The organism is Rhodococcus sp. 06-1474-1B (assembly GCF_002258885.1).
GTDB classification, from domain to species: Bacteria; Actinomycetota; Actinomycetes; order Mycobacteriales; family Mycobacteriaceae; genus Rhodococcoides; species Rhodococcoides fascians.
The window spans coordinates 113,814-171,484 of sequence record NZ_NOYR01000019.1; the positions used below are offsets into that span (position 1 = coordinate 113,814).

Consider the following 57,671-nt stretch of genomic DNA (forward strand, 5'->3'; position numbering starts at 1 on the left):
CTACGAGTACCAGGTGGGCTCGGGCAGCTCCCCGGTGAGCACCCAGCGGCCGACTTCGCGTCGCTTGTAGGCAACCGGATCGTGCAGCGTGTGGGTTCGCACGTTGCGCCAGAAGCGGTCGAACCCGTACTTGCTGGCCGTGGCGCGGGCACCGAGGGCCTCGAACACGGTCGAGGTGATCTCGAGCGAGACGTCGGTGGCGCGAGCCTTGACTGCGGCCACCCGGACCTCGTGGTCACCGCGCTCCTCGGCGGTGACGTTCCACGCGTTGTCGTGAATCTTCTGGCCTTCCAACGCCACTGCGTCGGCCAGAGCCTCGACGGCCCACAGTTTGGCAGTCAGATCGCCGTAGATGTCGATGATGTACGGCTCGTCGACGGCCTTGTCCACCGTGCTGTGCAGCCACGCGCGAGTCTTGTCCTTGGTGTACGACGCGGCTTCCTCGAGAGCACCCCTCGCGATTCCGAGGTAGAAGTTGACGAACACCAACTGGATGGTCGGAACATTGAGGGTGTTGTAGACGCGTGGCTGAAACACTTTGTCCACGAACCCCGCTGCACTTGCCCAGTCGACGCGAACCTTGTCGATCGTGACACTGCCACTTTCGGTCTGACGCTGGCCGATGTTGTCCCAATCGTCATGGAAGGACAGACCCTCGATGTTCGACGGCACGATTGCGAACACGTGATCGGTACTGCCCTCGAGCGCACCTTCGAGCACGGTGACGTCCGAGACACGGCTGCCCGTGGAGAACGTCTTGGAACCGTCGAACACGATGGTCTCGCCCTCGTCGGTGACCGACACGTCGTTGTCCCGCGGATTGACGGCCCCGCCGAAGAACCACTTGTTCTTCGTGGCATCGGCTTCGACGGCCTCGATCTGCTCGGGGGTACCGACCAGACGCGCGGCCCAGAACCAGAGAAGGTGGTAGCCCAGCAGCTGGCCGATCGAGCCGTCGGCCTTCGAGACAGAGCGAATCACCTGGTAGGCCGTGGGCCAATCCTGGCCGCCGCCACCGTGCTCGACGGGACCGAGCAGCGTGACGAGCCCGGCGTCCTTGAGCAACTGAACCTCTGCGGACGGAAGCTCACGACCCTTGTCGCGGGCAACGGCGTCGACAGCGAGCAGCTGCGCTACTTCACCTGCGCGGGAAATCCATCCGGCAGCAGTGGTGGGAGCGTCGGGCCAGTTCTTGGCGAGTGCACGATTTTCGGTAGTTGTCATGACGCACAGTGAAGTCCCGCGTCGAAGCAATGACCACAGTTCGATTCAGCGTGATTCTAACGGGATCACCCACGCAGAATTTTCTCCATCTTCTTGCCCTTGGCCAGCTCGTCGATCAGCTTGTCCAGCAATCGGATTTTCTTCATCAGGGGATCTTCGACGTTCTCGACGCGGATGCCGCAGACAACTCCGGTGATCAGTGTCGCGTTCGGGTTCAGGTTCGCCGCCGCGAAGAAGTCCTCGAATGTCGTCTCGGCCTCGAGATGTCGATCGAGGGTGGCTTGATCGAACCCGGTGAACCACCGGACGATCTCGTCGACCTCCGCTGCAGTGCGGCCCTTTCGCTCGACCTTGTTGATGTAGAGCCGATGGACCGTCACGAAGGCGGTGGTGAAGATGTTGTGCACGGGGCCAATCTAGTCCACCGACGCGCCCGCGAAGTAGGCCCGCACACGAGGCGTGAACAGCAGCACTGCGACCGCCAGCAGGATGACCACTTGAATCGCTTGCACCACGTGGGTCCACGGAAGATTCGGGGTGAAGATCAGGTAGGAGTAGGCGGCCACTCCGAAGATGCTCCAGCTCAACAAGAGTCGAGGTTCGGATGGACTGCGCCTGGAAAGTCGCTGGACAAGATACGAGTAGCCGAAGATCAGGCTGACCACGGTGATCACCCGCAGCGAGTAGGCCCCGTAGACGATCGCTTTCGCCGAGGCCGGAAGGGAGCCGTCGTCCATGCCCTGTCGATGCATCTGGAAATCCGCCAGCGACTTCGCCAGCGCCACCGAGGCGAGTGCATACAGACACGAGACCACCATGGCCGCGATCATCAACCGGCCGACCGGTCGTACAGCGGGGTCCGCGTGCCACCCCTGTCGATACAGACGGTGCAGAAATTCCGACATCAGCCCTCCCCGAACGGTGTCACAGAGATTGTGACATGATGTCGTTACTTTAGCTATTGACTCCCCTTTACCTTCATTGTGAATTTCAATTACTATGCAACACAACACTTTTCAGGAAGAATGGGCAGCGACATCGTCCAACGGGAGGGCAAGACATGACACGCAAGAGGTTCGAGTACTTCAAAGTCGCGTTGTTTCTGATGTCCGCGATCGTCCTGGCATGGGCTGCAGGAACTTTCGAATCGCTCTACTACGCACTCGCGGCGGCGCTGTTCGGAGCGATGACAGTGTTCGTCCTGTGGCGAGTGGACAAGTTCGAGACCGAATAGCGCTGCCCATACGTCGTGCGCGTTTTGCGTACCTTCAGGTACGCAAAACGCGCACAAGGGATTGGGGCACGAAAAAGCCCGCCACCGAATCGGTGGCGGGCTCTTTCAGAAGCGAGTCCTACTTCACGGACAGCGATTCCAGGATTTCGCGCGCGAGGGCAGCGGTCTCGGACGGCGTCTTGCCGACCTTGACGCCTGCGGCCTCGAGTGCGTCCTTCTTCGCCTGTGCCGTTCCCAGCGAGCCGGAGACGATGGCACCGGCGTGGCCCATGGTCTTGCCCTCGGGAGCGGTGAAGCCTGCGACGTAGCCGACGACCGGCTTGGTCACGTTGGCCTTGATGTAGTCGGCTGCACGCTCTTCGGCGTCGCCGCCGATCTCGCCGATCATGACGATGATCTTGGTGTCGGGGTCCGCCTCGAACGCCTCGATGGCGTCGATGTGGGTGGTTCCGATGACGGGGTCGCCGCCGATGCCGATGGCCGTCGAGAATCCGAAGTCACGGAGCTCGAACATCATCTGGTAGGTCAGGGTGCCACTCTTGGAGACCAGGCCGATGGGGCCGGTTCCCGAGATGTTGGCGGGCGTGATGCCGACCAATGCCTCACCGGGAGTGATGATTCCGGGGCAGTTCGGCCCGATGATGCGGGTCTTCTTGCCCTTCTCCACGTTGTAGGCCCACGCATATGCGGAGTCCTGCACGGGGATGCCCTCGGTGATGACGACGAGCAGCGGGATCTCCGCGTCGATCGCTTCGACGATGGCGTCCTTGGAGAATGCCGGCGGCACGAACGCGATGGACACGTCGGCTCCGGTCTTCTCCATGGCCTCGGAAACCGAAGCGAACACCGGCAATTCGATGTCGTTGCCCTGTGCGTCGACGTGCTTGACCGTGGTTCCGGCCTTACGTGCGTTGACGCCACCGACGACCTGGGTGCCGGCCTTGAGCATCAGGGCGGTGTGCTTGGTGCCTTCGCCGCCGGTGATGCCCTGGACGATGACCTTGTTGTCCTTGTTCAGAAAGATAGACATTGTTTCCTCTACTTCGCTGCCAGCTCGGCGGCCTTGTCGGCGCCCTCGTCCATGGTTCCGGCGAGCGTCACCAGCGGGTGCGCGGCGTCGGCGAGAATCTTGCGGCCCTCTTCGACCTTGTTGCCGTCGAGACGGACGACCAGCGGCTTGTTGGCGTCGTCGCCCAGCTTCTTCAGCGCGCCGACGATGCCGTTGGCGACTGCGTCACACGCGGTGATGCCACCGAAGACGTTGACGAACACGCTCTTGACCTGCTCGTCACCGAGGATGACGTCGAGGCCTGCGGCCATGACCTCGGCCGAAGCGCCGCCGCCGATGTCGAGGAAGTTGGCCGGCTTGACGCCGCCGTGTGCCTCGCCTGCGTATGCGACCACGTCGAGGGTCGACATGACCAGTCCGGCACCGTTTCCGATGATGCCGACCTGTCCGTCGAGCTTGACGTAGTTGAGGTCGTTCTCCTTGGCCTTGGCCTCGAGGGGATCGGCTGCGTCCTTGTCCTCGAACTCGGCGTGGCCGGGCTGGCGGAAGTCTGCATTGGCGTCGAGCGTGACCTTGCCGTCGAGGGCGAGGATCTGATCGTCGGGGGTGCGAACCAGCGGGTTGACCTCGACCAGGAGAGCGTCTTCGTTGATGAAGACCTCCCACAGCTTCTGGATGGTCACCGCAGCGGCGTCGAGCACCTCGGCGGGCAGCTTGCCCTTCTCGGCGATCTCACGAGCGAACGCGAGGTCGACGCCCTTGACTGCGTCGACGGGGATACGTGCGAGTGCGTCGGGGTTCTCCTCCGCCGTCACCTCGATCTCGACTCCACCTTCGACCGAACACATCGCGAGGTAGGTGCGGTTGGTGCGATCGAGCAGGAAGGAGATGTAGTACTCCTCGGCGATGTCGGAGGCTTCTGCGACGAGAAGCTTCTTGACGACATGGCCCTTGATGTCGAGTCCGAGAATCGCTTCGGCGTTCTCGGTTGCTGCTGCGACGTCCTTGGAGTACTTGACGCCGCCGGCCTTGCCGCGGCCGCCGACCTTGACCTGCGCCTTGACCATTACTGGCTTGCCGATTTCTTCGGCAATCTGTGTTGCTCCGGCGACCGTGTCGGTGACACGACCGGCGGAGGTGGGTACGCCATGCTTGGCGAACAATTCCTTCGCCTGGTATTCGAAGAGATCCATCAGCTCACCGTCTCGTCTACGTTGACGCCCGCTCCAGGGGTGTGAGCGGGTCTGAGCATGGACTTTATCCAGGTGCCCCGACGGCGCATCGGGCGCATGGATGCTATGTGGTCTATCTCACCGCTGCGGCCGCAGTGAAACCGGCGTCACCGATCGGTGCGACGAGCCGAAAGTGCCGCCGCGACACCGAGAACGACGATTCCGGCGACCGATGGCACCACACCGGGCCCCATCTCCGGGTCGGCTGCGCGAGCGGACGTCAGTGGCCACGACGCGAGATGAACGACACCCGCGACGGCCGCACCGGCGAGCAGAACGCTGCCACGCGCGGGGCGGGCCCGGGCGGCAACGAGGGCGGCGACGACGACGCCGACAGCGAGCAGCAGCTGCCCCCAGGTGTCCCAACCCCACGGGAACTCGGTGATGGTCGCCGCGGTCAGATCGCTGCCTCGATACAGGGGCAGGGCCAATCCGACTGCCAGTAGAAGGGCCCCGACGAGCGCAGTTCCCAGCACCGGGAAGTAAGTGGCCGCATCCTCGGACGTGTCGACGTCGTCACGCTCGGCCGATCCGGCGAACAGGGCCAGCAGTCCGGCGACGGCCGCGAACACGACGCCCGCGATGATCAGCAGAGCACCCGTCCCGGTATCGACGCCCGCGAGATCCTCGGCCAGCACCACCGACTGCAACACGGCCGCCGCGGCCGACACCGCGGCGAGCCAGAAGACGGACAAGAACGGACGAGCCGCCGCAGCGAACTCGGAGAACAGCAGCGGCACCGAGGCCAGAATCGAGACGAAGCCCGCTATGAGCACCACGCGGGTCGCCAGGATCGTGGGCGCAGTTCCTGCGGCGTCGGTTTCGAGAATCGGCAACAGCGACCCCACCACCAGCAGTACGCCGGCAACTACGCCCGCACTGCCTGCTGCCGCATGCCACCTCGTGGTGCCGGGCCCCGAGACCCCGCGCGGACCCCGACCACCCTCGGCGACGGATCGCGCCGCCGCCAGAGCGCGGCGATCACGGCCGGAGGCAACAGGTGCGAGTACAGCGCCTCCGACGGTCAATCCGAGCCCGGCAACGGTGCCGAGGTATGCCCCGAGGCCGGCCTCGATCCGAGCACCGGTAGCCACTCCAGCGAGCAGACCGACACCCGCGAACGAGAGGACCCCGAGACCCGCGCCGACGGCGGCACCGGACGCGACCACCGGCGAGAGCGACGCCAACGCCGAGGCCGTGACCACGAGTGCGCCGATTCCGACCAGCGCGGACCCCACCGCCACGAACACCGGCGACTCCACCACCGCCGAGACGATCACCACCGGATCAGCCGATCGGTACAGCGAGGCGAATGCCGCTGCGGCGGCCACGACACCGAACGCTCCGAGCAGGATCGACAACAGCGGACCCACCCGGCCCGCGGTCGCTCGTCCCACGTGCTCCGAGTAGACCGAATGTCCGTACCCGTCACCGAGCGCTGCGCGATGCACTGCGGACCACCCCGCCGCACCCGCCAGAACCGACGCAGCGTGACCGGCGAGCAGAACATGAGAGCCAAGGGTGGCGTCGAGCATCGCGGCGCTCAGGGGACGGAACAGCTCGAGCCGGTTCGCATCGATCGGATCGGACAGCACAGCGAGATCGAGGATCGCGATTCCGAGCGTCACCGCGCCGAAGCCTGAGAGCAGAGCGGCACCGAATTCGACGCGTCGCATCGCAGCACCGACGGCGGCGGCAACCGCCACCACGACCGGGAGCGCAACGGCCAGCACAGCGGCCGACGAGACCCCGTCGCCCACCGGCGAACCGTCGACGGCCTGGACGACGCCGATCAACGGAGCTGCAGCGGCACACAGTGCGGCGACGACAGCGAGCACGACGGCGACGACGATGCGCGACGTGGGCGAATGATCCTCCACGCCGCCGCGGGCGTCCTGCGGCGCGATACGTTGCGGTTCGGCTCGGTCGGAGCCGTGGGCGGACGAGTCGTCGAAGGTGGGGGTCGGCACCCGTAGGACGGTATCGGCTCGGTCGCGCCCCGAGCCGTCGGTCACGGTGCGTGCCGCATTCGTGTCCGATTACGGATGTGGCGTGTCACCACATAAACCCTGGTCATCCTGTGAGCCATCTCACATATTGCCCTGGTTTCGGCTGTTAACTTGCGCGCGCCGCAACCATTTCGTTACCGTCTGCCGAGTCTTTCAGTAACGGCCAGGTCACAGATATCGGAGGTTGTAGGTCTTGCAGCAGCACCGCGCGTCCTTTACTTCCAGCCGATTCTCTCGCCCGACGGCGGACGACGCGACCACGGTGTACAGCTACGAGCCCACCACCGAGCCGAGTGCATACGAGGCTTATTCCTACCCCACGTACGAGTACGTCGAAGCCGATTTCGCCGGTGCAGTAGCAGCCGACGAGACACCGACCGTCGTCACGACCTACGCAACCACCGCAGACGCCGCACCCGTGGCTCGTCGCGGCGGAGCGCACCGCATCCCCGTTCCTCCGACTGCACTGAAGGGTCGCGCCGCCGTCTTGGCCGTGGCCGCCGGTGCCGTTGTTGCCGCAGGGCAAGCCGTCGTCAACGACGATGCGCCCACCGCAGTCGCCACCTCCGAGTACGCACTCGCCGCGGGTGAAGCACCGGCCGCCGCAGCACTCGCAGCCACCACCGCACCGCAGGCCGACGAGCCGGTAGCCGACGCTTCGAGCGCAACTCCCTCGCAAGCACCGCAGATCCTCAGCGTCGCCGCACCGGTCGACCTCAGCCAGTTCAACGACCTGCTCGCCAAGGGCCAGCGTTTCAGCGAAGAGCGTGCCGCCCGCGAGGCCGCAGCCCGTCGCCCGCTGTTCTCCCTCCCGGCTCAGGGCACGTACACCTCCAACTTCGGCACTCGATGGGGCGTCCTGCATGCCGGCGTCGACGTCGCCAATGCCATCGGAACCCCCATCTACGCCGTCGCCGACGGCAAGGTGATCGATTCCGGTCCCGCGTCGGGCTTCGGAATGTGGGTTCGCCTGCAGCACGCCGACGGCACGATCACGGTCTACGGCCACATCGACACCTCGACAGTCACCGTGGGCCAGGACGTCATGGCCGGCGACCAGATCGCAACCATGGGCAACCGTGGCTTCTCCACCGGCCCGCACCTGCACTTCGAGGTTCATCTCCCGGGTGAGGTCAAGATCGATCCCCTCCCCTGGCTCGCGTCCCGAGGAATCTCCCTCGGACCCGAAATGGACTGAGTCCTTCTTCACCGCTTCACAACAAAGCCGGACCCCGCTTTCGCAGGGCCCGGCTTTCGCGTTGTCGGGACTACTACAGCTTGGTCATCGGAACGCCGCCGATGAGCATCATCTTGACGCGACCTGCCGAGCCGAAATCGATCAGCACCATCGCCTTGACTCCGGCACCCGTGGATTCGAGCACCGTACCCAGTCCATACTTGTCGTGGCTGACTCGATCACCTACAGCCAGAACCAGATTGGAGTTTCGGCCCTTCGCGGCACCGAAGCTCGGAGACGAACTCTGGCCACGACTCGACGACCCGCCGTAGCTACCGGAGCCGTAGTTGCCCGAGCCGTAACCGCCGCCCGAGCCGTAACTGTTCGATCCGTAGCTGCCGGATCTACCGCCGCCGATTGCGCGGCCGCCGCCGGTGCCCGGGTCTTCGCGACGCCAGTCGATCAGATGTTGCGGAACCTCTTGCAGGAAGCGTGATTCCGGGTTGGCGATGGGCTGACCCCACGCCGACCTCATGATCGCGCGCGTGAGATAGAGCCGTTGCCGCGCGCGAGTGATGCCCACGTACGCCAGCCGTCGTTCCTCGGACAGCTCGTTCGGATCACCGAGCGCACGCATGTGCGGGAACTGGCCGTCCTCCCACCCGGTGACGAAGACGACCGGGAATTCCAGCCCCTTGGCGGTGTGCAGCGTCATCAACGTCACGACGCCGGTGCCCGAGTCGGGGATCTGATCGGTATCGGCAACCAGAGAAACTCGTTCGAGGAAAGCGGCCAACGAACCGGGCTCGGCCAGACCGTCGACCCCGCCGGCGTCGTCGTTTCGGTCGTCACCTGTTTCGAGCGCCTCTTCGGCCACTGCGGCCTGGTTACGCGCCTCGGAGGTGAACTCTCGTGCGACGCTGACCAATTCGTTGAGGTTGTCCAGACGAGCACCGTCCTGCGGGTCGCTGCTGGCCTCGAGCTCGGCGCGATAGCCGGTGCGGTCCAGAACTGCTTCGACCACGTCGCCGATATCGGCGATGTCGTTGCCGTCTCCATCGGTGGCCGTCAGTACGGCACGCAACTCGTCGAGCAATTCCATGAACTGAGCGATCAACTTCTGCTGCCGCGAGTTGAGCAACGCCACCTTGCCCGCGGCCGCGTCGTGCAGCGCTCGCGAGAAGCTGATGTCGCGTTGCTCGGCGTGTACGGCCACACACGCCTCGGCGCGGTCTCCGATGCCGCGTCGGGGGGTATTGAGGATACGCCGCATGCTGACGGTGTCGTCTTCGTTGGACAGCACGCGCAGGTACGCAACGAGGTCACGGACCTCCTTGCGCTCGTAGAACCGGACGCCGCCGACGACTTTGTACGGCAGACCCAGACGAATGAAGATCTCTTCGAGCGCGCGCGAGGAGTTGTTGGTCCGGTAGAACACTGCCACCTCGTCGAAACGCACATCCCTGCTGTCGACGAGACGATCGATTTCCGACGCGACGAACGACGCCTCGTCGTGCTCGTTGTCGGCGACGTACCCGACGATCAGTTCGCCTTCACCGGTGTCGGTCCACAACTTCTTCTCGCGTCGTCCGATGTTGCGCGAGATGACGGCATTGGCCGCCGACAGAATGTTCTGCGTCGATCGGTAGTTCTGCTCGAGCAGAATGGTGCGAGCGTCGGGGTAGTCGCGCTCGAACTCCTCGATGTTGCGAATGGTCGCGCCGCGGAATGCGTAGATCGATTGATCGGCGTCACCCACCACGCAGAGTTCACCCGGCGCGACGGTGCCCTCGAGCGCGCCGTCTGCATCGGGCGTGCCGACGAGTTCGCGAACCAGCATGTACTGGGCGTGGTTGGTGTCCTGGTACTCGTCGACCAGTACGTGCCGGAACCGGCGTCGGTAGTACTGCGCGACCTGCGGGAAGGCCTGCAGAATTCCCACCGTTTCGCCGATGAGGTCGTCGAAGTCCATGGCGTTGGCCGCGCGCAGACGCTGCTGATAGATGCGATAGACCTTCGCGACGAGTCGGGGCAGCTCGGCAGGGTCGCCGTCGGCGTCCTCGGCGGCCTTGTCCGGGCCGATCAGCTCGTTCTTGAGGTTGGAGATCGACGTCGAGAGCAGACGAGCCGAGAACTTCTTGGTGTCGATCTGCAGGTCTTTGGAGATCATCGTCAGCAGCCGGCGTGAGTCGTCCGCGTCGTAGATCGAGAAGTTGGAGTTCAATCCCGGCAACAATGCCGCCTGGGCGCGCAGGATGCGCACACAGCTGGAGTGGAACGTCGACACCCACATGGCGTTCGCCCGCGGCCCCACCAGACCTGCCACTCGCTCGCGCATCTCGGCGGCGGCCTTGTTGGTGAACGTGATCGCCAGGACCTGCCCCGGCGACACCCCCCGCTCCGCGAGCAGATATGCGATGCGACGCGTCAGCACCGCTGTCTTGCCCGAGCCTGCACCGGCCACGATGAGCAGCGGCGATCCCGTATGTACGACGGCCTCGCGCTGCTGAGGATTGAGCCCCTCCAGCAGCGCGTCGGACGAGGAGTTCTTACGGGACTCGAGGCCCTGGAGGAATGTGTTCATCGTCTGGCCAGGCTACCGGCGCGTACCGACAAACCCACATCCCGTGGTCGTCGGCGTCATCTCCGACTTTTCAGGACGGTTACCCCGTGGCACACTGGATCGGTGATCGAAAAAGTCGTGCGTCATCGCTTGCGTCGGATCGGCCACTGCGCAGCCGGACGAGCGGGAGCCTGTCGACAGTCGTAACGCCCCAGCTTTCCCGGCGGGAATCTCGTCGATCTCGGTCCTTCGAGACGAAACCCAGCCGACAGCCGCTGCAGTTCCGAATACGAAAGGCGTAACGGTGCCGGACGACGCAACGATCCAAGATGTGACCCGAGGAGAGACGATGGCTATGACGACGAAGATCGATTCAGAGACTGCATTGCCTTCCAGCGAAGCCGAGATCAACGACCTGCGTCAGGAGATCGACCGTCTCGACGCCGAGATCCTCGCGGCAGTGCGGCGTCGCTCCGAGGTCTCGCAGATCATCGGACGCACCCGCATGGCGTCCGGCGGCCCGCGCCTCGTGCACAGCCGTGAGATGAAAGTTCTCGAGCGTTTCAGCAGCCTCGGTCAGGAAGGTCACACTCTGGCCATGCTCCTGCTCCGCCTCGGCCGCGGTCGCCTCGGCCACTGACCGAACCCCGGTTGGGCGCGCAGGATGCACGCCCAACCGATGCTCTACTTCAGTGCGATGTACTTGGTCTCGAGGTATTCCTCAATTCCCTCGGATCCGCCCTCACGGCCGAATCCGGATTCTTTGACTCCACCGAACGGTGCTGCCGCGTCCGAGATCACTCCGCGGTTGACACCCACCATGCCGCTGTCGATCGCGTCGGCCACTCGTAGCGCGCGATCCAGGCTCTCGGTGTAGATGTACGACGCCAGGCCGTACTCGGTGGCGTTGGCTGCGTCGATTCCTTCCTGTTCGGTGTCGAATCCGACGATCGGGGCCACCGGGCCGAACACTTCTTCCTTCAGAATGCGGGCCGACGTCGGCATGTCGGTGAGCACGGTCGCCGGGTAGAAGTAGCCGTCGCCACCCGGTGCGCTACCGCCGAGCGCTACCGTCGCGCCCTTCTTCACTGCATCGTCGACGAGCTCCTGCACGGTCTCGAGCTGGTCTGCGTTGATCAGCGGGCCGAGCTTGGTGTCGGGGTCGACGCCGGGTCCGAGTTTCATCTCGGACATCTTCGCCACCAACTTGGTGGTGAATTCCTCACGCACGCTGTTGTGCACGTGCAGCCGGTTCGCCGCCGTGCAGGCCTCGCCGCCGTTGCGCATCTTCGCCAGCATCGCGCCGTCCACCGCGTCGTCGATGTTCGCGTCGTCGAACACGACGAACGGGGCATTGCCACCGAGTTCCATCGATGTCCGCAGCAATCTCGTCGCGGACTTCTCGACGAGCGATTTGCCGACGCCGGTGGATCCGGTGAAGGTGAGTTTGCGGAGCCTCGGGTCTTCGAGCAGCGGCCCGGTGACGTCACCGGACTTCGACGTCGTCAGCACTGAGAGCACGCCCTCCGGTAGACCGACCTCGTCGAAGATCTGCGCGAGCAGCAGCATCGTCAGCGGGGTCTCCCGGGCCGGCTTGACCACGATGGTGCAACCGGCGGCCAGGGCAGGGCCGATCTTCCTGGTACCCATCGCCAACGGGAAATTCCACGGGGTGATCGCCAGTACCGGGCCGACCGGAGCCTTGGTCACGAGAATGCGGCCGTTGCCCGCCGGGGCCGGGGTGTATCGACCGCCGATGCGCACTGCTTCCTCGGCGAACCACCGGAAGAACTCCGCACCGTATTTCACCTCGGCCTTCGACTCCGCGAGGGCCTTGCCCATCTCCAGGGTCATCAGCAGCGCGATGTCGTCGGCACGTTCGGTGACCTTCTCGAACGCCGCTCGAAGAATTTCACTGCGTTCGCGGGCAGGTGTTGCCGCCCAGCTCTTCTGCGCCGCAGCAGCCGCGTCGAGGGCCTTCATCGCGTCGGCCGGGGATGCGTCCGCCACCTCCGTCAGGGGCTTGCCGGTCGCCGGATCGTTCACCGCGAACGTCTTACCGCCCTCGGCGTCGACGGCCTTGCCGCCGATCCACAGTTTTGCCGGAATCGAATCGATCAATGCACGTTGGTCCATACCGTCCATGATGCCTCCGCAGCGCCCGATGCAAACGACAAACGACGCGCGCATGACTCGGCACCGGATTACTGTTGGTTCGTATGAGCGTCGATATCACCGGCACGGATGCCTGGCAGAAACTGACCGATCACCACTCCGAGATTGCCGATACTCATCTCCGAACTCTGTTCGCCGATGACGCCGACCGAGGGCGCACCTTCACCCTCGCCGCCGCGGATCTTCACATCGACTACAGCAAGCACCGGGTCACGAGCGAGACTCTCGACCTGCTGATCGAACTGGCCCGCACCGCAGACGTCGAAGGCAAGCGCGACGCCATGTTCGCAGGCGAGCACATCAACACCTCCGAGGATCGCGCTGTTCTGCACACCGCGCTGCGCCTTCCCGCCGATGCGTCGTTGACCGTCGACGGCCAGGACGTCGTCGCCGATGTGCACGAAGTCCTCACGGCCATGGGCGAATTCACCGATCGCGTGCGTTCGGGCGAATGGGTCGGTGCCACCGGCGAGAAGATCTCCACCGTCGTCAACATCGGCATCGGTGGATCCGATCTGGGCCCGGTCATGGTCTACGACGCACTCCGTCACTACGCCGACGCGGGGATCTCGGCGAAATTCGTCTCGAACGTCGACCCCGCCGATCTCGTCGGCGCGCTCGACGGACTCGACCCGGCGTCGACGCTGTTCATCATCGCCTCCAAGACCTTCTCCACACTCGAGACGCTGACCAACGCCACCGCGGCCCGCCGCTGGCTCGTCGACGCACTCGGTGAGGACGCCGTCGCCAAGCACTTCGTCGCCGTGTCCACCAACGCCGAACGCGTCGCGGACTTCGGCATCGACACCGCCAACATGTTCGGCTTCTGGGACTGGGTGGGCGGACGCTATTCCGTGGACTCGGCAATCGGACTGTCGGTCATGGCCGTTGTCGGCAAAGAGGCATTCGCCGAATTCCTCGACGGTTTCCATCGGATCGACGAGCACTTCCGGTCGACGCCTCTCGCCGAGAACGCACCGGTTCTGCTCGGCCTCATCGGCCTGTGGTACAGCTCGTTCTTCGGTGCGGAAACCCGTGCGGTGCTGCCGTATTCGAATGACCTCTCCCGTTTCGCGGCTTACCTGCAGCAGCTGACCATGGAGTCCAACGGCAAGTCCGTCAAAGCCGACGGTTCTCCCGTCACCACGCCGACCGGCGAGATCTTCTGGGGCGAGCCGGGCACCAACGGCCAGCATGCCTTCTACCAATTGCTGCACCAGGGAACACGTTTGGTGCCTGCGGACTTCATCGGATTCGCCGAGCCCACCGACGATCTGCCCACCCGCGACGGCACCGGCTCGATGCATGATCTGCTGATGAGCAACTTCTTCGCCCAGACCAAGGTGCTCGCCTTCGGCAAGACCGCCGAGGAAATCGCCGCCGAGGACACACCCGCAGATGTGGTGCCGCACAAGGTGATGCCGGGCAACCGACCGTCCACCTCGATCCTCGCCCCCAAACTCACCCCGTCCGTCGTCGGACAATTGATCGCCCTGTACGAACACCAGGTCTTCGTCGAAGGCGTCATCTGGGGAGTCGACTCCTACGACCAGTGGGGCGTCGAACTCGGTAAGACCCAGGCACTCGAACTGACACCGGTACTCACCGACGCCGAAGCCCCTGCCGTGCAATCGGATTCATCCACCGACGCCCTGGTGCGCTGGTACCGCGATCAGCGGGGTCGCGCGAAGTAGGTCGGTCGGGCCCGGCCGGGACGCAGATCAGCTCCCCAGTTTCGGATTTATGCCTCCGATCGGCGTCGGATATCCGAAACTGGGGAGCTTTTTCGCTGCATACGGATCCGAATCGACGGTCGGCGCGTCCAAGCATCCATGGACCTACCTCACACCGACCTGTTCACCAGAGCTGACGCACTTACCTTCGGGTTGACCGACGACGACCTTAAAAGGCTGCGCCGCGCCGGTGAATTGTCGGTGCTGCGACCGGGCTTCTATGTGCCTACCACGCTGATGGACGAGGCCAGCCCGACCGAACGTCATTTCCTGCTGGCGCGGTCGTATCTGATGTCCGCACCGGCGGACGAAGTGCTCAGCCACGTCTCGGCGGCCATCGCCTGGGGCTTCGACGTCTGGCAGCTGCCGCTCGACAAGGTGCACATGACACACGGTCTCGATTACGCGAGCAAGCGTCGCCCGCTCCGAATTCTCCACGGGACTACATTGAACCCCGCCGAACGCACAACCATCAACGGCTACCCGGTCACCACCGCGGCTCGAACGGTCGTGGACATCGCTCGAACCAGCAGTGTGGATCGATCGGTATGCGTCGGCGACAGTGCACTGAGATCCGGCCACACGGACTCGGACACGCTGGCCCACGCGGTCGAATCCGCCCGATTCCGAACCGGCATCGCGGCCGCCCGACGCGCGGTGTCTCTTATGAACGGGCGCAGTGAGAGCGTCGGCGAATCGCGCAGCCGAGTGCTGTTCGAAACCCTCCCGCTCCCCACACCTCTGCTCAACCAATGGGTGCACGACGGAGCCGGCCGCTTCGTGGGAAGAGTCGACTTCCTGTTCTGGGAGCTGGGTGTCATCGGCGAATTCGACGGTGAATCGAAGTACGACTCGAAACGCGTTCTGCTGGATGAGAAGTATCGCGAGGACCGACTTCGCGAACTGGGTTGGGTCATCGTGCGGTGGAACTGGCGAGAACTCGACGATCCCCGAGCACTGCTTCGCCGCTTCGAGCAGGCCTTCGCCCGCGCAGCTGCGCTACCGGCACCCAGCGGATGGTTCGGCGACCAGAGGATGGCGGCGGATCAGCTCCCCAGTTTCGGATAACTGACTCCGATCGGCGTCACATTTACGAATGTGGGGAGCTGATCCGCAGGACACGAGCCAAATCGTCACACCCGCGCCAACACAGCTGAGGTATCGACTCCGACGGGCAGGGTGCCGAAGGCAATGCCCCAGTCTCGGTCGAGTCGGCTCGCACAGAAGGCGTCGGCCACTGCGGGGTTTCCGTTCATCACCAGCTGCGCACCTTGGAAGGTCAGTGCCATCAGTTCGACGACGCGGCGGGCGCGGTATTCCATGTCGGAGGTGTCGGAGAGTTCTTTCCCGACGCGGGCGATGGCGTCGTCGAGGCGAGAGTCCACACCCGACGCCTTGCCGATCTCACCGAAGAACGCCTCGACGCTGTCGGGTTGACGGGCCAGTGCGCGGAGCGAGTCGAGTGCGGCGACGTTGCCCGAGCCCTCCCAGATCGACATCAGCGGCGATTCGCGGAACAACCGAGGCATGCCCGATTCTTCGACGTAGCCGTTGCCGCCCAGGCATTCGAGTGCTTCGGCGGCGTGGGCCGGCGCTCGTTTGCACACCCAGTACTTGGTGATGGCCAGAGCAATTCGGCGCAGCGAGCTCTCCTGCTCGTCGCCGCGAGCGGAACCGTCGGTGGCCTGCGCCAGGCGGATCATGGCCGCGGTCGCCGCTTCGGATTCGATGGTCAGGTCTGCCAATACGTTTCGCATCAGAGGCTGATCGATCAGTTGCGCACCGAAGGCAGCTCGGTGACGTGCGTGATGCACCGCGCGGACGGTGGCATTGCGGATACCGGCAGCAGAGCCGATGACGCAGTCCAACCTGGTCATGTTCACCATCTCGATGATGGTGCGCACCCCGCGGCCCTCCTCGCCGACGAGCCAGCCGGTCGCACCGTCGTATTCCAGTTCCCCCGAGGCGTTGGATTTGTTGCCGAGCTTGTCCTTCAAGCGCTGCAGCATCATTCGGTTACGGGTGCCGTCGGGCAGCACCCGCGGCAACATGAAGCACGAGAGCCCGCCGGGTGCCTGAGCCAACGTCAGGAACATGTCAGACATCGGTGCCGAGGTGAACCATTTGTGGCCGACGATCGAATAGGTGCCGTCCGACGACGGGGTGGCCGTGGTGGTGTTGGCGCGAACGTCCGATCCGCCTTGCTTCTCCGTCATCGACATACCGGCGATCAGTCCGCGTTTGCTCGACGGTTCGCGCAGCCCGAAGTCGTACTCCCGGGACGCGAGCAGAGGCTCGAACTGCGCGGCGAGAGAGGGGTTGTGCCGCAACGCCGGTACGACGGCGTAGGTCATCGAGATCGGGCACATGTGGCCTGCTTCGGCCTGTCCCCATACATAGAATTTCGCGGCGCGGGCCACGTGCGCACCCACTCGGTCGTCCGTCCACGGGCTGGCGTGCAGTCCGTGCTGCACCGCGACGGTCATCAGATCATGCCAGTGCGGGTGGAATTCGACCTCGTCGACGCGATGGCCGTACCGATCGTGTGTTCTGAGCACCGGTGGGTTCTCGTTCGCGAGCCTGCCCCACTCCTGGGCCTCGACTCCGCCTGCGAGAGCGCCCAATTGACGCACCTCGTCGCGCGCCCAGCCGCCGCCGGCTCGGTCGAGACCGTCCAGCAGCGAGGCGTCGTCGGACACGTCGTAGGGCGTCAGGTCGGTCGCCTGATTGAAGACCTCATGTGTGTTCATCTCGAACTCCTAACGCACGCAACGAATAAGCGACGAGACCGGGGACCACGTCCACGGACTCGTGCGAGGACAACGGACCGACCAGCACTTCGCCGACGGCACCCACGAGGCCGGCGGCCGAGATCGCCGCGTCCTGATCGGGAATTTCCCCGGCCGCGATACCTGCCACGATCGCGTCGGCGAACGCAGCGGTGAATTTGCGCCGGAACACCAACCGCTCGGCGTCCACTGCTGGATCGACCGGTTCGGCGAGCAGCGCGTAGGCCATCGTGCGGTTCTTCAGGGCCCGCCCGGCGAAGGTCTGCACCACCGCGGCGACTCGCTCGGATGTGCTGCCGTGTGCGGCGACGGCGACCACCGCAGCCACTTCTCGGGTGCAGACCTGCCGGAAGATCTCGACGACCAGGTCGGATTTGCCGTCGAAGTGCGTGTAGACGCTGCCCGCGGACACGCCCGCGGCCGCGGCGACCGAGGCCACCGACAGGCCCGCGTATCCCTTGGTGGACAGGACCTCGACGGCGGCAGCAAGCAGTTTCGTTCGGCCGGCATCGAGCCGGGCCTGCACTGCGGGTGTTCGCCGGTAAGGCATTGAAGGATTGAAGCACTGATTCAGTGCTTCACGCAAGGGGACTCGAGTAGGTTCGTAACCATGCCGGTACGGATCGAACGATCAGGCCCCGTCACCACCGTGGTCCTCTCACGCCCGGAGGCACGCAATGCCGTCGACGGGCCCACTGCTCAGGAACTCACCCAGGCCTTCGAGGAATTCGATGCCGACGAATCCGCGTCGGTCGCCGTGTTGTGGGGCGAAGGCGGGACCTTCTGCTCGGGTGCCGATCTGAAGGCGCTCGGCACACCCAGGTCGAACCACGCGACCGAACACGGCGACGGTCCGATGGGCCCGACGCGAATGCGGTTGTCCAAGCCGGTCATCGCCGCGGTGTCGGGATACGCCGTCGCGGGTGGGCTCGAACTCGCCCTGTGGTGCGACCTACGCATCGCGGAGGACGACGCCACGTTCGGCGTGTTCTGTCGGCGCTGGGGCGTGCCTCTGATCGACGGCGGCACAGTGCGATTGCCGCGCATCATCGGCACCGGACGAGCGATGGACATGATTCTCACCGGACGCGCCGTGGCCGCCCAGGAGGCGTTGGACATCGGTCTGGTCACCCGAGTGGTTCCGGTCGGCCGTGCCCGATCCGAGGCCGAGGCGCTGGCCGCCGAACTGGCATTGCTGCCCCAGACCTGTATGCGCGAGGATCGGCTGTCCGTCCTCGAGCAAGACGGCCTCGACGAGGAAGCCGCGCTGAAGAACGAGTTTCGGCACGGTGCCATCTCGATCACCGCCGACGCGCTCACCGGAGCGAGTCGGTTCGCCTCTGGCGCGGGGCGACACGGTACCCCCAGTCCGTGACCTCGACCCGCCTGTCGGTGATCGACGAGATCTTTCTCCGCACACACCGCGGGTACGGCACACCGATTGCACTGCAGGGTATTTGGCGTACTGCCGAGTCGGTGACCCAGGACGAACTCGATCGGGTACACGCTGCGCTCGCACGTGGGCAGCTGGGTCGGCAGGTCGGCGTGCCTCGCATCCCCGGTGCCAGGCTCCGATGGGACGTCTGTTCCACCTCGCTGCCGCTGACGGTCGCCTCCGAGCCGGTCGACGACGCCATCGAGTGGGCCGACCACCAGGCCGATGTGCAGTTGGATCCGCAATACGGACCGGGCTGGCGGTTGACGGCAGCTCCGCTGACCGGCGGCGGTACCGTCGTATCGCTGGTGTGCTCGCATGCGCTCGCCGATGCCCGTGGGCTCATCGACGCAGCCGCACAGTCGTTTTCGGGCTCGGTAGAAGCCGAACCGATCGCCTCCCCCGGTTCGGACGCGGCGGACGCTCTGCGCATGGTCGTCACCGTGCTCGTGCGGTCGATCGTCGCGACCGCTCGACTGTGGGTGAGCGCGAAGGCTCGGGCCGAGCTGCGTTCGTTCACGGCATCCGACTCGAATCGCACTCGCCCCCACCGTGTTCGACGGGCCTTCTCGGTGGTCGTGGACGTCGATGCAGCGCAGTGGGATTCGGCTGCCGAGCTCGGTGGTGGCTCACCCAATTCGTTGTTCGTGTGCGTCGTCGCCGCGACCATGGCAGAACTCGGCTCACCCACGGTGACCGTCGACATCCCCTTCCGCACCGGATCCGGAGACGCGAACTCGATCGGGATGGCCACCGTCGACGTTCGCGGAGACGACTCACCGGCGGCAGTGCGCGCGGCGTGCAAAGCTGCCTTCGCCGCGCCCGTCGGAGCGCCCGCGGGGTACCCGCCCGAGGTTGTCCAACTGCTCCCCCACCGCCTCGCGGCGAAGTTGACCTCGACGCCGGGGCGCGGAGAAGTGTTGTGCTCCAACATCGGCGACATTCCGCAGGCTCTGGCTACCCTCGGACCGCATCGATCCTGCGGTCTGGCCACCCGCGCGATCCACCCCGCACCGACGGGACCGATCCCGCTGTCGACGATCAGGCTGTCGACCTACCTGTCCCGGATGGACGGGCGCTACACCCTCTCACTGGTGTGCACCGACGACGCGCTGGTCGGATCGGCGGCAGAGCTCACCGCAGCGGTGCACCGCGCTCTGGCGCGGCGAAACCTGGCCGGTGCACCCTGGTAGGTCTACCGTTGCAGCCATGAACGAGCACGATATCCACACCAAGATTCAGCAGCTGATCGCCACCGAGCACAAGCTGCGCACCGACACCCAGGCCGGGGAGATCGACCCCGACACCGAGAAGGCGCAGCTCGCGTCACTCGAACACGCTCTCGATCAGTGCTGGGACCTGCTCCGTCAGCGCCGCGCACGCATCGACGCAGGCAAGGACCCCGACTCCGCGACGGCCAACAGCGTCAACCAGGTCGAGGGATACCTGCAGTGAAACCGGTCATTCCGCAGGCTCCACTCCTGCAGTAACCGGGTCATTACGCAAGCTCCACTCCTGCGTCGAACCGGTCATTCCGCAGGCTCCACTCCTGCAGTCAGACCATTCGATCCGTCAGCACGTTCGGCAGGAACCGCAGCGCCGCGTCGATGCCTCGCCATTTCAGGCCGGGCAGCGCGGCGCGGCGCGTTTCGCTTTCGATGGCCCGGACCATCGCGGTGACGCCTTCGTCCAGAGTGGCTGTGAGAGCAGCACTGTCGCCTGCGCCGGCCGACATGTCGGTGGCGATGAAACCCGGCAGAAGCGTCGTGACGACGATGTCGGTTCGGGCCAACTCGGTGGCCAACGATTCTCCCAGAGAGGCCACCGCCGCTTTGCTGGCCGAGTAGGTCGCCTTGGCACCGGGCAGACCCCGATCGGCGCTGATGGACGAGACGAACACCAGGTGCCCGTGCTTCTGGGCCCGGAATATCGCCAACGCAGCCTCGGCCTGCGACAGCGCACCGACGAAATTGGTGCGCGCGGTCTGCAGATTGGCGTCGGCGCGACCGGATCCGATTTTCGCACCCTTGCCGAGTCCGGCATTGACGACAACTCGATCCAGGCCGCCCAACTCGTCGCGCAGTTCGCCGAACACCGTCACCACGGCATCGTGATCGGTGACGTCGAGGGCGCGCACCGCCACGGTGATCCCGGGATGCTGCGTCATCAGTTCGGAGCGGAGCTCGTCGAGCCGCTCGACCCGTCGCGCACAGAGTGCGAGATCCCGGCCCATGCCCGCGAAGCGGCGCGCCATCTCCTCGCCCAGTCCTGAACTCGCGCCGGTGATCAGAATCTTGCTCCGAGTGGTCGCCATAAGCGGGGAGCCTATGTCACTGTGGAGCAATGGCCCCAGAGAGCTCGGAATTCGATGTGATCGTCATCGGCGGAGGACCCGTCGGTGAGAATGCCGCGCAGTACGCGATACAAGGCAGCAGCCGCACCGCCGCCATCGTCGAACACGAACTCGTCGGCGGCGAATGCTCGTACTGGGCATGCATGCCCAGCAAGGCGCTCCTGCGGCCGAGCGAGGTGCTCGATACCGCCCGAAACATGCCGGGTGTGAAAGAACTGGTCGGCGATCAGCCCCTTGACGCCGACGCCGTATTGGCCCGACGCGAATCCTTCACGCACGGCCTCGACGACTCGTCGCAGGTGTCGTGGGCCGAGTCCGCGGGCATCTCGGTGATCCGTAGCCACGGACGGCTCAGCGGGGTCAAGACCGTCGAGGTCGACGGCAGAACGCTGACAGCTCGGCACGCAGTGGTGCTGGCTACCGGCACCACCGCGTCGGTACCGAACACGCCCGGTCTTCGCAACGCCCTACCGTGGATCTCTCGTGACGCCACGAACATTCACGAGACTCCCGGCCACGTGGCCATCATCGGCGGCGGTGTCGTCGCGAGCGAGGCAGCGACATGGCTGCTGTCCCTGGGGGCGAAGGTCACGATGATCGTGCGCGGCTCGTCTCTGCTGGCCGGCTCCGAGCCGTTCGCCGGGCAGCTCGTCGCCGATGCACTGAAACAACGCGGCGCAACGATCATGCTCGACGCGTCCCTGACGGCTGTGTCGCGACAAGATCCCGCCGACACCGGCGTCGGCCGAATCCACGGTGGTCCGGTCACTCTCACGGTCGGCGGCGAGGACCTCGTCGTGGACGAGGTGCTGGTCGCGGCGGGCCGCTCCCCGGCGAGCTCGGATCTGGGACTGACCTCCGTCGGTCTTCCCGACGGCAGATACGTCGACGTCGACGACCACCTCACTGTGGGGGACCACGACTGGCTCTATGCCGTCGGCGATCTCAACGGCCGGGCACCGTTGACGCACATGGGCAAGTATCAGGGACGGGTGGCCGGTGACGTCATCGCCGCCCGGGCCGAGGGAAAGCCGCTCGATCACAAGAAGTTTCGCGCCACCGCCGACCACGGACAGATTCCCCAGGTCGTGTTCACGCCCCTCGAGGTCGCCTCGGTCGGGCTCACCGAGGCCAAGGCGCGCGAAGCCGGTATCGACGTCGAGATCGCGGCCCAGGACATCGCCGTCGCGGGTTCCTCCCTACAGCAGGACGACTATTCGGGTCGTGCGCAGTTGGTGATCGACAGGGCCACCGACACTCTCGTCGGGGCGACCTTCGTCGGGCCGGGGGTGGCGGAATTGGTGCACGCGGCCACCGTTGCCGTGGTCGGGAAGGTATCGCTCGACGATCTGTGGCATGCGGTGCCGTCGTATCCGACGGTCAGCGAAATCTGGCTTCGGCTACTCGAATCGCGCCGGTGACAGGTTCAGCTCCGCGCATATGCCGCAGCTATGCCGGCGTAGGTTGTCGGGTCGGTTCGCCTCAGGCGTAGAGCCACCAGGACCCCGAGGATCGCTGCGAGGATGAGCACCACCGGTACCGCGTTGACGACGGCAGAATCGGATCCGGTGAGCACGCTGTAATGCGTTCCGGCGAGGATCAATCCGGTCGTGAACCCGAGAAATCCGATGCCCGGGGCAATCGCGGTGCGCCACACGGATCGATCGGGATGGCCGATGAAGAACACGACCACCGACAGTGCCGCGGCGGCCTGCAGCGCGATGACACCCAGAGTGCCGAGGCCGATGGCACCGGCCGCATAGCTCAGGTAGGGGTCGGCACCGGCCACCGCGAAGCCCGTCAGCGATACCGCTGCCACCACCGATGCAGTGACGCTCCCGACGTGGGGGCTCGCGTGCCGCGGGTGAATTCGGCCGAGCCACACCGGAAGTACACGCTCACGCCCCAGCGCGAACAGATAACGACTGGCGGCGTTGTGTACCGCCAGATACGACGCAAGCACGCTGGTGCACAGCAGCACTGCGGTTCCGTCGTACAGCACTGTTCCGCCGTACTCACGCGCCAGCGTGAACAGTAGGTTGCCCAGTTCGGTCTGGGCCAGCGCCGGAGCGTCGACGCCGCCTGCCGCACCAACGACGATCCAGCTCGTCGTGACGTAGAAGACCGCGATGATCGACACCGCAATGAACGTCGCACGCGGGATGCTCCGCCGCGGGTCCTTGGTCTCCTCCCCGTACAACGCTGCGGATTCGAACCCGATGAAGCTCGAGAACGCGAACATCATGGCGATACCGAGCGAACCGGAGAACACCTGAGTGGGTGTGAACGACTCCAGTGGCACTGCGGCAGCACCCTTCTGCCCGACGACCAAGCCGTCGAACACCACCAGAAAAGCGAACTCCAGCACCATCAGTGTCCCCAAGACCTTGGCGGAGAGGTCGGCATTTCGGAACCCGAGAATTGCCACGACCACCACGGCAACGCCGGTGAAGACGTACCACGGAATATCGATGCCCGAATCGGCGAAGACCAAATGGGTGAAATAGCCGAATGCTCCCGAAAGCCCGCACGCAAGTGACGTATACGCGACAACTGCGACATATGCGGCAGCAATTCCGGGCGGTTTACCCAACGCGAGACCGATGTAGGTGTAGAACGCACCGGTACTGTAGACCTGCTGCGCGATCGCCGCGAACCCCACCGAGAAGCACAGCAGCACAATTGAACTGATCGCGTACGCGGCAGGCAACCCAGCCCCGTTTCCGCGAATCAAGGCCAGTGGCACGTTACCGATCATGGCCGCCATCGGTGCTGCGGCAGCAACCACCAGAAATACCACTCGCCCGGTGGTCAGAGTACGTCGCTCGGACATCGTTGGGACGCTACCCGTACTGGGAGCACAATGCTGACACCGAACGCGATCGCTCGGGTCGCATCCCGCGTTGCCGAGTAGATTGGTCGAGTGACCGAGAATTCGCCGAAGCAGCAGCCGCTTCTCGTGCTGGGCAAGATCACCGAGATTCTCGATGCGTTCTCGTTCGATCGCCCGGCCATGACGCTGGGCGAGATTCAGCAGAGCACCGGGCTGCCCACCTCGACGGTGCAGCGTCTGGTCACCAACCTGGTTCAACAGGGCTTTCTGGATCGAGGCGGCGATCGCATCCGCATCGGCGTGCGGATGGCGTACTGGGCCGCGACGGCGACCAAGGATCTCGACGTGTTGTCGGTCGTCAATCCGATCCTCAAGGACATGCGCGATCTGACGACCGAGACAGCGTGCTTCTTTCGGCCCGAGCAGAACTACCGCGTGTGCGTGGCCATTGCCGAGACGCGGCATGCGTTGCGACGAGACATGTACGTCGGCAAGGTCATTCCGCTCAGCGCAGGATCGGCCAGCCGTGTCCTACTGGCCTGGGACTCGGAACTGGCCGAGCGTGTTCTGTCCCGCGAACTCGAATCGTTGACCGAGCAGACGGTGACCGAGGCCGAGACGATGCGGGAACTGTTGGCGCAGACAAGGTCCGACGGCTACGCGATCACCACCGGTGAGCGCGAAACCGGCGCATCGGGGCTGTCCGCTCCGGTGTTCGATTCGGCCTCGGACATCGTCGGTGCCGTCACCATCAGCGGCCCGACATTACGGATGCCGCAGTCGCAGTGCGAGGCCTGGGTGGACCTGCTGATCTCGCATGCCGAACAGATCACCCGGACCCTCGGCGGCCGCTACCCTGCCTGACCCCAGGCCTCGGGATTGACCGGGTGCGGCGGGAGCTCACCGCGCAGCATCGCCACGGCATTGGTGGCGCACAGGCGCGCCATCTCCGAGCGCACCGAGACCGTCGCGCTGCCCACGTGCGGTAGGAGCACGGTATTGGACAGTTCGGCCAGGCCCGGTTCGAGCGCAGGTTCGCGTTCGTAGACGTCCAATCCTGCTGCAGCGATAGATTTCTCACGTAGAGCAATCACCAGCGCTGCCTCGTCGACCACTGGCCCTCGCGCGGTATTGATCAGAATCGCCGACGGCTTCATGGCCTCGAACACGGCAGCATCGACCAGATGCCGGGTGGAGTCCGACAACGGGACGTGCAGCGACAGAAAGTCACTCGTTGCGACTATGTCGTCCCACGCCGCATGTTCGACGCGGCCGGCGAACTCACCGAGTTCGTCGTCGGAGACCTCGCGGTCGCCGGGCGGCCGGGGGCAGAACTTCACCGTCATGCCGAAACCCAGTGCCCGTCGAGCGGTGGCCCGAGCGATCCGACCGAAACCGGCAAGGCCGAGCACGCGGCCCGAGACATCGCTGCCCAGCAGCAGTTCGGGCTCCCACCCGGTGAAGGATCCGGACCGAACGAAGGCATCGGCCTCGACGGCACGGCGGGCCGTGGACAGGATCAGGAGCATCGCGATGTCTGCGGTCGAATCCGTCAGCACACCTGGAGTGTTCGCGGCGGTGATTCCGTGGCGTGTGGCGGCCGCGATGTCGATGTTGTCGAATCCGACGGCGTAGTTGGAGATGCCGGTGATCGACGCCGTAGCGAGAAGTTCCGCGTCGAACCGGTCGCGCAACTGCGAAACGACCACGGAATACGTACCCGATGCGCAGGCGTCGAGAAGCTGCTCGTGGTCCAACTCGCGGAGGTCGACCTCGCCGGCAGCCCGCAGAATGTCCATGCCGGGAGCCGGGATTTCCGACGTGACGAGAATGCGGCTCATACGACCCACTCGAACACGTGCGCCTCGGACCTGGCACCCTGCACGGTTTTCGATCGCATGGGCTCCTCCAGTTCGGCCAGCAGGCCCTCCGACAGAGAGACCATGCGTGCCAGCGTCTTCGGCTCGAACCAATCCGGCCTCGTCGCGAAGAGAATGTCCTCGGACGAGGTGTTGCCACTGGCACCGGGGGCGAAGGGACAGCCGCCCAGTCCGCCGAGCGAACCGTCGACCATCGCGGCTCCGGCCGAGATGGCGGCGAGAGTGTTCGCGACGCCCAGACCCCAGGTGTCGTGACCGTGGAACACCACCCGGCGGTCCGGAGTTTCCGCGCGCACCCGTGAGATCAGCGACGACACCTGAACCGGTACTGCCTGTCCGAGGGTGTCGCAGATGACAATATCCGTTGCGCCCGTAGCTCGTTCGTCGTTGGCGATCTCGATGACCCGATCCGGCGGTACCTGTCCCTCGAAAGGACAGGTGAACGACGTTGCGATACACAGCTCGATCTGTCCGCCCACCGAGCGGGTGATGTCGACGGCATCGGGCATCGCGGCCAGCGACACCTCGGTGGTGCGCCCGATGTTGGCCTGGTTGTGTGAGTCCGACGCGGAGAAGCAGTACTGGAAGTTGCGAGCCCCTGCAGCAGCGGCCTTCTCGACGTGGCGTGGAGTGGCGACCCACACCCAGCATCGCTCGAGTTCCTCGGCGGTCAGCTCGCCGATGACCTCGAGGGTGTTGGCCATGGGCGGCACTTTGTCGCCGCGTGCCATCGAGCCGACCTCGAGTGCCGGCACGCCGAGTTCGATGAGGGCCCTGATGATCTCGAGTTTGCGTTCGGTGGGGAGCATCTTGCCGGTGAGCTGTAGTCCGTCGCGCATCGTGACGTCGCGTAGCTCCGCGGTGGGGGTGAATCGGTACATCTACAGGCCCATCTCTTCGTCGGTCCGGCCGAGCAGCGTCGACAGTACTTCTCTGGTGTGCTCGCCCAGATCCGGCCCGACCGAACGGATCGGCAGGGATGCATCACCGATCACCGGGACAACTCCGACGAACCCGACGTCGGTGGGCTCTCCCTGGCCGGTGTCGACCGGAAAGTGCTGAATCATGTTGCGGGCCGCGTACTGTTCGTCGGCGACGATGTCCGCAGCGGTGTAGATCGGACCCGACGGCACCCCCGCGGCATCGAGTATCTTCAATGCCTCGGCGCGCGAACGCAATCCGGTCCAAGCCGAGATCGCGGCGTCCAGCTCGTCCCGGCGACGCCACCGGCCGGCGTTGGTCGCCAGGTCCGGATCGGCTCCCAGATCGGGACGGTCGATGGTTTCCATGTAACGCTGGAAGATGGCGTCGCCGTTACCGGCGATGATGATCGAGTGACCGTCGTTGCACGGGTACGCATTCGAGGGCGCGATGCCCTCCATCCGGCCGCCCGTCCGTTCACGTTCGACGCCGTAGGCCAGATAATCCGGGATCAGCGACTCCATCATCGACAGGATGGATTCGTTCAAGGCCACGTCGATGGAACGCTGTTCGAGCGACAACGGGTCCGATTTCTCTGCTGCGCGCTGCGTCTGTCGCTGGAACAACGCCATGACACATCCGAACGCCGCATAGAGACCGGCGATCGAGTCGCCGATCGACACACCGACCCGCACGGGCGGCCTGTCCGGATCACCGACGAGGTTGCGGAAACCGCCGTACGCCTCTGCCACAGCGGCAAATCCGGGTCGCTGCGACATCGGACCGGTTTGCCCGAATGCCGAGATGCGCGTGATGATCAGCTCCGGATTGGCGGCACTGAGAACCTCGGGCGAGATCCCCCACTTCTCGAGTGTGCCGGGCCGAAAGTTCTCCAGCACGATGTCGCAGTGCGCGGCGAGGTCGACCACATCTTTGCGGCCCTGCTCGGTGCGCAGGTCCAACACGATCGATTTCTTGTTCCGGTTGATCGTGCGGTACAGCATCGACGTCGTACCGGAATACAGCCGCCAATTGCGCAATTCGTCGCCGGTACCCGGCCTTTCGACCTTGATCACCTCGGCACCGAAATCGGCGAGCATCCTGGCCGCCGTGGGTGCGGCGATGTAGTTGCCGAGTTCGAGAACTCGAACTCCACTGAGCGGCAATGCCATTGTGTTCCTTTCGATATTCGCGGAAGAGGTCACAGGATCCAGCTCATCGGCACGATCAAGGCAATGGCAATGACCGATGCCACCGACACACCCACCGAGCACGTCTTGAGTGTGCCCCTCGTCGACTGGCCCATCAAGGACTGCAGCAGCCAGAACGTGTTGCTGGTGACGTGCACGGCGAACAGCGATCCGGCACCGGCGGCGAGCGCGATGAACACCGGGTCGAGACCGATCAGCGGCGCGACAGGCGCGAGGATGCCGGCCGAGGTGATGGCGGAGATCGTCACCGATCCGACGGCGATGTGCAACGCGGCCGCAATGACCCACACCATCAACAGTGGAGCCGCGGTACTGGCCGTGAAGTACTGGCCCAATATGTCGCCGAGACCCGCCTCGTTGATGACGGCTGCGAGCGATCCGCCGACACCGGTGAGGATGAGGATCTGGCCGCTCTCGGCGAAACCACGAGCGAGAGCTTTCTCCACCCGCTCCTGACCGACGTGGTAACGGCCGATGAGGCACGTCCCGACCAGTCCGAGGAGCAACGCGATGACCGGGCTGGCGATGAATTCGACCACCGGAACCGAGATCTCGGCGACTTCGAGAACGGCACCGATCGCGATCAGGACGAGCGCGAGCAGCAACGGCGAGAGCAACACCAGCAGCGAGGTCTGTTTCTCGGTGCGCACTTTCTGGGCCACGCCGCCGCCGGCGTCGAGTGGCTCGTCGTCGGTTTCGACAGGCTCCGGGCCCCCGGGCTCAGTGACTACGGTGATCTGTTGCTCGTCCTTCTCCTCGTTCCACCAACCGTGCCGGAAGACGAACGACATGATGGCCACCGACAGCACGACGACAGGAACGATAAGGATCAGTCCGTAGATCATCATCTTGCCCAACGGCACGCCGAGCAGTCCGGCCAACGCGAGCGTCGCGACTCCGGGAACCATGAACACGATGCCGCACTCCAGGGCGATGGCCAGCGCCGTCGCCATCCTCGCCGTGCCGTACTTGCCGATCTTGGGGGCGAGGTTGCGGGCGAGCGGTGCGGAAATCACCAACAGCACGTCGAGGAAGATGGACTGCAACAGAGTCGCGATGGTCAGCGCCAGCGCGTACGGGAGCCGCTTGGGGCCGAAGGCTCTCAGCAAAGTGCCGACGAGACGCTGGATGGCGCTCATCTCCTGCAGCACCGAACCCATCAGGACGCCGAACGCGATGAGCAATCCGACCTCGGCCATGATCTCGCCGAATCCGCCGGTGATCGTGTCGACAGTGGTCGACACTCCCAGCTTGGTCGCCAGGCCCAGGTACGCAGCCCCGAGCACCAGCGAAATCACCGGGTTGAAATGGAAACGAACGATGAAGACCACCACCGCCAGTACTGCGACGACGGTGTTGATCACGATCCACAAATCGGACATCGGTAGGTCTTTCCACCAGAGAGTGACCGCCGCCATGCGTGGCGGGCCGGTGTGATGCGTCGCACCATTGCTCACATTATGGGCATAGATTTACTTCGTGAGCAAGAGCGACCCCGGCTTCGCGTCAGATGGGCTGCGCGCGCCGAACCGACAGCGCAGCTCGCGAGGCATCCAGTTCGACCGGGGAGCGAACCGACAGCGGCCCGACTCGCAGGATTCCGTCCGAGAGCGGCTCGACCCGCAATCCGCCGCGACCGATCAGTGCCTTGCGAGCGCCGTCGACCACCATGCGGTCCATCCACGCGCACGGATGGGCAGGTCGGCCGCCCCGGAAGCGAATCCAGCCGTCACCGGAATCGAGTTCGAATTCCAGTCCGCGCAGTGGGTCGAGCTCCAACCCGCGGACCACAACGTTTCGCCTGGCCACGGCCGGGTCGGGAACGTCGACGCCCAGAACCTCGCCGACGGCGTCCCAGGCTTCGAGTGCCAGGAAGCTCACCGCTGCCTCGGTATGAGCCTTGACCCCGAAGAACCGATCGCCGCGGATGCCCTTGTGGGCGACGATCTCGACGCTGTCCGGCAATTCGGTCGGCACGTCGGCCGGGCCGTCCTTGGATCTCCCGAAGTACGCGTGCGAGGGCGCGCGCAGCAGCTCCACTATCTCGGCTCGATACTCGAAAGGCATGCTTTCGAGTCTGCCCGGTACCCGACCCTGCCGGTTCTTACCGCCGGGTAAGAAGCGCCCGGTAGTATCGCGAAATGGCTGTGAAAACACGCGTGACCACGACGGACGGCATGATCGAGGGAAAGCCGGTCGGCAATCTCACCACCTGGCGGGGCATTCCCTACGCCGCCCCTCCCGTCGGTCCGCTTCGGTTTCGCGCACCTCAACCCACCCAGCCGTGGCAGGGCGTGCGCGACGCGACCGAGTGGGGCAACGCATCCGTTCAGCACAAGCGGGGCACGATGCTCGCAGTCGGCAAGTACCAACCGTCGAGCGAGGACTGCCTGACACTCAACGTCTTGGCACCGAGCACGCCGAGCACGACACCCAGACCGGTCATGGTGTTCATCCACGGCGGTGCGTACACCCTCGGCACGTCGGCCACCCCGCTGTACGGCGGAGGTTCGCTGGTCCGGCGCTCGCTGCAGGACGGCAACGGCATCATCTACGTGTCGGTCAACTACCGACTCGGCGCTTTGGGCTACCTCGACATGTCGCGATTCTCGACCCCCGAGCGGCCGTTCGATTCCAACCTGGGACTACGCGACCAGGTGGCGGCATTGGAGTGGGTAAAGCGCAACATCGCCGAGTTCGGCGGAGATCCCGACAACGTCACCGTCTTCGGCGAGTCCGCAGGCGGCAATGCCGTCACCACCCTGATGACAGTGCCCGCCGCGAAAGGCCTTTTCGCCCAGGCAATTGCCGAAAGCTCGGCACCGGGCATGACGACCGCCAAGCACCGGGCGGACCAGTGGGCGAGCGAGTACGTCGGGTACCTCGGAGGCACCGCCGAGACCGCGGTGGAAACCCTGGAGAACGCCGAGGTACTGGCACTCGGCCGAGCAGGCACCAAGCTCGGACTCACCACGCTGCACCGCACTCCCGGCCTGCTCCCCTTCGGCCCGGTGATCGACGGTGATTTCCTTCCTGTCGATCCGGTCGAGGCGTACGCGAACGGCACCGCACACAATGTGCCGCTGATCATCGGCACCAACGCCCGTGAGGGAACACTGTTTCCAAAGTTTCTGGATGCGTTGCCCACCAACCCCGAACGCATTTCCAAACTCTTCTCCCTCACCGATCCCGCGGCAGAACCGGTTGTCACCGGTGGATACCGTGGATACCCGAGCGAGCGGGCCGCCATCGACTTCGGCGGGGATTTCACGTTCTGGAAGCCGTCTCTCGAAGTGGCCGAAGGACATTCGCGTCACGCACCGACGTACTTCTATCGCTTCGACTTCGCCCCTCGGTCGATGAAGTTGCTGGGCCTCGACGCCACCCACGGGTTCGAGTTGTTCGCCGTCTTCGGCATCAACGAGACGTTGTTCGGTAAAGCTCTGACCGCGACAGGGGGAAGAAAGTCGTTCGCGGAGGTCACCGAGCAGGTGCAGTCACACTGGATTGCGTTCGCCACCAACGGAAAGCCGTTGGAATCGTGGCCGGCCTACGACGAAGCCGAGCGCAAGACGCTGATCTTCGACACGCGCACTCGGGTGCAGAAAGATCCGCGCAGCGATCGCCGCAAAGCGTGGGAAGGCTATCGCGGCTACGCCAGCCAGACGCTCGAACCCGCTACTTGAGCAACCGCGACATCCGGCGGTCGGCAAGAATCTTGCCGGCCGTCTGGCACGTCGCGCAGTACTGAAAAGAGCGGTCCACGTAGGCGACCTCGCGCACCGGATCTCCGCACACCGGGCACGGCAGCCCGGTTCTGGCGTGCACCCGCATGCCGGATCGCTTCTCCCCCTTCAGCCGCGCCGCATCCTGCCCGGCCGAGCGGTCCACCGCGTCGGACAGGACCGAACGCATCGCGGCATAAAGAATCGAAACGGATTCCGCGTCGAGCTTGCTCGACGACGCGAACGGCGAGAGCTTGGCGACGTGCAGAATCTCGTCCGAGTAGGCGTTGCCGATTCCGGCGAGCAACGATTGGTCCACCAACGAGGTCTTCAGACGCGCGGTGGTGCTGCCGAGTATCTCGGCGAATTCGAGCTCGGTGACCGTCATCGCGTCCGGCCCGAGCCGGGCGATGCTCGCAACCTGCTGAGGATCACGGACCACCCAGACCGCCAAGCGTTTTTTGGTACCGGCTTCGGTCAGGTCGATCGCCGGGGTTGCGCCCTCGGGAGTGAAGAAGTGGATCCGCAGCGCCAGCGGCCCCTTGCCCGGTTTCGGCGGAGCAACACTGGGGTTGTCCACCCATCGCAGCCAACCCCCACGCGACAGGTGGGTGATCAGCCAGAGGTCACCCGCCTGCAGCGCCAGATGCTTCCCGAACCGCGCGGCATCGGTGACGTCGCGACCCTGCAGATCGGTGATCGGCGGATCGAAGGTCTTGAGAACACTGAGCGCCGCGATGTCGATGCGGCCGATCACGGCACCGACGGCATGCTCGCGCAAGAAGCCGGCAAGGGCCTCCACCTCGGGTAATTCCGGCATGCGTCCAGTATGCAGCTACGATGGCCGTCGTGATGGTTCCGACTCCGTACGAAGATCTGCTGCGCCGCATCCTCGACACCGGTACAGCCAAATCCGACCGGACGGGAACCGGGACGACCAGCGTGTTCGGGCATCAGATGCGCTTCGATCTGGCTGAGGGCTTCCCGTTGATCACCACCAAGAAGGTCCATCTCAAGTCGATCGTCTACGAACTGCTGTGGTTTCTGCGCGGAGACTCCAATGTCACGTGGCTGCAGGAACACGGCGTCAGCATCTGGGACGAGTGGGCAGCTCCGGACGGCGAACTCGGCCCCGTCTACGGAGTGCAGTGGCGTTCGTGGCCGACCCCGTCGGGCGAGCACATCGACCAGATCAGCCAGGTCATCGAGACTCTGAAGACCGATCCGGATTCGCGGCGAATGATCGTCTCGGCGTGGAACGTCGGCGAAATCCCGCAGATGGCCCTGCCGCCGTGCCATGCGTTCTTCCAGTTCTATGTCGCCGACGGCAAGCTCTCGTGCCAGCTGTATCAACGCAGCGCAGACATGTTCCTCGGCGTGCCCTTCAACATCGCCAGCTACGCACTGCTCACCCACTTGGTCGCCGCACAGACCGGCCTCGACGTCGGCGAGTTCGTGTGGACCGGGGGCGACTGCCACATCTACGACAACCACCGCGACCAGGTTGCCGAGCAGCTCTCCCGCGAGGCGTACCCCTACCCGACTCTGAAACTGGCACAGCGGGATTCGATCTTCGACTACACCTTCGACGACGTCGAGATCGTCGAATATCAGCACCACCCTGCAATCAAGGCCCCGGTAGCGGTGTGAGTGCATCGAGAGAGGTCGGCCTGATCTGGGCGCAGAGTTCCAACCTCAAAATCGGCGAAGCCGGCAGGATTCCGTGGGAAGTACCGGAAGACATGGCCAGGTTCAAAGCCGTGACGATGAACCATCCGGTCATCATGGGACGCAAAACCTGGGAGTCTCTGCCCGGAAGATTTCGACCGCTTCCGGGCCGACGCAACATAGTGGTCACTCGCAATCGCTCGTTCGACGCACCCGGTGCCGAGACCTGCGGCGGGGTGGACGAAGCCCTGGCGCTGGCCGGAGGCGAGACCGCGTGGATCATCGGCGGCGGTGAAATCTACCGATCGGCAATGCCATTCGCCACAACCCTGCATGTGACCGAGATCGATGTCGAGGTACCGGGCGATACGGATGCGCCAACGGTGGAAGGCGATTGGATCAAGAAGACGGGTGACTGGCTCACCAGCAGAGTGGACGGTAGACAGTTCAGATATGTGGAGTACGGGAAGCCTACCCAAACTGTTTGAGCGCGTTCATGATTCCTCCATCGCGACTGTGGGTGGTGCGTCATACTGGCGGCTATGGACAAGAAGTCACTCACCGCACTTGCCCGTCAGCAACTCAAGCTCGCAGTCGGCGCGTCGAGTGGCCGCAGTTCGCAGACGGTGTACGGCGGCCACAGTCGCAAATTGAGGCAGACCGTCGTGGCGCTGGCCGCGGGTAACAAGCTGGCCGAACACGATCTCAGCGGTGAGTCGACCGTCCTCGTCCTCAGCGGCAAGTTGGAACTGATCAGCGGTGAGAAGACCTGGAAGGGCTCCACCGGCGATCTCCTCGTCATCCCCGACGCACGGCACAGCGTCGAAGCCCTCGAAGACGTCAGCTTCTTGCTGACCGTCGCTATGTGACCGCTTTCCTGACGACCAACACCGGGCAATCTGCGGTGTTGACCAGAGCGAAGCTCGTCGACCCGAGCAGCATTCCCCCGAATCCGCCGCGCCCCCGGTTACCCACCACGATCAGCGCTGCCGTTTCGGACAGTCCGCTGAGCACTCGAACGGGACGATCCTGGGCGACGACGCGTTGGACGTCGACCTCCGGGAACCGCTCTTGCCACCCGGCGAGACTTTCCGCCAGCAGTGCTTCCTCGGTGTCGGCGATGGCCTGCCAGTCCGCGGGCGCGCGACCGAACGAGCGCGTCAGATCCACGTCGGACCATACGTGTACCGCGAGCAACGGAGCATCACGCGCCGAGGCCTCGGCGAACGCCCACTCGACCGCTGCCTGATTGACGTCGGATCCGTCCACGCCGACGACGATCGGGCCCTCGGCGACGGGACGGCCGTCGATGTCCCGGCCGCGTACGACGGCGACGGGTGACACGCTGTGGGCGGCCAGAGAGAGTGTGACAGCGCCCGTTTCGCTCGCTCCGATCACCAGGAGCTCGGCTTGGGCCGATACGCCGATGAGTACGTCCATCACGCCGCCTTCGACGGCACTCGAGGTCACCTCGAACGTCGGGTCGTCGACGACCGACACGGCCAGCGTTTCCGCGGCTGCGAGCCGCGATTTAGCGGTGGCGACGAATTCCGTTGCCTCGCCTGCAAATTCGCTCAGATCGACAACGCCCGGCATGTCGACGGCCGTCACGATGTGCAATCGCCGATCCCGTCGCCGAGCGCACAGGGCCGCCCAGATCACAGCCTTGTCGGCCGCAGCGGAACCGTCGATGCCGACGATGATCGGTCGATGCCCTGTCACGTGCCGGCCTCCGGTAGTAGCCCCGAGCCCGCTGGCTCGGTGAATGACGAACAGGGGTTCAGGCTAGTCGATGAATGGTCGCCGAAGGCGTGATGCACTCACGTCAGCTGGCGCGCAGCGCGTCTGCGTACCCCGGAGTTCGGGTTCGGTTCGCCTCGGCTGCCGCGGCCCGGGTGTCGAGATGGACCAGGTAGTCGGCCAATTGGTCGCGGCTGCGGACACCGACACCCAGGTCGGTCCGCTCGAAGACGCGCCACCGAGCGAGCGTCGGCAGCAGCACCTCGTCGAGATGACGTCGAAGATCGAAGATCCCGTCCCGCTCGATGAGCATGGCGCTCCGACCGAAGCCGGGAAGGTTGGTACCCGGCAACTGCGCGTTCATGACGACTTCGGTGATTGCCGTGACGGTCGGAGCGGGGGCGACGTCGAGCGCTGCCGACACAAGATTCGCAAAGAAGGTGACGTGCAGTTTCTGGTCGTCGACTATCCGGCCGAGCAAGCGATCGGCAACCGGATCGTGGCACTGGTGTGCGGTATTCGTATGGCAGACGCTACTGATCGTTTCGTCGAGGGTCACCTGCGCCAGAGAACGAAGGAGGTGAGCGCCGTTCATCGGGGAGTCGAATCCCACCGTCTTGCACTGTGCGCGAGCTCGACCGAGTGCCGTCGGATCGACGCTGCGCGTGGCGACCAAATAGTCGGTGACGGCTGCAGCATGCCGGGTGCGCTCGGCGCTCCACTCGGCGAGCCAGGCAGGCCACGAGCCAGTACCCGACGCCGCGACCTCGCACCGATACAGCGGAATGTTCTGCTCGGTGAGGAGATCGGTGACCAGTGCCGCCTTGGCGGCTTCGGTCAGCGGTGACGTACGCGTTCCCCAGTACATCTCGGTCCGGACGAAATCCGTGGGCTGCCAGGAGGAGACAGCTGTCGAGCGGTGGCGCGCGAGGTTGTCGTCGATCGTCGGCTGCAGTTCCCGTAGAACCGTGAACTGCCCGATGTCGCTGCGCATACTCGTCCTCTCACCCCGCTCGTCCGGACCGATCCGAGATCAAAGTAGGCGCGTAGCGCAGGCGATGGGACCGCCTTCTGCATTGTTTAGGGCAAGTCGCAAGGCCCCTCGTGGCCCGCTCGAGATAAATCACAACGAGTTTTGCCGAAACCATGGATCACACGTAGATAACAACCTATGATCGATCCCGTTAGAGGCCAGGAAACAAACTCAAAGTTTGAAAAACCTGCCATTTCGGCTGAAGTTGCATAGATTCACGACAGGAAGCGCGTTTCTACGCGTGAGTACGGTAGCTCTCTCAAAACCTGAAGAATCCAACACGAAGGGTTGATCTGTGACCGTTCACAACTCGACTGGCCTCGGAATCATGGTCGCAGGGCAGCCTGCTTCGGCTCCCCTTCGCGATTTTCGCGCAGTGGCGCGCCTCCTGGTAGGCCACTTCGCCGCCAATACTCCCTGCGGTTCACTTCCCGGTGAACAACTCCACGGAGACGTCACCGAATTCACCGTCAAGTGCATCAGCATCGCCGTGCAGATGCTCGACGAGCGGCGCGCACCTGCCGAGTCCGACTTGGCCGAATTGCGCGCCAAGGCCAGTCAATGGGCTCGTGAGGGTGTCCCGCTCGAGTCCGTCCTCAGCGTCTACCACGAAGGCATTCAGATCGGTTGGAATCTGGTGTCCAAGCGGGCAGGAGAAGGCGACGCCGCCCAGTTGATCGAGGCTGCGCGCATGTTCGTGCTGCTGTCGGAGAAGGTCTCGATCGCGGCCAGCAAGAGCTACGTCGAAGAGCTTCAGGCGGTGGCGAGCGAGCATCACACAGCCGCGCACACGCTGGTCACCTCGTTGCTGAGCGGACACAACGCCGTCTCGATGGCCCGCCAGTCGGGCATCGAACTCGCCGACAGTTACCTCGTGCTCGCACTGTCGGTACCGCCGCACCCCGACGAGAACGACCCCAACATCCAGAAGACGGTGGCTGCACGACGCAAGCTGCGTCGCGTGCAGGCCGAACTGGCCACCGTGTGCGGACGCACTCCCCTGTCGCTGCTCAGCACCGAGGGCGGAACCGTCCTGATCCCCGGCGTCCACGACGACGAGTGGGTCGAGGCGCTGGTGCACCGCATCGGTACCGCCGCAGAGGTCCCCGTCACCGCCACCGCCGAGCAGGCTGCGACAGCCGACATTCCCACCGCAGCAGACCAGGTCCACGAACTGCTGTCCCTGGCTCATCAGCTGCACCGCCCGTCCGGGTTGTACCGGATGGACGACCTGGTGCTCGAGTACCAGCTCACTCGTCCCGGACCGGGTCGACGCCACCTCACCCAGATCCTCGAGCCGCTCGATTCGTCACCCGAATTGCTCGAGACCCTCGAGATCCACATTTCGCACGACCTCAACCGTCAGCGCTCCGCCCGGCAACTCCATCTGCACACCAACACCGTCGACTATCGCCTCAAGCGAATCGCACAACTGACCGGGTTCGACCCGACTCGTCCGTCCGGTATCCGCCACCTCCAGGCGGCACTGGTGGCCAGGCGGCTCGAATCCTCGCGCGGCGCAGCGTGATCTGAGAACTCCGACCGGTTTCTCGACCCGACGGCAGGTAGCGTCGGAAGTATTCGAGAAGCAGGGGATCATGCATGACGAAGTTGAAGCTCCAGTTGTCCGGCGTGGTCAAGGAGTACCCCACCGGCGAACAACCGGTCCGTGCGTTGGACGGCATCGATCTCACGATCGACGGTGGTCAATTCGTGTCGCTGGTCGCGCCGTCCGGAGCAGGTAAGTCGACACTGCTGCACATGCTCGGCGCGCTGGACACCCCGACGGCCGGGTCCATCCGATTCAACGACGTCGAGGTCACCACCCTCGACGACAACGCACAGTCCGATTTCCGACGCCATCAGGTGGGCTTCGTCTTCCAGTTCTTCAACCTGCTGCCGACCATGTCGGCGTGGGAGAACGTGGCCGTCCCGAAGCTGCTCGACGGCACCCCCATCAAGAAGGCGAAAGCCGACGCGATGCGGCTGTTGGACATGGTGGGGCTGGCGCTTCGGTCCGAACACCGCCCGGCACAACTGTCGGGCGGCCAGATTCAACGCATCGCCATCGCCCGAGCCCTGATGATGGACCCGGCGCTGCTGATCGCCGACGAGCCGACGGGCAACCTCGATTCCAAGACCTCCCACAACGTCCTCGAGATTCTTGCCGACGTAGCCCACGGCAGCGAGGGACGTCGGGCAGTGGTGATGGCAACCCACGATCTCGAGGCGGCTCGGTCGACCGATCGCGTCGTCAGCATGATCGACGGCCGCGTCGACACCGACACCGCTGGTACACCTCGGTGATCGGTACCGCGCTCAGCAGATTTCGCGTCATCAGCCTCCGAGACCTCCGAATGCACTGGGTGCGTTCGCTGGTCTCGGCGGGAGTCGTGGCCGTCGCCGCGGGTTTGCTCATCGCCGTCCTCGGCACGTACGGATCGCTGACCGGATCTGTCGAACGTCTGGCGGTGTCGATCGCAGGCAACGCGCAGTACGAAGTTGTCGGCGTGACCGATTCCGGATTCGCACAGAACGAACTCGACGTCGTACGCGGTGTTGCGGGCGTCGATGCGGCGGTACCCCTGCTCCGCAGCATCGTACGATCCGATGTCGGCGAGCTGACGGTACTGGGTGTCGATTCATCGATCACGGCACTGCAGTCCGATCTGCAAGGTGCCGTGGGCAGCGCAGCGGGTCTGCTGTCCGACCCGTCGGGCGTATTGGTCGGAGCAGCAACGGGATTGACGCAGGGTGACACGGTCACGATCGCCGACCGACCCACTGCGGTAGTGGGCGTGATCGATGGCCCTGGCACGCAGCGCATCGGTGGGGGCATGTTCGCCGTCACGTTGCTGCCCACCGCGCAGGCCTTGACCGACCGGCCGGGCCAGGTCGATTCGATCTTCGTTCTCGGTGGCGGAGACGACCTGCGATCGAACCTCGACGCGGCGTTGGCCGGCCGAGTCTCGGTGATGAATCCGGAATTCCGGGCCGACAGAGCCGATCAGGCCATGAGTCTGACGCGCAATGCGACGCTGATGGTCTCCCTCATCGCGTTCGTCGTCGCGGCGTTCCTGGTGTTCAACGTCATGAACATGGCCATCGCCAAGCGTCGCCCCACCATCTCCCTGCTCCGAGCGGTCGGCGGTCGGCGCGCGGACATCGTCCGCGACCTGTTGTTCGAGTCGGTACTGGTGGGTCTCGTCGGCGGTGCCGTCGGGGTACCTCTCGGAATCATCATGGGCCGCATCGCCATCGAGAGCCTGCCGCCGTTCCTGTCGCAAGCATTCGATGCGCGAATCGAATACGTGTTGCCGAGCTTCGCCATTCCCGTCGCGATCGTGGCTTGCGTGCTGGCCTGCGTCGGCGCGTCCGCTCTGGCTGCCGTTCAGGTGTATCGCATCTCGCCGATCGAAGCATTGGCGGTCGGCGGCGGAGAAACATCCGGCGGCCCAAAGCTGTCGTTCACGTTGGCCGCCACCGTGTTCGGTCTGCTCGCCATCGCCGGATCGTTCGTGTTCGCCGTCAACGTCGACGGGCAACTGACCCTCGGTGCCGGTGCCCTGTTCATGTTCGGCGTCGTCGCACTGTGCGTCGGCGGAACCGGGCCGATCGTCTGGGCCACCGGCGCTGTGCCCCGCAGATGGGGTGGTGCCGGACGCCTTGCCACCGCGACCATCGAACGCGCTCCGCGGCGCATCTGGGCGACGGTGATGACCATCGTCATCGCCGTGGGAGTCAGTGTGGGAGTGTCCGGTTCGTTGACGAACATGACCGACTCCGCCGCCGAATCACTGTCGTCGCTCGCCGACACGGACCTGTACGTATCGATGAGCTCACCCGACGCCATACCGTCGGGCCCGATCGTTCCCACCGCCGTAGACGAAGCCGTGCGGGCGACGGCCGGCGTCTCCCGCGTCGTCGAAGGACAGTGGGCCTACGCGACCATCGACGACGAGCTGGTCTCCATCCAAGGCGTCGCCGACGGAAGCAACGCGGTGACACTGGCCTCGCTCCCCGCAGACGTACGCGCGGGATTGCTCGCGGGCGACGGGGTGGTGCTCTCGAAGGCGCTCGGTACGACGCTGGGAGTGACGGCGGGAGACACCATCGATCTGCCGACGCCCACCGGGGTGCAGAACGTACGCGTGCTCGATCTCGTGGACTACATCAACGCCGCAGGCGGCACGATGGCGATCTCACTGGAGTCGATGCAGCGCTTCTACGACCGCCCGGGTGCGACGTACCTCGAGATCACCGTCGACGGAGACGTTGCAGCCGTGCAGAATTCGCTGCGATCGACTCTGCCGCCCGAGGCGTTCGTGTACACGGGCGCCGCGGCACTCGAGGGCACCAGCGCGGCCATCCGCCAATCCGGTGCACTCGCCATCGCACTGCAGTGGATCGTCGCACTGGTCGCTGCCGTCGCATTGCTGAACACGTTGACGCTGTCGGTACTCGAACGTCGACGTGAACTCGGAGTACTGCGCGCCATGGGCGGCGGCCGAGGAACCCTGGCACGCATGGTGTTGGCGGAGGCACTGTCCGTGGGCATCGTCGGCGGCATTCTGGGGCTGATCATCGGTGCCGGCCTGCAATACCTGAGCACACTGATCCTCGGTGCCAGCATCGGAATTCCCGTGCAGTACAACGCCAGTTGGACGGTGCTGTTGTACGGACTCGTCGCGTTGGGCCTCTCACTACTGGGATCGGCTCCGCCTGCGGTACACGCATCACGCCTGAACATCGTGGATGCAATTGCCGCGGATTGAGTGGTGGGGATCGGGCTCGTTCTGCGGTGCTGGGGCCTAGGGATCCGCAAACGCGCGCGCGTTCGTCAGGTGCGAGCGAAATAGACAGCCAGCGGCTGACGACTCTGCGCGCGTCTGGCAAATGCGCGCGCGTTTGTACGAGGATGACCGACGTGGCCACATTCAGCGTCGAAGTAGAGAAGTACGCGGTCGAGACTCTGCGCGACTGTGTGGGTGGTCCCGAGTGGGAGTTGCGGCCCGAGCGCGCGGCACTTCTGGTCCACGACATGCAGCCGTACTACCTGAACGTGCTGCACTCCTCGGTTCGTGCGCGGGTGGCCGCAGAAGCGTCGGCGGTGCTCGCGTGCGCCAGGTCTGCCGGAGTGCCGATTCTGGCGAGCGGTCCGCGGGCGGCTGAGGCGATCGAACAGCGTGGACTGCTGGGGCCGATGTGGGGGTTGGGCCCGTCTGCCGAGGACGTGGCGGTCACCGAATCGGACTTCGTTCCGATCGCGAAGCGCAGCTACAGCGCGTTCTACGCGTCCGATCTCGAGGTCGAACTACGCCGACGAGGCCGTGACCAGCTGGTCATTGTGGGTGTCTTCGCCTCGGCGGGAATTCTCGCGACGACGTTCGACGCTTTTGCCCGCGACATTCAGTGCTTCGTCGGCATCGAATCGGTCGCCGATTACACCGCCCACCAGCACCGCACCGCCCTGAATCTGATCGCATCACTGACCGGTGTAGTGACCAGCAGCGCGAACCTGCTTCACGATCTGCGGTGCGGACCGCTAGACTGACGACCGCGATGTGGGCCCGCTGTGCAGTACGACAGCGACCCACCCGCAACCCGATTGTTCGACTGATCGAAAGACCTTGCCGCACAGGGACTTTGGAGCACTCGTTCGATCACCAGCCTTCGTAGCTCAGGGGATAGAGCAACCCTCTCCTAAAGGGTAGGTCGCAGGTTCGAATCCTGCCGAGGGCACCAGCATCGCTTTTCGGCGCGCACTCTCAGATTTCACACCCCGCCCTGTTGCACTACCTCCCGAACCGGCGTACATTCGAACATGCATTCGAGTACCGGGGAGGAACTCGTGGTCACAGCTATACCAGAATCACCGCTCACATCCGCTGAGGTGTTGAGGTTCGTTGCGCGTCTTCAGGCGTCCGACATAGTCGTCGACGCAGCAGCAGGCATCGATCTCATCTCTGCTCTCGAAACCGTCAAATGCGTCAGCGTGGCAACCCAAGCCGTCGTGACCGATGCCGTTGCAACCGTGATCAGCACCGAACGTCGTGAACGTGGCAAGCCGAAAGCCCAGTGGCGCACAGGAATTGCGTCGCAGATCGGCCTGGCTCGACGAGAGTCACCCAACCGCGGCGGCACTCATCTCGGGCTTGCTCGTGCGCTCGTTCACGAAATGCCACACACCCTGGCCCGCCTGAAAGCCGGCGAACTCAACGAGTGGCGCGTCATGATTCTCGCCCGCGAAACCGCGTGTCTCACCGTCGACGATCGCCGAACCATCGATGAACGTCTGTGCGCAGACCCCGCCACCCTCGCCGGTGCAGGAGATCGCACCATCGAGGGTCGCGCCCGCGCACTCGCCAACGAACTGGACGCCGCCTCCCAGGTCAAGCGACGCGCAAAGGCATACGCCGCACGCCGAGTCAGTACGCGCCCCGCACCCGAATTGATGGGATTCTTCACCGCGCTCACCTCGATGGAGAAGACCGTCTGCATGTGGGCGACCCTGCGGCGCGACGCCGACACCGTCATCAACGCAGGTGGCGACACACGCAGCCGCGACCAGATCATGGCCGACCTGGTGTTCGAGAGAGTCACCGGCACATCGGCCGCTCAAGGTCCACCGGTCACCGTCGACATCGTCATCTCGGATTCGACCCTGCTCGCCGGTGGCGACACGTCCGCATATCTGCACGGCTACGGCGACATCCCGTCGGACGTCGCACGCCAACTCGTGCGCGACGCACTCGACGATGCGCAGGGCAATGAGACGCGCGTCGCATTACGTCGCCTCTATGCCCACCCGAAAACCGGCGCACTGACAGCCGTCGAATCCACATCCCGCGCATTTCCCACCGCATTGGGACGCCTCATCGATCTCCGCGATCGCACGTGCCGCACCCCGTGGTGCGACGCGCCCATCCGGCACCACGACCACATCATCGCGCACACGGCGGGCGGAGCGACCAGCGCCGAAAACGGCGCAGGCCTGTGTGCCGCATGCAATTACGCGAAAGAAGGCGACGGCTGGACGGCCGAAGCACTACGAGACAAACGGAACGCGCGACATCGCTACAGGCTCATCTCACCCACCGGGCACACGTACGATTCGAGCGCGCCGCCGATGCCGGTGGTCGAGCTCTACAGCTCGCCGGCGGAGAACGTCTACATCGACGGACTGTTCGGCTCCGACGCCGCGTGACCGTCGACCGCGGGAAGAGATCGGGTCCGCACTCGGTTACACTCGGTATCGACGCGCGTAACTGCACGTCAGACGTCGTGGAATGCTCCCGAATCACCATGTGCACCCCGCACAGGCTTCTCTTACGGCGATCGAAACTGCCCACCGGCAGTCTCGCCACCTTGCATCTCGGCCCGAAGGCCCGCAGGTGCAACACCCTGCCCGAAAGGCACTTTTCATCACAATGACGACCCCACAGACTTTTGCTGCACTCGGAGTACCCCAGGCCATCGCAGACGTACTCGCGAGCCAGGGCAAGACCGAGGCCTTCCCGATCCAGGCCGACACGCTCCCCGACACACTGCAGGGACGCGACGTACTCGGACGCGGAAAGACCGGCAGCGGAAAGACACTCGCATTCTCCATCCCCATGGTCGCGCGTCTCGCCGGCCAACTCCCCGGCAACCGCAAGCCCGGCCGCCCGCGCGGACTGATCCTTGCGCCGACGCGTGAGCTCGCCACCCAGATCGCCGTCGCGATCGAACCCCTCGCCGCCGCGTACTCGTTGAAGGTCACGACGATCTTCGGTGGTGTGTCGCAGGTTCGTCAGGTGTCCGCACTCAAGTCCGGAGTCGACATCGTCGTCGCCTGCCCCGGACGCCTCGAAGACCTCATGAAGCAGCGCCACCTGACCCTCGACGGCGTACAGATCACCGTCCTCGACGAGGCAGACCACATGGCCGACCTCGGGTTCCTGCCCGTCGTCACCCGGATCCTCGCCGCCACCCCCGACAAGGGTCAGCGCATGCTGTTCTCGGCGACCCTGGACAACGGTGTCGACAAACTGGTCAAGCGCTTCCTGCACAACCAGATCACGCACTCCGTCGACGAGGCGACCTCGCACGTCGAGGCCATGACTCACAGCGTGTTCGAGGTCGACGGCGTCGAAGCCAAGAAGAAGCTGGTCCACCAGCTCGCCTCCGGCACCGGACGCCGCATCCTGTTCATGCGCACCAAGCACCAGGCCCGCAAGCTCGCCAAGCAGCTCACCGATGCCGGAATCCCGTCCGTCGACCTGCACGGCAACCTCTCGCAGGCCGCACGTGACCGGAACCTCGCGGCCTTCTCCTCCGGCCAGGCCCGCGTGCTCGTCGCCACCGACGTCGCAGCCCGCGGCGTCCACGTCGACGACGTTCAGCTCGTCGTCCACGTCGATCCCCCGGCCGAGCACAAGGCATACCTGCACCGCTCCGGCCGCACCGCGCGCGCCGGCAGCGCAGGCGACGTCGTGACCGTGGTTCTGCCCGAGCAGCGCAAGGACACCGCAGTTCTGCTGCGCAAGGCCGACATCAAGGTCACCCCGATCCGCGTCACCGCCGACTCGCCTGCAGTGGCGAACCTCGTCGGCGAGCAGGCCCGCTACGTCGAGCCTGCACCGAAGGCAGAGCCGGCACCGGCCCGCACCGGAGCCCCGCGCAACAACAACGCGCGACGCGGCGGCCCGGCCCGCTCGGGTGGACAGCCGCGCAGTGGTGGCCAGCCGCGCAGTGGTGGTCAGCCGCGTAGCGGTGGCGGTGGCCACAGCCGTCGCGCAGCGGGCCCGGCAACGAGCCAGCGCAGCCGCTGACCCGAACCTCTGAAACAGGAAAGCCCTCGCTACGAGGGCTTTCCTGTTCTGATGCTCACGACGGCAGCAACCGCGCACAAGCCGGCCGCGCCGAACCACGCCATCGTGTATGCGCCGGTGGCGTCACGCACAATGCCCGCGACGACGGACGCGATGCCCGCTCCGATCTGGTGTGAGGCGAAGACCCACCCGAACACCAGAGAACCCTTGTCGCCGAACACCTCTCGGCACAGAGCAATCGTGGGCGGAACCGTTGCCACCCAATCCAATCCGTAGATCACCACGAAGATGACGATCGACGGTTGGATGGTCGCCGACAGCAACCACGGCAGAAACAGCAGCGAGATTCCGCGAAAGCCGTAATAGGCCGCCAACAGATACCGCGGATTCACCCGATCGGTCAGCCAACCCGATGCGATCGTCCCGACGATGTCGAAGATTCCCACCACCGCCAGCAGACCCGCTGCGGTGGTTTCGTGCATTCCGTGGTCGTGCGCAGACGGTATGAAGTGAGTTCCGATGAGCCCGTTGGTCGTTGCGCCACAGATCGCGAATCCGAGCACCAACGCCCAGAAGGTTCGTACTCGGCTCGCGTCGCGTAGAGCCTGCACCGCTGCGCGCGCGGGGTTCACGGTCGACACCGCCGCCGGCGGGACGTAGTCGGCGGGTGCGCCGTACGGAGTCACGCCGACATCGGCCGGCATGTTGCGCAGCCACCGCAACACGAACGGCACCACGATCAGCGAGCCCCCGGCGATGAGGAACGACGCTGCGCGCCAACCGGATCGGTCGACCAGCTGAGCGATCAACGGCAGAAAGATCAACTGCCCCGTCGCGCTGCCCGCGGTCAACACGCCCGAGACGAGCCCGCGACGCTGCACGAACCATCTATTCGTCACCACCGCCGCGAACACCAGAGCCATCGACCCGGTGCCCAACCCGATCATGACGCCCCACGTCAACACCAACTGCCACGCCTGGGTCACGAACACACTCAGAGCGCTGCCCGCGGCCACGACGACCAACGCCGTCGACGTCACAGCTCGGATCCCGAAACGCTCCATCAACGCCGCGGCGAACGGTGCCGTCAGACCGAACAGCACCAGGTTGACGCCCACCGCCAGCGACAGCATCGACCGCGGCCAACCGAACTCTTCCTGCAGCGGCACCATCAACACGCTCGGTGCGGCCCGGAACCCCGCCGCACCGACGAGAGCGAGGAAGGCCACCGCGGCGACGATCCATGCCGGATGAAGTCGCCTGCGGGTCGCGATCTCGGAAGTCACGCAGACAGTGTGCCTCAGTCGAGCTGGCACACTGGAGCGGTGACCGTCAGCGCTGCCCACCGTCCCGAGTCCGGGCCCCTCGGTCCGCAAGAATTGGCGACCGCTGCGGTGATGAGCAGCTTCACCGTCGCGCTGACGGTGATCGGCGTGCTGGTGCCGATGGCAGCGATTCTGCAGGTTGTCGCCGCTATTCCCATGTCGGTGGTGGCCCTGCGCTATCGCACGCGAGCATTGGTCACCTCAGCGGTGGCGGGCATACTCGTAGGATTCGTCGCGGCCGGCACTCAGACGGCGCTCACCGTGGCCAGTGCGGCATTGCTGGGCGGTCTGGTCGGCCGGGCGAAGCGCCGGAAACAAGGCCTGTTCGGCGTGCTCGTCACGTCGGCAATCGTCGGACCGGCACTCGGAGCCCTCGCGGTGCTGTTGCTGCTGATCCTCGTCCCGCTACGGCAGCTGTTTCTCGAGACGCTCCGCAACACCATCGAAGGCATCTCCCGACTGTTCGAGCGCGTATCCGCCCCGCAGGCCATCCCCGATGTGATTCGCAGCAGCAGCACAGCGGTACTCGACAACTGGTGGTGGTGGGTCGGCGGATCCATCGCATTCGGCATCGTCACTGGAACGCTGTTCGCGTGGCTGATCCTCACCGCCATCCTCGATCGCCTCTCGGCCATCCCCACCCCGGAGCCGTTCGTCTCGGGCATCGACGACGAGATCGCGCCACTGCCCGTCACCCTGACCGCCGTGGGCTACCGGTATCCCGGCAGCAGATCGGCAGCGTTGAGCGGTATCGACCTGCACATCGAACCGGGAGAATTCGTCGCGATCGTCGGCCACAACGGATCCGGCAAATCCACGCTGACGCGAATTCTCGCAGGCCGTGAACCCTCCGAGGGCTCGGTGACTCGTCCCGGCTCCACCGGACTCGGACGGTACGGCGGCACCGCAGTGGTGTTGCAGCGACCCGAAAGTCAGATCCTCGGTACCCGCGTCGCCGACGACGTCGTATGGGGACTGCCACCCGGCGACTCTCGCCCCGACGTCGACGCCCTGCTCGACGAGGTGGGGTTGAGCGGCATGGGTGCTCGCGACACGGCCTCGCTTTCCGGCGGCGAGATGCAGCGACTCGCTGTCGCCGCGGCCCTGGCTCGGCGTCCCGCTCTACTGATTGCCGACGAGGCAACCGCCATGATCGACGCCTCGGGCCGGGAACATCTGGTCTCGCTACTCGCGGCACTGCCCCGTCGGCACGGGATGTCGGTCGTACTCGTCACCCATCATGTCTCGGAAACTGTTGCCGCTGATCGCGTCGTACATCTACACGAGGGCATGCAGGTGGAGCACGACACTCTGTGGATGCAGACCAGGACCGGCAACGCTGCTGTTCTGCACGACAATTCGAGCCCGCGCCTGCTCGAACTACGCGACGTGCGGCACGTCTACAACAGGCGCACCCCGTGGGCACAATCGGCGTTGAACGGCGTCGACATCACCGTCAAGCGAGGCGAGGGAGTTCTCGTTCTCGGCGGAAACGGTTCGGGCAAGTCGACTTTGGCGTGGATCATGGCCGGGCTGACCGGGCCCACCACCGGCGTCGCGCAGCTCGACGGCAAGGCGATGACGTCGCGAGTCGGGGACGTCGGGTTGGCCTTTCAGCATTCGCGGCTGCAGTTGCAGCGGCGGACCGTCTCCGAGGACATCGCCGCGGCCGCGGGGCCCGAAACCGGTTCTGCCACAGTGTCGGCCGCGATGGATGCCGTCGGCCTCGACCGGTCACTGGCCGCACGCGACGTCGACTCGCTCAGCGGCGGGCAGATGCGACGCGTGGTGCTGGCCGGTCTGATCGCTCGTCGACCCCGCATCTTGGTGCTCGACGAGCCGCTGGCCGGACTGGACCCGCCCGGACGCGACGACATCATCGGCGTCCTCGCCGGCCTGCGTGAGCGCGGCGTATCGATCGTGGTCATCTCGCACGACGTGGACGGTATGGACGCCGTCTGCAGTCGAACCATCACGATGGCCGACGGCCACATCGTCTCCGATTCGATTCATGGGAGCGTGCATTCGTGACGACCGTCGTACTGCGCCAGGTTCCGCGGATCTCACCCATTCACCGGCTGTGGGCGGGCACCAAGCTCATCGTGGTGTTGCTGCTCAGCATCACCCTCGTCGTGGCTCCGACGTGGCCTGCCCTCGGCATCGTGTTCGCGCTGCTGGTCGTCGCGGCTGTCATCGCCCACATTCCGATCACGGCTCTACCTCGGCCACCGTGGTGGATCTGGGCGCTCTTCGGTGTCGGAGCACTGATCAATCTGCCCATCGGCGGCGCAGCGGTTCTGCTGTACTTCCGTGCGACGCTGTTCGTGTTCGTTCTGCTCGGCGCATCGATGATGATCGGGTGGACGACGTCGATGAGCGACATCGCTCCGGCGGTGTCGAAACTCGGTGCACCGCTCAAGAAGCTGAAGCTGCCGGTCGACGAGTGGGCGATCGCCGTAGCGCTCAGCCTGCGGTCGCTTCCGCTGCTCATCGAGGAGATGCGGACCCTCAACGCCGCCCGACGGCTGCGACCGAAGCCGGTGGTCAACAGTGCGTCGGACAATTCACTGGTCGACATCGTGACCACGGTGATGTCGGTGGCCATCAGGCGCGCGGACGAGATGGGTGAAGCCATCACCGCACGCGGGGGCACCGGCATGATCACCGCCACCGAGGCACGTTTCAAGGCCTCGGACGCGGCGACTCTGGTGGTGGTGACGCTGGCCTGCGCGGCCGCGATCACGATCAGCTTCCTGCTGCGGTGAGCTACTCCCCCGCGAGACGCTCGGTGCGCGAGTTCAACGCCTTGACGAACACGTCCGGGATATCGCGGGGATCCTCCGCGACATAGCTCGTACCACCGGTGGCCGCGGAGATCTGCTGCAGCGCAACCGGATCGGCATCACTGGTGACGCCGACCGTGATGATCACGATGGGACGCACCGGATCCTGCTCCTTCTGCAGGGCGGCGAGAAGCTGGTCCAGGGAAATACTGCCGTTGTCCTCGTTCGCGCCGTCGGTGAGGATGATGACGCTGTTGACGTAATCGGGGTCGTAGCCCTCCTTGACACGTCGGAACGCTGCCAGAGTGGTGTCGTAGAGTCCGGTCCCGCCTCCGACCAGAGCCGGTAGCCCACGGACTGCATCGAGAATGGCCTGACGCTGCGGCTTACCGTCGAACGTGTTGCTCACCGGGCCGAGCGGCACCAGTTCTCGGTAATCCTGCTTTCCACCACCGAGTCCGATGGAGAAGGCCCACAGCCCCATCTGCGTCTGGTCGCTGAACAGATCGTTGGCACCGAGCGACGCATCGACGGTCAACGCGATGCGGGTGGAGTCGCCGGATTTCGCCGCCATCGAACCCGATACGTCCTCGACGACGAGGGTCCGCAGCGGCAACGCGAGCACCGCCCAGTCGCGCAGCGTCGTCTCGATCGACAGCGGATTCTTGATTTCCAACGCGGCGACCGAGCCGACGCCTCTGCCGTCGGCCAAGGGGGTTCCACTCGACGTTCGGAAGCCGGCTGCAACGAGTGTGTCCGTCGCCGACTGCGAGGCCAGCACCGACGCCAACGCGGCCCCGGCGGCCTTGACGCGGTCGTACTCCGGCCCGGCCGGAGCCGTGACGGCGAGGGGGTAGTTGAGGAAGTAGCTGCCCGTCGGCGGCACCGACTCGGTGAGCGACGATCCGGGGTTCGCTGCCTCGTAGGCCAGCACGGCCTGTTCGGTGGCGACGCTGGTTCCGCCCTCGGTCGCCACCTGGGCGACGAGGTCCGGGGTGTCGTGGGGCGTGTCGGCTATCCGGCCGAAGTCCTGTGCCATGGGCACCAGAGCGGCGGACACGGCTTTGGCGTCGGAGATCGCGACCTCGGACTCGGCCAGCGCACCGAGGATCGCAGCGTTGGACGCACTACTGGTGAGCGGATCGCCGATGCGTTGGCCCGGCATCTGCAGCACGCTGAGCCAGGTGTCGGTCACCGGGGCGCCGTCGGACGCCGACACCAGCACGGGCAGTGTGTTCGCCACCGACGTCTTGGCGAGTTCGGGCAGGGCTCCGGTCGAACGCAAAGTCTTGAGCAGCCACAACGTCGAGTCCGGGATCCAGAGGTCGGGGCGGTTCTCGTCGGTACCTGCGATCTCGGTCGCCGTGTCGGTGGGGCGCTCGGCCCGCACCTCGAAGTCGACGCAGCCGCGGTCCACCTCGCCCGCCTGGGCCAGGATCTGCTGCACCGGTTCGGCGATCGAGGTGTCCACCGCGAGCGAGACCGTGTCCAGCGATTCGCACGAGTCCGAACCCGCTGCGCGTACGGCCTGGACGCCGAACCAGCCACCGGCCGCGACCACGACTACTGCCAGCGCGGCCGCACCCCAGGTCACGACAGGACTGAACCTGCGACTACTGCCGCTGTGACGTCCTGACATCGCTGACTCCCCTACTTATACCCCCGACACGACTGTGTTGCGGGACTTCTCCGCACTACCCCACGTGACGGAGAGCACGCGGCGCACAGCATAGCCGCTCCCGTCAGCGACCGGAACGGCTTCTCAGTGCATTGACGAAGACGTTCGGTATTTCGGCGGGGTTTCGCGCTACGAAGCTGGTGCCCCCGGTGGCAGCAGAAATTTGTTGCAGCACACCCGCATCGGCGTCGTCGGTGATACCGATGGTGACGATGACGACCGGACGAGACGGGTCCTGTTCGGTACGCAGTGTGGCCAGCAGTTCGTCGAGCGAGATGCTGTTCGGATCCTCGTTGGCACCGTCGGTGAGGATGATGACGCTGTTCACCGCATCGGGGTCGTAGCCCTGCTGCACGGTGCGGAACGCGGCCAACGTGGTGTCGTACAGTCCGGTTCCACCACCGACCAGGGACGGAAGGGTGCGGGTCTGCTGCAGCAGCACTTCACGCTGGGTCGTGTCGCCGACCTTCTCGTCCATGCGCCGGATCGGTGCCAGCTCACGGTAATCCTGATCGCCGCCGCCGAGCCCGATGGAGAAGGCCCACAATCCCATCGACGCATTGTCGGGAAACAGTCGATTCCCGGTCTCGCTGGCCTGCACCGTCATCGCGATCCGGGTGTTCGCCCCGGCGCTGTAGTTCATCGAGCCGGACACGTCTTCCATCACGAGCGCTCGCGACGGGAGCGCGAGCACCTGATATTGACGCAGCACCGATTCGGCAGCCTGCTGGTCGCCGATCGCCAGACTCTCGACGGCACCGATACCACGATCGGACTCGAGGGGCGCGTTGTCTTCCGACCGAAAACCGGCCTCGGACAACATCTCCCGACCTCGATCGGATTCGATGACCGCGGCCAGCGCGCTGCCGACCGACTTCGCGCTGTCGTGCCGCTCGCCTGCAGGCTCGGTGACGGCCAGCGGGAAGTTCAGAAAGATGCTGCCCGTCGGCGGCACCGTCGCACCGAGTTCGGCACCGGTGTCGTTTCGGTACTCCAACATGGTCTGCTCGGACACCACGGCCACGCCGCCGTCGGCCACCAGATCGTCCAACCGGGTGGTGGGATCGGCTTCGCCGCGGGTGGCGGCCTGAGCCTGAGCGATCGGCACGAGCGCCGTCGACACCGCATCGAGGGCCTTCTCGTCTCCACCCGCCTCGGCTACCGCCCCGAGGATCGCCGCGTCGGAGATGGTGTTGGCCAACGGATTACCGATGCGCAAACCTTCGAGCTTCAGTGCGGTGAGCCACGTGTCGAAGAACGGAACCTCGTCCTTGCGGGTTGCGAGGACGGCCGGGGTGCTTGCCACCGACTGGCTCGCCAGGTCGATCAGCGACGCGGTCGATCGCACGGTCTTGCCGACCCACAGCGACGAATCGGGAATCCAGAGCGAGGGAACGTCGTCGCCTTTGGCCACTGCGGCCGACACCTGACCCGACTCCATCGCCGTCACCGCCACCTCGGCACAACCGAGATCCTCGGGCGCGGAGTCGTCGACGATCTTCTGCAGTACCGGCGCGATCGCGGGGTCGGCAGCCAACGTGTAGTTCGACGGGTCACCGCAGTCGCTGCCGAAGACCTTCTGCGCCAAGAACACTCCGCCTGCGACGATCAGAAGCAGGACGACGGCAACGACGACGTACTTGGCGAACCCTCTGTTGCCCGTCGCGGACGACGGCGCACTGTGCCTACCGGGCATGCATCTCCACTCCTACACCGTCAGGCGTAGATCTTGACGAACGTCTTCAGCGAGTTCTCGATGTCGCCCTTGAGTGCGCGAGCGACACCGGACCCGATGGGTCCGAACAACGGGGCACCGCACAGATTGACGTCGATCGTGATCTCGGACCCGTCACCCTTGGACTTCACCGACAGGTCGAGACCGATCTTCACTCCGCCCTTACCGTTGCCCTTGAGCTCGAGCTTCCGGGGCGGATCATAGGACTCGATCTTCCACGAGACGCGGTTGCGCATGCCCTTCACGCTGGCGATGGAGTCCAGGGTGGTGCCGACGGCCAGCTGCTCGGGCAGCTCACCGCGCCACGCTTCGTGGATGGAGAGCCACTGCTCGTAGCCGGACAGATCGGACGCATGCGCCCACGTCTGCTCGGGGGTCAGCGGGACGTCGAGGGAAACCTTCAGCTTGGCCACAGCAGGGATGGTAACCGCTGGACGAAAAATGCCCGTGTGAGGCCTTGCTCACACGGGCACTTCGCGAACAGTCCTACAGGTGGATCAGTGGGCGCTTGCCTTCTCCGCACCGATGCCGGTGAGAGAGCGAACCTCCATCTCGGCCTGCTTGTCGGTGTTCTCGGCGTCCTTCGAGATCAGCGTTCCGACGATACCGAGGATGAATGCCAACGGAATCGACACGATGCCGGGGTTGGACAGCGGGAACCACGCGAAGTCCGAGCCGGGGATCATCGACGTCTTCGATCCCGACACGGCCGGGGAGAAGATGATCAGCACGATCGTCGAGATCAGGCCGCCGTACATGCTGAACAGTGCGCCCGTGGTGGTGAAGCGACGCCAGAACAGCGAGTACAGGATGGTCGGCAGGTTCGCTGCTGCCGCGACGGCGAACGCCAGCGCCACCAGGAAGGCGATGTTCTGCCCGTTCGCGAGGATGCCGAGGCCGATGGCCAGGATGCCGATGACGACGGCCGTGATGCGCGAGACCTTGACCTGCTTCTTGTCGTCGACCTGGCCCTTCTTGATGACGCTCGCATAGATGTCGTGAGCGAACGACGCCGACGCGGTGATCGTCAATCCGGCGACGACGGCGAGGATGGTCGCGAAGGCGACCGCAGAGATGACGCCGAGCAGAATGACGCCGCCGAGCTCGAAGGCCAACAGCGGAGCCGCGGAGTTCTGGCCGCCTGCGGAGGCCAGGATGCGGTCGGGTCCGACGATCGCTGCGGCGCCGTAGCCGAGCACGAGGGTGAACAGGTAGAACGCACCGATGAGCGCGATGGCCCACACGACACTGCGACGAGCTTCCTTGGCGGTGGGCACCGTGTAGAAGCGCATCAGCACGTGCGGCAGACCTGCCGTGCCGAGGACGAGTGCGATGCCGAGCGACAGGAAGTTGATCTTCGAGGTGGCGCTGCCGCCGTACTGGGCACCGGGTTCGATGACGTCGCGAGCGCCGACGATCGGGTCGGCCGAGCTCGACACCATCGCCTGCGCGCTACCGAGAAGCTCGGAGAAGTTCAGGCCGAACTTGGCGAGCACGAGCACGGTCATGAATGCGGCACCGGCGATGAGCAGAACGGCCTTGATGATCTGCACCCAGGTGGTGCCCTTCATACCGCCGATGAGCACGTACGCGATCATCAACACACCGACGATGGCGATCACGATGGACTGCCCGGTGCGATCGGAGATGTCGAGCAGCAGTGCGACGAGTCCGCCTGCGCCTGCCATCTGAGCCAACAGGTAGAACAGCGACACGGTCAGCGTCGACAGTGCGGCCGCGGTACGCACCGGGCCTTGCTTGAGCCGGAAGCTCAGCACGTCCGCCATCGTGAATTTGCCGGTGTTCCTGAGCAATTCGGCGACGAGCAGGAGCGCGACGAGCCAGGCGACGAGGAACCCGATGGAGTACAGGAAGCCGTCGTAGCCGTAGACGGCGATGGCACCGGCGATACCGAGAAAGCTTGCGGCCGAGAGGTAGTCACCGGCAATGGCGACGCCGTTCTGCGGTCCGGAGAATCCGCCGCCCGCGGTGAAGAACTCCGCAGACGTCGCGTTCTTCTTGGAGGCGCGAATGACGACGGCCATCGTGATGAGGACGAACGCGCCGAAGATCGCGATATTGACGAGCGGTTCACCGACGGTGGTGTCGGCGGCCTGGGCTAGTACATTCACGGCTTCTACATTCACGGCTTCGCTCCCTGGGAGGCTTCCATCTCGGCGCGCAGGGCTGCGGCGCGAGGATCGAGTTCACGGTTGGCGAACCGCACGTAGATGCCGGTGATGGCGAACGTCGTGATGAACTGGCCGAGGCCGAGCAGTAGACCGACGTTGATGTTGCCCCACACCTTGGTCGACATGAAGTCGACGGCGTAGGTGCTGAGCAGCACGTAGATGACGTACCAGACCAGGAAGAACCCGGCCATCGGGAACACGAAGCTACGCAGGCGGTGCCGCAGTTCCTGGAACTCGGGACTGGCCTGCATGTCGACGAACGCTTGCGCGTCCGGTGGCGAATTGGTTTCCGGTGCGGTCACCTTGGACTCCTGAAGTTGATGTGAGCTGTAGCTGACTCGGAACAGTAGTGAGAGTCAGGTCACAACATCAGGGGGTGGCGTCGATCACACGACGGGCTGCGGGAGTGTGCGACGAGCGGTAGCGCAGACCCGACGAACGGCCTTCTCTCGTTACAGCTCGCGCTCTCGGTCTTTGCCCATGTCGAGGCCTTCGGGCAGGTGCAGTCGGGCGAAGATTCGGGAGATGTCCGATGGCACCGTTCGCCGGGTGGCGAGGCTGACGACGATCATCGCGGCGAAGGCCACGGGAACGCTGACCGCGGCCGGGTAGCCGAGTATCGCTGCCGCCCAGCCCCCGAGGACGCCGTCGGAGATGGGGGTGACGACGGAGATCGACGCGGCGACGAGGGACAGTCCGCCGCCGAGGAACAGCCCGGCCGCGGCTCCTGCTGCGGTGAGTCCGCGCCACCAGATGCCGAGCACGAGCAGCGGACACAGCGTGGACGCGGCGACGGCGAACACGAGCCCGACGGTACGCGAGAGATCCAGTGAGACAACGCCGATCGACAGTGCAAGTGGCACTGCGCCGGCAAGGACGGCCGCGACACGGAAGTCTCGGACCTTGCCCGAGAGCACGTCGGTGCTCAGGACACCCGCGATGCTGACCAGCAGGCCGGACGACGTGGACAGGAAGGCGGCGATGGCACCGGCGGCGACGAGTGCGGCCAGCAACTGGCCGGGTACCCCCGACAGCACGGAGCCGGGCAGCAGCAACACTGCGGCGTCGGAGGCACCGGTGATCAGCAGTTGCGGCACGTAGAGCCGGGCGAACACTCCGAGGACCGTCGGGAACAGATAGAACGTGCCGAGCAGCGCCAGCACGGTCAGCGAGGTCAATCGCGCGGCTCGGCCGTCGGGGTTGGTGTAGAACCGCACCAGCACGTGCGGCAGCCCGAGGGTGCCGAGGAACGTGGCCAGGATCAGTGAATACACCTGGTAGAGCGGGTGCTGACCGCCCAGTCCCCCGCCGGGCATCGCCCAGGCGCGGTCGGTGGTCGGTGCGCCGGCGACCACCGGAACCGGCGAGCCCGCGTCGAGGGTGAGCAGTGTCCCGGACCCGAGCCGGTGTTCGCCTGCATCGAGATTCACCCGTCCGTCGACGCTCTGCTCGTCCAGGGTTCCTGTCACGGACACCACGATCGGCGAGTCGACCTGCACGAGCACGTCGGTGGTGATGTCGACCCGGGTCTGCTCGGCGACGGTCGGCGGGGCCGCGCTACCGACGCTGCGGTCGTCGGCGACGAAGTGCACGGTCAGCACCAGCGCAGGGATGGCGATCGCGGTGAGCTTGAGCCAGTACTGGAACGCCTGCACGAAGGTGATCGAGCGCATTCCACCGCCGACGACGTTCGCGATGACGATCAGACCGACCGCGAGTGCTCCCACCCAGCCCGGCACTCCGAGAAGGATGTTCAGCGTCAGGCCTGCACCCTGGAACTGCGGCACCAGATACAGCGCGCAGATCACCACCACCACGAGCATGGCCACGGTACGCAACCATGGTGCGCCGAGCCGGAATTCGACGAAGTCGGGCACCGTGTACGCACCGCTCCTGCGCAGTGGGGCGGCGACGAACAGCAGTAGACCGAGATAACCTGCAGTGAAGCCGACGGGATACCAGAGCGCATCGGCACCGTACTTGGCAATGAGCCCCGCGACACCGAGAAACGATGCGGCAGAAAGGTATTCGCCCGAGATAGCCGCGGCGTTCCACCGCGGTCCGACGGTCCGCGAGGCCACCAGGAAGTCGGAGGTGGTGCGCGCCAACCGAACTCCGTAGACACCGATGCCGACGGTGGCCACCGCGGCCACGATCAACGCAATCAGTGTCGCGACGGGTATAGATCCGTTCACCGGTGCCTAGTCCTCGACCAGGCCGACGAACTCGGCCTCGTTACGCTCGGCGCGGCGCACGTACGCGCGGCCGACGCCGAACAGCAACGGATAGATCGCTACTCCCAGCACCACCCACGGCAGCCCGATGCCGAGCAGCCGAACGTCGGTCACACGTGCCAGACCCAGCCCCAGCAGGGGAATCGTGAACAGGATCGACAACGTCATCACCGCCAGCCGCAGCGACAGCAGGAGTTGCGCACGCACCAGGCTTCGCACCAGCGCGTCGCCCACCTCGGTTTGCTCCTGCACCTCGACGCGGGTGCGCACCAGGCGCGCGCCGCGGCGCTGCGAGAGCACCACCCGCTCCCGGTGCGGCTGACTCACCGCGCACCTCTCGTCACCGCGACGACCACGACTGCAGCGGACCGCGCACGAGCCGGTCCTTGAGTTCTCTGGTGTGCCGCCGGCTCACCGGGAGTTCACAGGCCGGCAGCGCGCCGGTGGCGCGCAGACACACCACCAAGCCCGAACCGACGCTTCTGATTCCGGTGACCAACGGAAGCGACACCAGATACGAACGATGCACTCTCAGGAAACCGGCATCGGCCCAACGGCTTTCGAGAGCCGAGATGGGAATGCGCACCAGGTGCGAACCGGTGGCGGTATGCAGCCGCGCGTAGTCACCGTCGGCCTCCACCCACGCCACCGACGACCGATGTACCAGCGTGGTGGTTCCACCGAGCTCGACCGGAATGACCTCGTCGGCAGCCGATTCGGCCGACTCGGCGGGCCGACGACGGGCGAGCAGAACACGTCGGACGGCCTCGGCCAAGCGGTCGTCGCGCAACGGCTTGAGGAGGTAGTCCACCGCGCCCAGATCGAAGGCAGCCAATGCCCGATCGTCGTGCGCGGTGACGAACACGACCGCAGGTGGCCGAGCGAACGCCGACAGGATTCCGGCGAGCTCGAGGCCGTCGAGGCCGGGCATGTTGATGTCGAGGAACACTGCATCGACCACGGATTG

Annotated in this window: 51 protein-coding genes and 1 tRNA gene (1 of these 52 only partly in view); 23 read left to right on the forward strand and 29 right to left on the reverse strand. The window is 65.2% G+C overall.

Annotated features, from left to right (window positions below):
• From CH266_RS05915 to CH266_RS05925, 3 genes are all read right to left on the reverse strand, one after another.
• Window positions 1-1,224 carry an acyl-CoA dehydrogenase family protein gene (locus CH266_RS05915; protein ID WP_032390804.1) on the reverse strand — a complete coding sequence of 408 codons (1,224 nt, stop codon included), beginning with the start codon at window positions 1,222-1,224 and terminating at the stop codon, window positions 1-3.
• Window positions 1,225-1,289: 65 nt separating this feature from the next.
• On the reverse strand, window positions 1,290-1,631 hold the full coding sequence (locus tag CH266_RS05920) for a DUF2200 domain-containing protein (protein ID WP_094714930.1): 342 nt from the start codon (window positions 1,629-1,631) through the stop codon (window positions 1,290-1,292).
• Window positions 1,632-1,640: 9 nt separating this feature from the next.
• On the reverse strand, window positions 1,641-2,129 hold the full coding sequence (locus tag CH266_RS05925) for a hypothetical protein (protein WP_032390802.1): 489 nt from the start codon (window positions 2,127-2,129) through the stop codon (window positions 1,641-1,643).
• Between the two features lie 155 nt (window positions 2,130-2,284).
• Between CH266_RS05925 and CH266_RS25330 the strand changes: the two genes are divergently transcribed.
• Window positions 2,285-2,458: a hypothetical protein gene (locus CH266_RS25330; protein WP_155288490.1), complete on the forward strand. Its 174-nt coding sequence runs from the start codon at window positions 2,285-2,287 to the stop codon at window positions 2,456-2,458.
• Window positions 2,459-2,576: 118 nt separating this feature from the next.
• Here the strand turns inward: CH266_RS25330 and sucD are convergent, their stop codons facing one another.
• From sucD to CH266_RS05940, 3 genes are all read right to left on the reverse strand, one after another.
• Entirely contained in the window at window positions 2,577-3,488 is a 912-nt protein-coding gene (gene sucD, locus CH266_RS05930) for a succinate--CoA ligase subunit alpha (RefSeq protein ID WP_027496015.1), read from the reverse strand.
• A gap of 8 nt (window positions 3,489-3,496) precedes the next feature.
• Window positions 3,497-4,660, reverse strand: coding sequence for an ADP-forming succinate--CoA ligase subunit beta (gene sucC / locus CH266_RS05935; RefSeq protein ID WP_027496014.1), 1,164 nt, complete (start codon window positions 4,658-4,660; stop codon window positions 3,497-3,499).
• Between the two features lie 146 nt (window positions 4,661-4,806).
• Window positions 4,807-6,669 carry a hypothetical protein gene (locus CH266_RS05940; RefSeq protein WP_141214501.1) on the reverse strand — a complete coding sequence of 621 codons (1,863 nt, stop codon included), beginning with the start codon at window positions 6,667-6,669 and terminating at the stop codon, window positions 4,807-4,809.
• Window positions 6,670-6,901: 232 nt separating this feature from the next.
• Between CH266_RS05940 and CH266_RS05945 the strand changes: the two genes are divergently transcribed.
• Entirely contained in the window at window positions 6,902-7,906 is a 1,005-nt protein-coding gene (locus CH266_RS05945; RefSeq protein WP_094714932.1) for a M23 family metallopeptidase, read from the forward strand.
• 73 nt (window positions 7,907-7,979) lie between these two features.
• Here the strand turns inward: CH266_RS05945 and CH266_RS05950 are convergent, their stop codons facing one another.
• A complete protein-coding gene (locus CH266_RS05950) occupies window positions 7,980-10,469 on the reverse strand; it encodes a UvrD-helicase domain-containing protein (protein WP_094714933.1) in 2,490 nt (829 codons plus the stop codon).
• A 328-nt stretch (window positions 10,470-10,797) separates the two neighbouring features.
• Between CH266_RS05950 and CH266_RS05955 the strand changes: the two genes are divergently transcribed.
• Window positions 10,798-11,088, forward strand: a complete 291-nt coding sequence (locus CH266_RS05955) for a chorismate mutase (protein WP_027496010.1) — start codon at window positions 10,798-10,800, stop codon at window positions 11,086-11,088.
• A gap of 44 nt (window positions 11,089-11,132) precedes the next feature.
• On the opposite strand, the gene CH266_RS05960 is transcribed toward CH266_RS05955, so the two are convergent.
• Entirely contained in the window at window positions 11,133-12,584 is a 1,452-nt protein-coding gene (locus CH266_RS05960; RefSeq protein WP_094714989.1) for an NAD-dependent succinate-semialdehyde dehydrogenase, read from the reverse strand.
• 83 nt (window positions 12,585-12,667) lie between these two features.
• On the opposite strand from CH266_RS05960, the gene pgi reads away from it, so the two are divergent.
• Entirely contained in the window at window positions 12,668-14,317 is a 1,650-nt protein-coding gene (gene pgi, locus CH266_RS05965) for a glucose-6-phosphate isomerase (RefSeq protein WP_094714934.1), read from the forward strand.
• A gap of 138 nt (window positions 14,318-14,455) precedes the next feature.
• The gene (locus tag CH266_RS05970) at window positions 14,456-15,424 is read left to right on the forward strand and encodes a type IV toxin-antitoxin system AbiEi family antitoxin domain-containing protein (RefSeq protein ID WP_094714935.1); all 969 of its coding nucleotides are present in this window, start codon (window positions 14,456-14,458) and stop codon (window positions 15,422-15,424) included.
• Window positions 15,425-15,489: 65 nt separating this feature from the next.
• Here CH266_RS05970 and CH266_RS05975 read toward each other — a convergent pair whose 3' ends face one another.
• Window positions 15,490-17,106 (reverse strand): acyl-CoA dehydrogenase family protein, encoded by a 1,617-nt coding sequence (locus CH266_RS05975; protein WP_094714936.1) that lies wholly within the window; start codon window positions 17,104-17,106, stop codon window positions 15,490-15,492.
• Window positions 17,093-17,695: a TetR/AcrR family transcriptional regulator gene (locus tag CH266_RS05980; protein WP_027496005.1), complete on the reverse strand. Its 603-nt coding sequence runs from the start codon at window positions 17,693-17,695 to the stop codon at window positions 17,093-17,095. The genes CH266_RS05975 and CH266_RS05980 overlap by 14 nt, the downstream gene beginning before the upstream one ends.
• A 60-nt stretch (window positions 17,696-17,755) precedes the next feature.
• Here CH266_RS05980 and CH266_RS05985 point away from each other — a divergent pair, with 60 nt between their 5' ends.
• Genes CH266_RS05985 through CH266_RS05995 form a run of 3 tightly spaced genes read left to right on the forward strand, consistent with a single transcriptional unit; the run spans window position 17,756 to window position 20,035 of the window.
• The gene (locus CH266_RS05985; RefSeq protein WP_094714937.1) at window positions 17,756-18,520 is read left to right on the forward strand and encodes a crotonase/enoyl-CoA hydratase family protein; all 765 of its coding nucleotides are present in this window, start codon (window positions 17,756-17,758) and stop codon (window positions 18,518-18,520) included.
• On the forward strand, window positions 18,517-19,773 hold the full coding sequence (locus CH266_RS05990; protein WP_094714938.1) for a hypothetical protein: 1,257 nt from the start codon (window positions 18,517-18,519) through the stop codon (window positions 19,771-19,773). Before CH266_RS05985 ends, CH266_RS05990 begins: the two co-directional genes overlap by 4 nt.
• Before the next feature lie 16 nt (window positions 19,774-19,789).
• Complete coding sequence (locus tag CH266_RS05995) at window positions 19,790-20,035, forward strand: DUF2630 family protein (protein WP_027496002.1); 246 nt, start codon at window positions 19,790-19,792, stop codon at window positions 20,033-20,035.
• A 100-nt stretch (window positions 20,036-20,135) separates the two neighbouring features.
• On the opposite strand, the gene CH266_RS06000 is transcribed toward CH266_RS05995, so the two are convergent.
• On the reverse strand, window positions 20,136-20,894 hold the full coding sequence (locus CH266_RS06000) for an SDR family oxidoreductase (RefSeq protein ID WP_032381715.1): 759 nt from the start codon (window positions 20,892-20,894) through the stop codon (window positions 20,136-20,138).
• A 29-nt stretch (window positions 20,895-20,923) separates the two neighbouring features.
• Here CH266_RS06000 and CH266_RS06005 point away from each other — a divergent pair, with 29 nt between their 5' ends.
• Window positions 20,924-22,354, forward strand: a complete 1,431-nt coding sequence (locus CH266_RS06005) for a dihydrolipoyl dehydrogenase family protein (protein WP_094714939.1) — start codon at window positions 20,924-20,926, stop codon at window positions 22,352-22,354.
• 5 nt (window positions 22,355-22,359) lie between these two features.
• On the opposite strand, the gene CH266_RS06010 is transcribed toward CH266_RS06005, so the two are convergent.
• The gene (locus CH266_RS06010) at window positions 22,360-23,766 is read right to left on the reverse strand and encodes an APC family permease (protein WP_032371259.1); all 1,407 of its coding nucleotides are present in this window, start codon (window positions 23,764-23,766) and stop codon (window positions 22,360-22,362) included.
• Window positions 23,767-23,856: 90 nt separating this feature from the next.
• Between CH266_RS06010 and CH266_RS06015 the strand changes: the two genes are divergently transcribed.
• Window positions 23,857-24,630: an IclR family transcriptional regulator gene (locus CH266_RS06015; protein WP_228139160.1), complete on the forward strand. Its 774-nt coding sequence runs from the start codon at window positions 23,857-23,859 to the stop codon at window positions 24,628-24,630.
• Here the strand turns inward: CH266_RS06015 and CH266_RS06020 are convergent.
• The 5 genes from CH266_RS06020 to CH266_RS06040 all read right to left on the reverse strand — a co-directional run bounded on the left by CH266_RS06020 (window position 24,618) and on the right by CH266_RS06040 (window position 29,845).
• A complete protein-coding gene (locus tag CH266_RS06020; protein ID WP_094714940.1) occupies window positions 24,618-25,607 on the reverse strand; it encodes a 2-hydroxyacid dehydrogenase in 990 nt (329 codons plus the stop codon). The two genes, CH266_RS06015 and CH266_RS06020, sit on opposite strands and share 13 nt — an antisense overlap.
• Window positions 25,604-26,527, reverse strand: a complete 924-nt coding sequence (locus CH266_RS06025) for a hydroxymethylglutaryl-CoA lyase (RefSeq protein WP_057473723.1) — start codon at window positions 26,525-26,527, stop codon at window positions 25,604-25,606. The genes CH266_RS06020 and CH266_RS06025 overlap by 4 nt, the downstream gene beginning before the upstream one ends.
• On the reverse strand, window positions 26,528-27,739 hold the full coding sequence (locus CH266_RS06030) for a CaiB/BaiF CoA transferase family protein (RefSeq protein WP_032365946.1): 1,212 nt from the start codon (window positions 27,737-27,739) through the stop codon (window positions 26,528-26,530). It lies immediately after the preceding gene.
• Between the two features lie 29 nt (window positions 27,740-27,768).
• On the reverse strand, window positions 27,769-29,160 hold the full coding sequence (locus CH266_RS06035) for a GntP family permease (RefSeq protein ID WP_094714990.1): 1,392 nt from the start codon (window positions 29,158-29,160) through the stop codon (window positions 27,769-27,771).
• Between the two features lie 124 nt (window positions 29,161-29,284).
• A complete protein-coding gene (locus CH266_RS06040; RefSeq protein WP_057473722.1) occupies window positions 29,285-29,845 on the reverse strand; it encodes a molybdenum cofactor biosysynthesis protein in 561 nt (186 codons plus the stop codon).
• Window positions 29,846-29,919: 74 nt separating this feature from the next.
• On the opposite strand from CH266_RS06040, the gene CH266_RS06045 reads away from it, so the two are divergent.
• On the forward strand, window positions 29,920-31,464 hold the full coding sequence (locus CH266_RS06045) for a carboxylesterase/lipase family protein (protein WP_094714941.1): 1,545 nt from the start codon (window positions 29,920-29,922) through the stop codon (window positions 31,462-31,464).
• Here CH266_RS06045 and CH266_RS06050 read toward each other — a convergent pair.
• Window positions 31,457-32,323: a DNA-formamidopyrimidine glycosylase family protein gene (locus CH266_RS06050; RefSeq protein WP_032373069.1), complete on the reverse strand. Its 867-nt coding sequence runs from the start codon at window positions 32,321-32,323 to the stop codon at window positions 31,457-31,459. The genes CH266_RS06045 and CH266_RS06050 overlap by 8 nt on opposite strands.
• A 29-nt stretch (window positions 32,324-32,352) precedes the next feature.
• Between CH266_RS06050 and CH266_RS06055 the strand changes: the two genes are divergently transcribed.
• The 3 genes from CH266_RS06055 to CH266_RS06065 are packed head-to-tail and all read left to right on the forward strand — an operon-like array spanning window position 32,353 to window position 34,040.
• Window positions 32,353-33,153: a thymidylate synthase gene (locus tag CH266_RS06055; protein ID WP_094714991.1), complete on the forward strand. Its 801-nt coding sequence runs from the start codon at window positions 32,353-32,355 to the stop codon at window positions 33,151-33,153.
• On the forward strand, window positions 33,150-33,659 hold the full coding sequence (locus tag CH266_RS06060; protein ID WP_094714942.1) for a dihydrofolate reductase: 510 nt from the start codon (window positions 33,150-33,152) through the stop codon (window positions 33,657-33,659). Before CH266_RS06055 ends, CH266_RS06060 begins: the two co-directional genes overlap by 4 nt.
• A gap of 54 nt (window positions 33,660-33,713) precedes the next feature.
• Window positions 33,714-34,040, forward strand: a complete 327-nt coding sequence (locus CH266_RS06065; RefSeq protein ID WP_027495987.1) for a cupin domain-containing protein — start codon at window positions 33,714-33,716, stop codon at window positions 34,038-34,040.
• Here the strand turns inward: CH266_RS06065 and CH266_RS06070 are convergent.
• Together CH266_RS06070 and CH266_RS06075 are read right to left on the reverse strand one after the other, a co-directional pair.
• The gene (locus CH266_RS06070; protein ID WP_094714943.1) at window positions 34,033-34,893 is read right to left on the reverse strand and encodes a universal stress protein; all 861 of its coding nucleotides are present in this window, start codon (window positions 34,891-34,893) and stop codon (window positions 34,033-34,035) included. The two genes, CH266_RS06065 and CH266_RS06070, sit on opposite strands and share 8 nt — an antisense overlap.
• 103 nt (window positions 34,894-34,996) lie before the next feature.
• Window positions 34,997-35,905, reverse strand: coding sequence for an acyl-ACP desaturase (locus CH266_RS06075; RefSeq protein ID WP_094714944.1), 909 nt, complete (start codon window positions 35,903-35,905; stop codon window positions 34,997-34,999).
• Between the two features lie 334 nt (window positions 35,906-36,239).
• Between CH266_RS06075 and CH266_RS06080 the strand changes: the two genes are divergently transcribed.
• From CH266_RS06080 to CH266_RS06110, 7 genes are all read left to right on the forward strand, one after another.
• Window positions 36,240-37,472 (forward strand): PucR family transcriptional regulator, encoded by a 1,233-nt coding sequence (locus CH266_RS06080; protein ID WP_027495984.1) that lies wholly within the window; start codon window positions 36,240-36,242, stop codon window positions 37,470-37,472.
• 74 nt (window positions 37,473-37,546) lie between these two features.
• Window positions 37,547-38,251 carry an ABC transporter ATP-binding protein gene (locus tag CH266_RS06085; RefSeq protein WP_176457020.1) on the forward strand — a complete coding sequence of 235 codons (705 nt, stop codon included), beginning with the start codon at window positions 37,547-37,549 and terminating at the stop codon, window positions 38,249-38,251.
• Entirely contained in the window at window positions 38,248-40,719 is a 2,472-nt protein-coding gene (locus CH266_RS06090; RefSeq protein WP_094714945.1) for an ABC transporter permease, read from the forward strand. Before CH266_RS06085 ends, CH266_RS06090 begins: the two co-directional genes overlap by 4 nt.
• A 152-nt stretch (window positions 40,720-40,871) precedes the next feature.
• Window positions 40,872-41,498, forward strand: coding sequence for an isochorismatase family protein (locus CH266_RS06095; protein WP_162182896.1), 627 nt, complete (start codon window positions 40,872-40,874; stop codon window positions 41,496-41,498).
• Between the two features lie 115 nt (window positions 41,499-41,613).
• Window positions 41,614-41,689 (forward strand) — tRNA-Arg (locus tag CH266_RS06100).
• 106 nt (window positions 41,690-41,795) lie between these two features.
• A complete protein-coding gene (locus tag CH266_RS06105) occupies window positions 41,796-43,151 on the forward strand; it encodes an HNH endonuclease (RefSeq protein WP_094714993.1) in 1,356 nt (451 codons plus the stop codon).
• A gap of 223 nt (window positions 43,152-43,374) precedes the next feature.
• Window positions 43,375-44,757, forward strand: coding sequence for a DEAD/DEAH box helicase (locus tag CH266_RS06110; RefSeq protein WP_027495978.1), 1,383 nt, complete (start codon window positions 43,375-43,377; stop codon window positions 44,755-44,757).
• A 29-nt stretch (window positions 44,758-44,786) separates the two neighbouring features.
• On the opposite strand, the gene CH266_RS06115 is transcribed toward CH266_RS06110, so the two are convergent.
• Window positions 44,787-46,043: an MFS transporter gene (locus tag CH266_RS06115; protein WP_032365954.1), complete on the reverse strand. Its 1,257-nt coding sequence runs from the start codon at window positions 46,041-46,043 to the stop codon at window positions 44,787-44,789.
• Window positions 46,044-46,082: 39 nt separating this feature from the next.
• Here CH266_RS06115 and CH266_RS06120 point away from each other — a divergent pair, with 39 nt between their 5' ends.
• Together CH266_RS06120 and CH266_RS06125 are read left to right on the forward strand one after the other, a co-directional pair.
• Window positions 46,083-48,113: an ABC transporter ATP-binding protein gene (locus CH266_RS06120; protein WP_255175854.1), complete on the forward strand. Its 2,031-nt coding sequence runs from the start codon at window positions 46,083-46,085 to the stop codon at window positions 48,111-48,113.
• Window positions 48,110-48,847 carry an energy-coupling factor transporter transmembrane component T family protein gene (locus CH266_RS06125; protein WP_094714946.1) on the forward strand — a complete coding sequence of 246 codons (738 nt, stop codon included), beginning with the start codon at window positions 48,110-48,112 and terminating at the stop codon, window positions 48,845-48,847. Before CH266_RS06120 ends, CH266_RS06125 begins: the two co-directional genes overlap by 4 nt.
• Window position 48,848: 1 nt before the next feature.
• On the opposite strand, the gene CH266_RS06130 is transcribed toward CH266_RS06125, so the two are convergent.
• The 8 genes from CH266_RS06130 to CH266_RS06165 all read right to left on the reverse strand — a co-directional run.
• A complete protein-coding gene (locus tag CH266_RS06130; protein ID WP_228139156.1) occupies window positions 48,849-50,459 on the reverse strand; it encodes a VWA domain-containing protein in 1,611 nt (536 codons plus the stop codon).
• 148 nt (window positions 50,460-50,607) lie between these two features.
• Complete coding sequence (locus CH266_RS06135) at window positions 50,608-52,239, reverse strand: substrate-binding domain-containing protein (RefSeq protein ID WP_094694777.1); 1,632 nt, start codon at window positions 52,237-52,239, stop codon at window positions 50,608-50,610.
• A 20-nt stretch (window positions 52,240-52,259) separates the two neighbouring features.
• A complete protein-coding gene (locus CH266_RS06140; RefSeq protein WP_094714948.1) occupies window positions 52,260-52,691 on the reverse strand; it encodes a type II toxin-antitoxin system Rv0910 family toxin in 432 nt (143 codons plus the stop codon).
• Between the two features lie 84 nt (window positions 52,692-52,775).
• Window positions 52,776-54,410 carry a solute symporter family protein gene (locus CH266_RS06145; protein ID WP_094714949.1) on the reverse strand — a complete coding sequence of 545 codons (1,635 nt, stop codon included), beginning with the start codon at window positions 54,408-54,410 and terminating at the stop codon, window positions 52,776-52,778.
• An 11-nt stretch (window positions 54,411-54,421) separates the two neighbouring features.
• Entirely contained in the window at window positions 54,422-54,721 is a 300-nt protein-coding gene (locus CH266_RS06150) for a DUF485 domain-containing protein (protein ID WP_094621737.1), read from the reverse strand.
• 201 nt (window positions 54,722-54,922) lie between these two features.
• Window positions 54,923-56,665 (reverse strand): sodium/solute symporter, encoded by a 1,743-nt coding sequence (locus CH266_RS06155; protein ID WP_027495969.1) that lies wholly within the window; start codon window positions 56,663-56,665, stop codon window positions 54,923-54,925.
• A gap of 6 nt (window positions 56,666-56,671) precedes the next feature.
• Window positions 56,672-57,031: a hypothetical protein gene (locus tag CH266_RS06160; protein ID WP_094714950.1), complete on the reverse strand. Its 360-nt coding sequence runs from the start codon at window positions 57,029-57,031 to the stop codon at window positions 56,672-56,674.
• Window positions 57,032-57,044: 13 nt separating this feature from the next.
• A protein-coding gene (locus CH266_RS06165; RefSeq protein WP_032385714.1) for a LytR/AlgR family response regulator transcription factor crosses the window boundary here: on the reverse strand, window positions 57,045-57,671 show its 3' portion. It continues 177 nt past the right edge of the window; 627 of the gene's 804 nt are visible here — the last part of the coding sequence; the start codon falls outside the window, past its right edge; it ends in the stop codon at window positions 57,045-57,047.

Coding starts and splice junctions, on each gene's coding strand:
- CH266_RS05915 (WP_032390804.1), bottom strand. CDS start 1,224: ATGACAACTACCGAAAATCGTGCACTCGCCAAGAACTGGCCCGACGCT.
- CH266_RS05925 (WP_032390802.1), bottom strand. CDS start 2,129: ATGTCGGAATTTCTGCACCGTCTGTATCGACAGGGGTGGCACGCGGAC.
- CH266_RS25330 (WP_155288490.1), top strand. CDS start 2,285: ATGACACGCAAGAGGTTCGAGTACTTCAAAGTCGCGTTGTTTCTGATG.
- sucD (WP_027496015.1), bottom strand. CDS start 3,488: ATGTCTATCTTTCTGAACAAGGACAACAAGGTCATCGTCCAGGGCATC.
- sucC (WP_027496014.1), bottom strand. CDS start 4,660: ATGGATCTCTTCGAATACCAGGCGAAGGAATTGTTCGCCAAGCATGGC.
- CH266_RS05950 (WP_094714933.1), bottom strand. CDS start 10,469: ATGAACACATTCCTCCAGGGCCTCGAGTCCCGTAAGAACTCCTCGTCC.
- CH266_RS05955 (WP_027496010.1), top strand. CDS start 10,798: ATGGCTATGACGACGAAGATCGATTCAGAGACTGCATTGCCTTCCAGC.
- CH266_RS05960 (WP_094714989.1), bottom strand. CDS start 12,584: ATGGACCAACGTGCATTGATCGATTCGATTCCGGCAAAACTGTGGATC.
- pgi (WP_094714934.1), top strand. CDS start 12,668: ATGAGCGTCGATATCACCGGCACGGATGCCTGGCAGAAACTGACCGAT.
- CH266_RS05970 (WP_094714935.1), top strand. CDS start 14,456: ATGGACCTACCTCACACCGACCTGTTCACCAGAGCTGACGCACTTACC.
- CH266_RS05975 (WP_094714936.1), bottom strand. CDS start 17,106: ATGAACACACATGAGGTCTTCAATCAGGCGACCGACCTGACGCCCTAC.
- CH266_RS05980 (WP_027496005.1), bottom strand. CDS start 17,695: ATGCCTTACCGGCGAACACCCGCAGTGCAGGCCCGGCTCGATGCCGGC.
- CH266_RS05985 (WP_094714937.1), top strand. CDS start 17,756: ATGCCGGTACGGATCGAACGATCAGGCCCCGTCACCACCGTGGTCCTC.
- CH266_RS05995 (WP_027496002.1), top strand. CDS start 19,790: ATGAACGAGCACGATATCCACACCAAGATTCAGCAGCTGATCGCCACC.
- CH266_RS06000 (WP_032381715.1), bottom strand. CDS start 20,894: ATGGCGACCACTCGGAGCAAGATTCTGATCACCGGCGCGAGTTCAGGA.
- CH266_RS06005 (WP_094714939.1), top strand. CDS start 20,924: ATGGCCCCAGAGAGCTCGGAATTCGATGTGATCGTCATCGGCGGAGGA.
- CH266_RS06010 (WP_032371259.1), bottom strand. CDS start 23,766: ATGTCCGAGCGACGTACTCTGACCACCGGGCGAGTGGTATTTCTGGTG.
- CH266_RS06020 (WP_094714940.1), bottom strand. CDS start 25,607: ATGAGCCGCATTCTCGTCACGTCGGAAATCCCGGCTCCCGGCATGGAC.
- CH266_RS06025 (WP_057473723.1), bottom strand. CDS start 26,527: ATGTACCGATTCACCCCCACCGCGGAGCTACGCGACGTCACGATGCGC.
- CH266_RS06030 (WP_032365946.1), bottom strand. CDS start 27,739: ATGGCATTGCCGCTCAGTGGAGTTCGAGTTCTCGAACTCGGCAACTAC.
- CH266_RS06035 (WP_094714990.1), bottom strand. CDS start 29,160: ATGTCCGATTTGTGGATCGTGATCAACACCGTCGTCGCAGTACTGGCG.
- CH266_RS06040 (WP_057473722.1), bottom strand. CDS start 29,845: ATGCCTTTCGAGTATCGAGCCGAGATAGTGGAGCTGCTGCGCGCGCCC.
- CH266_RS06045 (WP_094714941.1), top strand. CDS start 29,920: ATGGCTGTGAAAACACGCGTGACCACGACGGACGGCATGATCGAGGGA.
- CH266_RS06050 (WP_032373069.1), bottom strand. CDS start 32,323: ATGCCGGAATTACCCGAGGTGGAGGCCCTTGCCGGCTTCTTGCGCGAG.
- CH266_RS06065 (WP_027495987.1), top strand. CDS start 33,714: ATGGACAAGAAGTCACTCACCGCACTTGCCCGTCAGCAACTCAAGCTC.
- CH266_RS06075 (WP_094714944.1), bottom strand. CDS start 35,905: ATGCGCAGCGACATCGGGCAGTTCACGGTTCTACGGGAACTGCAGCCG.
- CH266_RS06085 (WP_176457020.1), top strand. CDS start 37,547: ATGACGAAGTTGAAGCTCCAGTTGTCCGGCGTGGTCAAGGAGTACCCC.
- CH266_RS06110 (WP_027495978.1), top strand. CDS start 43,375: ATGACGACCCCACAGACTTTTGCTGCACTCGGAGTACCCCAGGCCATC.
- CH266_RS06135 (WP_094694777.1), bottom strand. CDS start 52,239: ATGCCCGGTAGGCACAGTGCGCCGTCGTCCGCGACGGGCAACAGAGGG.
- CH266_RS06150 (WP_094621737.1), bottom strand. CDS start 54,721: ATGCAGGCCAGTCCCGAGTTCCAGGAACTGCGGCACCGCCTGCGTAGC.